At 34.1% G+C, this 45292-nt stretch carries 50 protein-coding genes and 1 pseudogene (1 of these 51 only partly in view); 39 read left to right on the top strand and 12 right to left on the bottom strand.

What is annotated here, in order from left to right:
* The 5 genes from NiCM35_RS19015 to NiCM35_RS18995 all read left to right on the top strand — a co-directional run.
* Nucleotides 1-510, top strand: a 510-nt coding sequence (locus NiCM35_RS19015) for a hypothetical protein (protein WP_433780534.1), incomplete at its 5' end; no start/stop codon positions are given.
* Nucleotides 510-737, top strand: a complete 228-nt coding sequence (locus tag NiCM35_RS19010; RefSeq protein ID WP_433780533.1) for a hypothetical protein — start codon at nt 510-512, stop codon at nt 735-737. The genes NiCM35_RS19015 and NiCM35_RS19010, both read left to right, overlap by 1 nt.
* Nucleotides 738-803: 66 nt before the next feature.
* Nucleotides 804-1142, top strand: a complete 339-nt coding sequence (locus NiCM35_RS19005; RefSeq protein ID WP_123257938.1) for a hypothetical protein — start codon at nt 804-806, stop codon at nt 1140-1142.
* Nucleotides 1143-1154: 12 nt separating this feature from the next.
* Complete coding sequence (locus NiCM35_RS19000) at nt 1155-1406, top strand: phage holin (RefSeq protein WP_433780531.1); 252 nt, start codon at nt 1155-1157, stop codon at nt 1404-1406.
* Between the two features lie 49 nt (nt 1407-1455).
* Nucleotides 1456-2658 (top strand): LysM peptidoglycan-binding domain-containing protein, encoded by a 1203-nt coding sequence (locus NiCM35_RS18995; RefSeq protein WP_433780529.1) that lies wholly within the window; start codon nt 1456-1458, stop codon nt 2656-2658.
* 187 nt (nt 2659-2845) lie between these two features.
* Here the strand turns inward: NiCM35_RS18995 and NiCM35_RS18990 are convergent, their stop codons facing one another.
* Nucleotides 2846-3112, bottom strand: a complete 267-nt coding sequence (locus NiCM35_RS18990) for an LCI fold-containing protein (protein WP_095334324.1) — start codon at nt 3110-3112, stop codon at nt 2846-2848.
* A 718-nt stretch (nt 3113-3830) separates the two neighbouring features.
* On the bottom strand, nt 3831-4604 hold the full coding sequence (locus tag NiCM35_RS18985; protein ID WP_095334323.1) for an HNH endonuclease: 774 nt from the start codon (nt 4602-4604) through the stop codon (nt 3831-3833).
* 104 nt (nt 4605-4708) lie between these two features.
* On the opposite strand from NiCM35_RS18985, the gene NiCM35_RS18980 reads away from it, so the two are divergent.
* On the top strand, nt 4709-5512 hold the full coding sequence (locus tag NiCM35_RS18980; protein WP_176474255.1) for an SMI1/KNR4 family protein: 804 nt from the start codon (nt 4709-4711) through the stop codon (nt 5510-5512).
* Between the two features lie 614 nt (nt 5513-6126).
* Here the strand turns inward: NiCM35_RS18980 and NiCM35_RS18975 are convergent.
* The gene (locus NiCM35_RS18975; RefSeq protein WP_095334320.1) at nt 6127-6489 is read right to left on the bottom strand and encodes a YhjD family protein; all 363 of its coding nucleotides are present in this window, start codon (nt 6487-6489) and stop codon (nt 6127-6129) included.
* Nucleotides 6490-6503: 14 nt separating this feature from the next.
* The gene (locus NiCM35_RS18970) at nt 6504-6833 is read right to left on the bottom strand and encodes a YolD-like family protein (RefSeq protein ID WP_172867100.1); all 330 of its coding nucleotides are present in this window, start codon (nt 6831-6833) and stop codon (nt 6504-6506) included.
* A 110-nt stretch (nt 6834-6943) separates the two neighbouring features.
* On the opposite strand from NiCM35_RS18970, the gene NiCM35_RS18965 reads away from it, so the two are divergent.
* Complete coding sequence (locus NiCM35_RS18965; protein WP_433780526.1) at nt 6944-7093, top strand: hypothetical protein; 150 nt, start codon at nt 6944-6946, stop codon at nt 7091-7093.
* Nucleotides 7094-7164: 71 nt separating this feature from the next.
* Complete coding sequence (locus NiCM35_RS18960; protein WP_433780524.1) at nt 7165-7425, top strand: YolD-like family protein; 261 nt, start codon at nt 7165-7167, stop codon at nt 7423-7425.
* Between the two features lie 47 nt (nt 7426-7472).
* Here NiCM35_RS18960 and NiCM35_RS18955 read toward each other — a convergent pair whose 3' ends face one another.
* On the bottom strand, nt 7473-8036 hold the full coding sequence (locus tag NiCM35_RS18955) for a DUF5067 domain-containing protein (protein WP_433780522.1): 564 nt from the start codon (nt 8034-8036) through the stop codon (nt 7473-7475).
* 547 nt (nt 8037-8583) lie between these two features.
* Between NiCM35_RS18955 and NiCM35_RS18950 the strand changes: the two genes are divergently transcribed.
* Entirely contained in the window at nt 8584-9582 is a 999-nt protein-coding gene (locus NiCM35_RS18950) for a DUF3231 family protein (protein ID WP_341123021.1), read from the top strand.
* Between the two features lie 315 nt (nt 9583-9897).
* Here NiCM35_RS18950 and NiCM35_RS18945 read toward each other — a convergent pair whose 3' ends face one another.
* Nucleotides 9898-10386, bottom strand: coding sequence for a hypothetical protein (locus NiCM35_RS18945; RefSeq protein ID WP_341160849.1), 489 nt, complete (start codon nt 10384-10386; stop codon nt 9898-9900).
* 217 nt (nt 10387-10603) lie between these two features.
* Entirely contained in the window at nt 10604-11032 is a 429-nt protein-coding gene (locus tag NiCM35_RS18940; protein ID WP_303985480.1) for a CBO0543 family protein, read from the bottom strand.
* A 392-nt stretch (nt 11033-11424) separates the two neighbouring features.
* On the opposite strand from NiCM35_RS18940, the gene NiCM35_RS18935 reads away from it, so the two are divergent.
* On the top strand, nt 11425-12924 hold the full coding sequence (locus NiCM35_RS18935; protein ID WP_249878150.1) for a recombinase family protein: 1500 nt from the start codon (nt 11425-11427) through the stop codon (nt 12922-12924).
* Between the two features lie 17 nt (nt 12925-12941).
* Nucleotides 12942-13334: pseudogene (locus tag NiCM35_RS18930) on the top strand (sigma-70 family RNA polymerase sigma factor); the annotation flags it as partial.
* Nucleotides 13335-13473: 139 nt separating this feature from the next.
* On the opposite strand, the gene NiCM35_RS18925 reads toward NiCM35_RS18930, so the two are convergent.
* Nucleotides 13474-13794, bottom strand: coding sequence for a hypothetical protein (locus NiCM35_RS18925; RefSeq protein WP_095334289.1), 321 nt, complete (start codon nt 13792-13794; stop codon nt 13474-13476).
* A 304-nt stretch (nt 13795-14098) separates the two neighbouring features.
* Here NiCM35_RS18925 and NiCM35_RS18920 point away from each other — a divergent pair, with 304 nt between their 5' ends.
* From NiCM35_RS18920 to NiCM35_RS18905, 4 genes are all read left to right on the top strand, one after another.
* Complete coding sequence (locus NiCM35_RS18920) at nt 14099-14560, top strand: hypothetical protein (RefSeq protein WP_095334288.1); 462 nt, start codon at nt 14099-14101, stop codon at nt 14558-14560.
* Between the two features lie 161 nt (nt 14561-14721).
* On the top strand, nt 14722-15489 hold the full coding sequence (locus NiCM35_RS18915) for an N-acetylmuramoyl-L-alanine amidase (RefSeq protein ID WP_095334287.1): 768 nt from the start codon (nt 14722-14724) through the stop codon (nt 15487-15489).
* A 106-nt stretch (nt 15490-15595) separates the two neighbouring features.
* Nucleotides 15596-15808, top strand: coding sequence for a sporulation protein YjcZ (locus NiCM35_RS18910; RefSeq protein ID WP_095334286.1), 213 nt, complete (start codon nt 15596-15598; stop codon nt 15806-15808).
* 221 nt (nt 15809-16029) lie between these two features.
* Complete coding sequence (locus NiCM35_RS18905; RefSeq protein WP_123260838.1) at nt 16030-17811, top strand: M3 family oligoendopeptidase; 1782 nt, start codon at nt 16030-16032, stop codon at nt 17809-17811.
* 143 nt (nt 17812-17954) lie between these two features.
* On the opposite strand, the gene pssA is transcribed toward NiCM35_RS18905, so the two are convergent.
* The gene (gene pssA / locus NiCM35_RS18900) at nt 17955-18494 is read right to left on the bottom strand and encodes a CDP-diacylglycerol--serine O-phosphatidyltransferase (RefSeq protein ID WP_095334284.1); all 540 of its coding nucleotides are present in this window, start codon (nt 18492-18494) and stop codon (nt 17955-17957) included.
* A 127-nt stretch (nt 18495-18621) separates the two neighbouring features.
* On the opposite strand from pssA, the gene NiCM35_RS18895 reads away from it, so the two are divergent.
* Nucleotides 18622-19428, top strand: a complete 807-nt coding sequence (locus tag NiCM35_RS18895) for a phosphatidylserine decarboxylase (RefSeq protein ID WP_095334283.1) — start codon at nt 18622-18624, stop codon at nt 19426-19428.
* A gap of 68 nt (nt 19429-19496) precedes the next feature.
* Here the strand turns inward: NiCM35_RS18895 and NiCM35_RS18890 are convergent, their stop codons facing one another.
* Complete coding sequence (locus NiCM35_RS18890) at nt 19497-19637, bottom strand: sporulation histidine kinase inhibitor Sda (RefSeq protein ID WP_016202937.1); 141 nt, start codon at nt 19635-19637, stop codon at nt 19497-19499.
* Between the two features lie 569 nt (nt 19638-20206).
* On the opposite strand from NiCM35_RS18890, the gene NiCM35_RS18885 reads away from it, so the two are divergent.
* Genes NiCM35_RS18885 through NiCM35_RS18850 form a run of 8 tightly spaced genes read left to right on the top strand, consistent with a single transcriptional unit; the run spans nt 20207 to nt 25265 of the window.
* Complete coding sequence (locus NiCM35_RS18885; protein ID WP_328588029.1) at nt 20207-20740, top strand: YqeG family HAD IIIA-type phosphatase; 534 nt, start codon at nt 20207-20209, stop codon at nt 20738-20740.
* Between the two features lie 3 nt (nt 20741-20743).
* Nucleotides 20744-21847, top strand: coding sequence for a ribosome biogenesis GTPase YqeH (gene yqeH, locus NiCM35_RS18880; protein ID WP_123257999.1), 1104 nt, complete (start codon nt 20744-20746; stop codon nt 21845-21847).
* A gap of 43 nt (nt 21848-21890) precedes the next feature.
* Nucleotides 21891-22727, top strand: a complete 837-nt coding sequence (gene aroE / locus NiCM35_RS18875) for a shikimate dehydrogenase (RefSeq protein WP_123257998.1) — start codon at nt 21891-21893, stop codon at nt 22725-22727.
* On the top strand, nt 22721-23014 hold the full coding sequence (gene yhbY, locus NiCM35_RS18870; RefSeq protein WP_016202941.1) for a ribosome assembly RNA-binding protein YhbY: 294 nt from the start codon (nt 22721-22723) through the stop codon (nt 23012-23014). The genes aroE and yhbY overlap by 7 nt, the downstream gene beginning before the upstream one ends.
* 22 nt (nt 23015-23036) lie before the next feature.
* Nucleotides 23037-23606, top strand: coding sequence for a nicotinate-nucleotide adenylyltransferase (locus NiCM35_RS18865; RefSeq protein WP_095334276.1), 570 nt, complete (start codon nt 23037-23039; stop codon nt 23604-23606).
* Nucleotides 23596-24165 carry a bis(5'-nucleosyl)-tetraphosphatase (symmetrical) YqeK gene (yqeK, locus tag NiCM35_RS18860; RefSeq protein ID WP_095334274.1) on the top strand — a complete coding sequence of 190 codons (570 nt, stop codon included), beginning with the start codon at nt 23596-23598 and terminating at the stop codon, nt 24163-24165. Before NiCM35_RS18865 ends, yqeK begins: the two co-directional genes overlap by 11 nt.
* Nucleotides 24166-24522, top strand: coding sequence for a ribosome silencing factor (gene rsfS, locus NiCM35_RS18855; protein ID WP_095334273.1), 357 nt, complete (start codon nt 24166-24168; stop codon nt 24520-24522).
* Nucleotides 24519-25265, top strand: coding sequence for a class I SAM-dependent DNA methyltransferase (locus NiCM35_RS18850; RefSeq protein ID WP_123257997.1), 747 nt, complete (start codon nt 24519-24521; stop codon nt 25263-25265). Before rsfS ends, NiCM35_RS18850 begins: the two co-directional genes overlap by 4 nt.
* A gap of 235 nt (nt 25266-25500) precedes the next feature.
* On the opposite strand, the gene comER is transcribed toward NiCM35_RS18850, so the two are convergent.
* Complete coding sequence (gene comER / locus NiCM35_RS18845) at nt 25501-26334, bottom strand: late competence protein ComER (RefSeq protein WP_123257996.1); 834 nt, start codon at nt 26332-26334, stop codon at nt 25501-25503.
* Between the two features lie 88 nt (nt 26335-26422).
* On the opposite strand from comER, the gene NiCM35_RS18840 reads away from it, so the two are divergent.
* From NiCM35_RS18840 to holA, 4 genes are all read left to right on the top strand, one after another.
* Complete coding sequence (locus NiCM35_RS18840; RefSeq protein WP_123257995.1) at nt 26423-27058, top strand: helix-hairpin-helix domain-containing protein; 636 nt, start codon at nt 26423-26425, stop codon at nt 27056-27058.
* 158 nt (nt 27059-27216) lie between these two features.
* Nucleotides 27217-27795: a ComE operon protein 2 gene (locus NiCM35_RS18835; RefSeq protein ID WP_095334265.1), complete on the top strand. Its 579-nt coding sequence runs from the start codon at nt 27217-27219 to the stop codon at nt 27793-27795.
* Nucleotides 27796-27843: 48 nt separating this feature from the next.
* Nucleotides 27844-30174, top strand: coding sequence for a DNA internalization-related competence protein ComEC/Rec2 (locus tag NiCM35_RS18830; RefSeq protein WP_095334263.1), 2331 nt, complete (start codon nt 27844-27846; stop codon nt 30172-30174).
* Nucleotides 30175-30635: 461 nt separating this feature from the next.
* On the top strand, nt 30636-31658 hold the full coding sequence (gene holA, locus NiCM35_RS18825) for a DNA polymerase III subunit delta (RefSeq protein ID WP_095334261.1): 1023 nt from the start codon (nt 30636-30638) through the stop codon (nt 31656-31658).
* Between the two features lie 200 nt (nt 31659-31858).
* On the opposite strand, the gene rpsT is transcribed toward holA, so the two are convergent.
* Nucleotides 31859-32125 (bottom strand): 30S ribosomal protein S20, encoded by a 267-nt coding sequence (gene rpsT / locus NiCM35_RS18820; RefSeq protein ID WP_016202952.1) that lies wholly within the window; start codon nt 32123-32125, stop codon nt 31859-31861.
* 208 nt (nt 32126-32333) lie between these two features.
* On the opposite strand from rpsT, the gene gpr reads away from it, so the two are divergent.
* The 11 genes from gpr to mtaB form a co-directional block, all read left to right on the top strand.
* Nucleotides 32334-33455: a GPR endopeptidase gene (gene gpr / locus NiCM35_RS18815; protein ID WP_095334259.1), complete on the top strand. Its 1122-nt coding sequence runs from the start codon at nt 32334-32336 to the stop codon at nt 33453-33455.
* Nucleotides 33456-33571: 116 nt separating this feature from the next.
* A complete protein-coding gene (locus NiCM35_RS18810; protein ID WP_095334257.1) occupies nt 33572-33919 on the top strand; it encodes a DUF3679 domain-containing protein in 348 nt (115 codons plus the stop codon).
* Nucleotides 33920-34021: 102 nt separating this feature from the next.
* Nucleotides 34022-35857 (top strand): translation elongation factor 4, encoded by a 1836-nt coding sequence (gene lepA / locus NiCM35_RS18805; protein WP_123257994.1) that lies wholly within the window; start codon nt 34022-34024, stop codon nt 35855-35857.
* Between the two features lie 180 nt (nt 35858-36037).
* The gene (hemW, locus tag NiCM35_RS18800; RefSeq protein ID WP_095334253.1) at nt 36038-37180 is read left to right on the top strand and encodes a radical SAM family heme chaperone HemW; all 1143 of its coding nucleotides are present in this window, start codon (nt 36038-36040) and stop codon (nt 37178-37180) included.
* A gap of 153 nt (nt 37181-37333) precedes the next feature.
* Entirely contained in the window at nt 37334-38362 is a 1029-nt protein-coding gene (hrcA, locus tag NiCM35_RS18795) for a heat-inducible transcriptional repressor HrcA (protein WP_433780512.1), read from the top strand.
* 124 nt (nt 38363-38486) lie between these two features.
* Nucleotides 38487-39089, top strand: coding sequence for a nucleotide exchange factor GrpE (gene grpE, locus NiCM35_RS18790; RefSeq protein ID WP_275068604.1), 603 nt, complete (start codon nt 38487-38489; stop codon nt 39087-39089).
* 34 nt (nt 39090-39123) lie between these two features.
* A complete protein-coding gene (gene dnaK, locus NiCM35_RS18785; RefSeq protein WP_095334249.1) occupies nt 39124-40953 on the top strand; it encodes a molecular chaperone DnaK in 1830 nt (609 codons plus the stop codon).
* 185 nt (nt 40954-41138) lie between these two features.
* Nucleotides 41139-42263: a molecular chaperone DnaJ gene (gene dnaJ / locus NiCM35_RS18780; RefSeq protein ID WP_047941309.1), complete on the top strand. Its 1125-nt coding sequence runs from the start codon at nt 41139-41141 to the stop codon at nt 42261-42263.
* A 20-nt stretch (nt 42264-42283) separates the two neighbouring features.
* Nucleotides 42284-43225, top strand: coding sequence for a 50S ribosomal protein L11 methyltransferase (gene prmA / locus NiCM35_RS18775; protein WP_095334247.1), 942 nt, complete (start codon nt 42284-42286; stop codon nt 43223-43225).
* Between the two features lie 118 nt (nt 43226-43343).
* Nucleotides 43344-44087 (top strand): 16S rRNA (uracil(1498)-N(3))-methyltransferase, encoded by a 744-nt coding sequence (locus NiCM35_RS18770; RefSeq protein WP_095334245.1) that lies wholly within the window; start codon nt 43344-43346, stop codon nt 44085-44087.
* A gap of 5 nt (nt 44088-44092) precedes the next feature.
* A protein-coding gene (mtaB, locus tag NiCM35_RS18765) for a tRNA (N(6)-L-threonylcarbamoyladenosine(37)-C(2))-methylthiotransferase MtaB (RefSeq protein ID WP_095334243.1) crosses the window boundary here: on the top strand, nt 44093-45292 show its 5' portion. The gene runs 153 nt beyond the window's last position; only the first 1200 of its 1353 coding nucleotides appear in the window; its start codon is at nt 44093-44095; the stop codon falls past the right edge of the window.

Raw genomic sequence — 45292 nt, 5'->3', positions numbered from 1 at the left:
CTGTTTATGCAGCGTAAAAAAATTAAAAGCAAAGCTGATCGTAAAATTCGGTCAGCTTTTTATTATGGAGGAAAAGTCATGAAAATATCAATCAAAGTATCTTATTTACCCGCAGTAGTAGAATTTTTATATAACTTAACACTGAAAGGAAAACAATCTCGACATCGTTCTCGCTTTGTTAAAGCAATGCAAGAAAAGTGGCAGCAAGTTGTGGAGGAAGAACAAGAATTGCTAAAAGAGTACGCAGGCATAGATGAGGAAGGAAACCCGAATAAAAAAGAAGATGGTTCATTTGATGTAAAAGATGTAAAAGGCTTTAAGGAGCAGCAAAAAGAATTGTTTGACGAATTATTTATCCTTGAAGGAGGCGATGCGACTGGATATCTAAAAACAGTGAAAGAAATTCTATTTAATTATGATGAAGAAGTCAGCGGGAAGACTGCAGAGGTATACGATTATCTTTGTGAAGTTTTTGAAAAAAGCGAAAACGAAAATAAGGAGGAAGAATAATGTTTACAATTGAGATTACAAGCGTAAATATTGCGTATTCAAAAGGATCAGTTAGTGGGGTTAATGTTAATTTTTTTGCTAGTCACGAGTACCAAACAATCAATCTAAATGGGTATATCCCTTTAACTTTTGAGGAATACACTCCAATCGCAAATGATATTGTTGGGCTGCAAGCAACAGTTAAGGATAAAGTAGTCAAAGGACTTACAGAGATAGAAGCCGAGTAAGGCTTTTTTATTTACCTTTAAGGGGGTGAAAACCTATGTATAGAGAGAAAAAGGGGGAATGGGAAAATGCCAACACAGGAGGTACCTACATTGGAAGAAAGAGTTGATAATCATGAAGGAAGGATAAAAGCACTTGAGGATTATCAGAAGGAACAAGAAAAACTAAACCAAGAAATTAAAACACAGTTATTAGCCACGGAAAATACTGTTTTGAAAGAATCCGGCAAGCAACAGGATTTAGTACAAAAGCTACTTGATCATGTTTTAGAAGAAGATAAAGAAGACCGTAAAACGTCAAGAGACAGTAAGACGTATACACAACAGCAAATATGGAAATTAGCAGTAGCCCTTGCAGGAAGCGGAGGGCTACTTTATTTGTTGATTGAAAAATTATTTACACGATAAGGAGTGTTAGGAATGGACAAAGGTACATTAATCAGAACAATCGTATTAGGAATAGCGTTTATTAATCAATTTTTAGTTAGTTTTGGTCTTTATGAAATACCAGGAACAGAAGAGCAGCAAACAGCGTTTATATCAGCTGTATTTACAGCAATCGCAGGAACAATTGCTTGGTTTAAAAATAATTATGTAACTGCAAGAGGTAAAAAGCAAAAAGATTTATTAGTTGCTCATAACCTAGCTAAAAATCAATCAAAAACAAAGTAAGAGTGGCTTAACAGCTGCTCTTTTTCATTTGGAAAAATAAAATTGGAGAGTGATAAAATTGGGTAAAATTATTGATATTTCACATCATCAACCATCAGCACAAATTGACTGGGCGAAAGCTGCAAAAGAAGTGGATCTGGTGATTATTCGTGTACAATACGGTTCATCATTAATTGATCGTGAATATAAAAATCATGTTGCGAATGCTAAGAAATACGGTATCCCCTTTGGTCATTATGCTTATGGCCGTTTTGTAAGTGTTGAAGATGCAAAAGTAGAAGCTAAAGACTTCTTAAATCGTATGGATAAAACCGCAAAATTCCTTGTCTTGGATACGGAAGAGTACACTGTTGAATCTTGTGGAACTGAAAAGCTAGCTGAAGCATCCCAAGCGTTTATTGATGTATGTAAAGCGGCTGGATACAAGACAGGTTTTTATGTTTCACATCATTTGTACAAGCAGTATGGATTAGATAAAGTTAAAGCCGACTTTTTGTGGATTCCGCGATACGGAAAGAATGACGGTACTCCCAATGCTAAATCTGCCTACAACTGCGATATTTGGCAATACACAGACAATGGTAAAGTGGGTTGGTATGGTGGGAGATTAGATTTTAACCAGTTACTTGGAGATAAAAAATTAGATTGGTACATTGACCAAGAAAAGAGAGTTAAGCCAAACGTAGAAAAAGTATCTGCGGAAATTGTCACTAAACCAAACAAACCAACTTCAAAGCGAAAAAAGAATTCTGACGGAACGTATACAGTTGTAAGTGGGGATACGCTGTCAGAGATTGCAGCTGATTTTAATGTATCAACTAATGATCTAGCAAGTTGGAATAATATCACGAACAAGAACGAAATCAAAGCGGGTCAAAAACTAAAATTCTCTGCTCCTAAAAAGGAAACGGCGGCTAAACCTAAAGCAACTGCAAGCGGTACGAAAAAAATCACTATCCAAAAAGGTGATACATTGTCCGAATTGGCAGTGAAGTATAAAACTACTGTTTCCAATCTAAAAGCGTTAAACGGGTATAAATCCGATAAAATTATCGCTGGTAAAACAATGAAAGTTCCTTCAAGCGCTAGTAGCAATACAAATACAAAAAAGAACTATATTGTAAAACCTGGTGATAATGCTACAAAGATTGCAAAGAACAATGGAATTACTCTTGATAAATTAAAAGAATTAAATCCATCTAAGAAAAACTGGGATTTAGTCTATCCTGGGGATAAATTACGCATAAAATAACACTGATGGTTATACAATAGTTTTCAGCATGATTATCTCACACAACCCTACTCTTCGGAGTGGGGCATTTTTTAATCTGCATTCTTGCGTTTTCTTCTCAAAAAAATAACCTACTCTTTATAAAAAAAGGACTGTCCAATTGCCACAGTCCTTTCATGATTTTTGCTTTAAACCAAGCTATATAATCTTAGATATTAGCTTGATAGTGCCCAATATAATATCCACCAGAATAAGTAATACCTTTAAGATACCAAGTAATACCGTTTTCTGTATAAGAATTTGCAAAAACGTTTTCTGTTTTGTAAACATAATTATCGACTAATGCTAAAGGAGCTACAACTGATTTTTCTGGTTGACTTTCAGTGATTGATGATGCTGAAGCAAAGGATGGAATGGCTGGACCTGCAAGAGCTAGTGCGGCAATGGAGCTAAGTGCGATTTTTTTTACGATCATTCCTAAACACTCCTTAATAATTATATTTTTGTAACGTTACACTATACTAATTCTCTTTTTCCATAAAATTTCCTTGTAAATAATTGTTAATCATTTGTGAATTAATGGAAGTTGAATGTGGAGTTTATACAAATTTAATACATTATTGTCTTTTTTGTGAATTAAAAGGAATTTACTTCTACAATAAAGAAACCTCCTATAGAAAGGAGGGATAAAATGACCGACTTTGAAATATTGCAGCAGTTGAAAGAACAATATGAATCCACGCAAGACACCTCAGATTTAAAACTCCTAATCGATACCTTCTTAGAATCATTTCCTGGCGATATATAACTCTCGAACCTTTTCAGTAATTTCATTTGTTTCATTGTAAATTACCTTTCTTAGAGTAACCTTATTGACGTTATCTCTAATCAATTTATCACAAGCAATTTTAACAATTCGTACTGCTTCTATAATCTGATCTATTTCATATTCGAATAAATCAACTTTATAGTTACCAGGTGAAAAATCTTTATTGGTTTCCGAAACTTGATAACTTGTAGGATAATGAATAGCAATATGTGTATTGCATGATTTTCTTGTAAATAATAAAAATGCCCTCAAAAGAGGGCATTAACTTTTTTTTAAACTGGTACTAAAGCAAAACAATCCCAAATGATTAAACTAGATATAGCTATTGGTCCTCAAACCGAGTATAAAATGCTGGATATCCTAGTTATTTGTAGCTGCCCCAAATTGTTTTTCCACCAGTATGCCCAGTTTTATCATGTAAATTTTTATGTACTAGTTGAATTTCTCCTGTATTTTGATGGTGGTGTATTCTAAAATTTGCAGGTTTAATTCCTTTATTTATGTCACTTATCTCCCTTTGAGTAAACTGCTTTTTAAATTTAGTATTAGTTTTAAGTTCAGCTTTTACATTACCCTTGATTTGATTCCAAATGGTCGTATTGCTTGATTTCCAGTATTTAGCAGATATTTTGAACGTTGGACCTGGGAATATAGGGAAACCTTGATAGTTGAATATAATTTTCGTAACTGGGTGATATTTCCCTGCCAGATGACCATTAACTAGATTTTTAAATAGTGTAGTGTTATAGGTTTTATAAACTTTAACTTGCACAGTTTTAACATTTATTCTTTTTACTGTTGGCGCCTTTCCAGAAATTCCCCCAGCCGGGAATTTTTCATGTTTTTGTACAAGAATAGAAAAGTTGTTATCTGAATCACTAGAATTTTCTATCCTCTCTGTTTCGTTATAAGGATCATCTATAATATGATCTTCCAATGTATCAAGCGGGACAGTTTCCAATAGATCAATTGGTGTATTCTCTAAAATTTCAATTTGACTATCAGTGATAAATTCCGATTCCAAATTTTTAGATACAACTTTGCTATCAGCTCCTAATGCAAGACCAGGCGAAAAAATAGTAATGCATAAGGAAAAAATTAATGTAATAACTGATGACTTAATGAAAGTTTTACTCATATACCTTCCCCTTTTTTGTAAAATTTAGTATATTTATAATACAATCTTGATTATATAGTAATAAAAGGAAAATATAAACATATTTTAAAAAAAGGAGAATTATTGTGAATATTTGGAGTGTTGAGGTTGATGATTATACGTTAGAAGACTTAGTTCAAGATGATATTATACTTGCAGAAAAACATTTTAATGTAAAATTACCTAAATCATATATTGACTTATTAAAAATTAAAAATGGTGGAACATTACAATATAATGCGCTGCCATTCAAACAGAATCAGGAGGAAGATGACAATTATATTATAATAGAGTATTTATTTGGAATTAAGCAGGGTGAGGGAATATTTCAAACGAATTACTTTGTGGAAGAATGGAAAATTGAACGAGAAAATATAATAATACTTAGTGGAGATGGTCATGAGTGGCTAGCATTAGATTATAATGAGTCTTCTTCTAATCCAAGTGTAATTTACATATTTTCAGAGGAAAATGAATTTATCCGCTTATTCGATTCATTTGATGAAATGTTAGATAATTTGTACATATATGAGGAAGAGGAGGAAGAAGTAGATGGTGCTATTGTTTTCACCTTAGAAGAAGCCAGAGAACTAATAAAAAGTAGTGATACTACGGATATTTTAAATGGTATCAGTGCTTATGAAAAATTATATGGTGAAGATGGAAAAGTTCTTAATGAACAACTTCAGAATTTATTAGTTTTAATAAAAAGTGAAAATGAAATTATTTCAAATGAAGCAGGGAGATCTGCATGGTATTTAATAACCTATGAGTTAACAGACGATAAACAATTCATAAATGAAATAGCAAGAATATTTGGGGAAAGTACAAATCCAGTATTTAAACTATTCAGAGATGAGATATTAGAATATATTGAGGATAAAAAGTAATTTGAGATGATAAGTAAAGCAAAAACAGTCATCTTTTACGATGACTGTTTATTGTTTAAAGGAAAAAAATGGAAAGTTAAAGAGCCTTGCTTGGATAGCAACACTAGATGAGCGTTTAACAAGTCATCTCCAATTTTAAAGAGAAAGTTGATAATATGAATTTTATTAAGGCGTATCTGATTAGTATTGTATATTATATAATCGTTTTTTCTCTTATTTTTATTTACCAATTTGGTACAGAATATATAATAACAATGATTTTTTATCAGGTTATTTATTTAAGTGTAATTGTTATTATACTTAGCATGATTTTAGAACAAATTATAATTTTTAAAAATCATAGTAAATTGTATGTGATGTTCGCTGGATTTTTATTTGGAATATTGATTTCTATTTTATTTGGTGTCTCTAATACAAATAATTTAGAATTCCTCTATAATTTGTTGTTAGGGGTTATATTCAGTGTTGGTTCACTAATTTTCACTAGCATTAGAAACAAAAAGAAGATTAAAAGATAGAGAAAGTAAGCAACCGCCGGTAGAACCGGCGGTTAATTTCCCCTATACGTGCCCCTTTATAACGAAGCTCTTCTTAGAACAATTTCCTGTAAAAGATCAATCCAAATGACGATGCAAAAAGTAATAATTAAGTAGCTTTTCTGTGTTATTCCGTAAATTGTCATTGAAATATCTATGTACCTCGTGAAAACCATTGAAATAGAAATTATACTCGGTAAAATAACCATCATTCTCACCTTTTACTAACTTCCATCTACGCTTATACATCTTATTATTGTTTTCACGTATATCCTTTTGCACCTGCTTCATCGTGTGTTCGATTAAGTTTATATAGACTTGCCTAAGCTTAAAGGGAGCAGCATTAGCAACTTTTAAATCACGATCAAGTACTGTAAGAAGCATCGGTAAGTATATAGCATTTTCAAATATATTTCTATCGTCTTCAGATAATCTACTCATAACATCTGCTCCGTTTATACTTTTTCAACATCCACTAACTTTCTAAAAGAGATGTAATGAATTTGATTATTTTCATCCTGGATACGTAGCTGGTTGTTTAAATAATCTATGTAAACAGTGCGGCCAATCAAAGTATCTATATAACCGTTGTTAAAAAGGCTAAATTTAAGCAGCTGATTATATTCCATACCTTCATGTATTAGTATGTCTATATCATTCAATTTATCCTCATCTAAAACAGGCTGTTCAATCTTATTTTGGCTCTCAATAACTTCTTTTACTCCTGCTACATGTTCAGGCAGCATCATCGCTACCCACTTTTTAGTACCCCGGTCTTTTAACATATCCCCATCTCCTTTTCGATAGGATAATTATATAAGAACAATTGTTCTATTTCAATGTTGTTTTCGAACGGACGTTCGCATATAATATATCCAAAAGGGAGGTCTAACTGATGAAAGGTTTACTTAAAAGAGCTGTTATGAATGGTGAAGTTTTAGAAATGATTTATCTAAATACAAAAGGAGAAATTAGTCAACGTAGGATTAAAGTCATCAAACTTAATGAAGAATCGTTTAGTGCTTACTGCTTTACTCGTAATTAGCAACGTACTTTTAAGATAAGTAACATTTTATCGGTTGGACCAGTACGGACAGTAAGGAGAGGTGCATAATTATGACGTTAACAAAACCTAAGAAGGTTAAAAAGCCATCAAGACCAAGCCGAGACGAGTTTGAATTAGAGGAACTTGCCAATACTTTAACAGAAGCATTAGAGGATAAGCCTGAACTTAGATTAACTGTATGGAAGAGAGAAGATCCTGTAAGAGGTAAAGTAGTTAAAATGGATGGTAATACTAAATTAATTCATATAGAAAAATTTACTGAAACAATTAAAGTTCCTTTTATGGATATTTTATTTGCTCAGAGATTTTAAAAGCCCAACTCATATGAGAAAGGCTTTTATTATTATATATAAAACGTTTATTTAATATTAAAATCTTGTTCGCCTAATTTATCGCCACCCAATCCTTGTGTAGCTATTAATGTTACAGGAGTTTCTAAATCATCTAATTCATAAGCTACCGCGTTTTTAACTGTTCCATTTTTTTTAATTGTTTCTAGTTGAGAATCAAGGAATTGATCATCTGGAAGCCCGCCAACTTCAAGAGTATTAACTGAATTAGGATTATTATCTTGTACTGCTTCGAATACTGCCATCCATCCAGTAGTTGGATCAATATCTTTATCACTTAAATTAGTTGTTTCATACCAAATTGCAAATACAGGTTTTTCTCCATATTCATTTCCTTTTTCACCCGGTTGAATAACTTTAGTTTCTGTGATTTTGATCTTTAAATCAACTAATTTCGCTTCATTATCTTTAAAATAGACTTTATTATTCGTCTCTTTTTCTTCACTTGTATTTACTGTAGTTTCCTTTTTATTTCCAGATTCAGAACTGTTTTTCGTTCCTTCTTCTTGATTTCCGCAACCTACTATTAAAGATAGTGTCAACGCAGAAATTAATATTAAAATTTTTTTCATTGAATTTCCCCCTAATATTTGTCTGCTAAGCAACAACATTTTACATTTTAAGAGGAAATATTACTACACTTTCGACAAAAGTAGACAATGAGAAATAATTAAAAAGATCCCATATATATGGGGAGGGCTGCTTTATGTAAAATTAATAGTTACTTTTTTATTCTCAAATTCTTTTACAGTAATATACCATCAACTAGTACTTCTATAAATTTGCAAATTTCACTTGCTGTATCAATTTCTTGTTTGTTTTCTGAATTCTGACCACTTTTCATACTTAAGAATAAAGGGATTTATAGACCGGTATAATAAGGAGATTAATGTATTCTATATAGCTGCCTCCTTCATTACTAAACACCGTAAGATGCACACATAAGAAAGCCTATTCTCTAGAGGGGGCATTTTTTCATATTAATTAACAAACGCCCCCTTTTGTTTAAGTGTAATTATTCACAATCTTCTTTAGCGCAGTAAACTAGAAATTCCCAATTTATATTATACAGCATATCCTGTATGCATTTGGAAATATTATTATAGAGGTGAATCAATTATGAAAAAATCAATGCTAACATCTTCTGAAATAGGTTCCTTATGGGCAGAGTATATAAATGGAACAGCGACAGACATTATTAATAAATATATGTATTCAATAATAGAAGATAAAGCAATAAAGGAAATATTTCATACTGCAATTAAGACATTTGACCAACAAAAGAACACAATTGGTAAATTCTTCAAGGAAGAAGGATTTCCTATTCCTATTGGATTTAATGAATCTGACCTATATCTAGGAAAACAGAGATTGTTTTCAGATGCATTCTGCCTAAATTATTTACATATCATGACTATACATGGAATCTTAGGGCATACCACTGCCCTAAGCATTTCAGTCAGAAAAGATTTGAGAAACTTTTACGATTCATGTAGTACAGCTGGAAATAAGATGTATCATAAAACTATTGAGTTATTACTTGAAAAAGGTCTATTTCAAAGAGATCCACAATACTATGCATACGAACATCCAAGTTATGTCACCAGTAAAGATTTTAAAGATGGTTTTTTTGGAAAAGGTAGAACGCTTGCTGCAACAGAAATTATAAGTCTTTCGTTGAATCTTAAGAAAAGTATAATGGCTAAAACTCTATCTATTGCATTCTCACAGATAGCAGGATCTAAAGAAATTAGAAAGTTTCTAACTGAATCAGAGAAAACAGCAGATGGTCAAATAAAAGCATTAGCAAAAATACTTCAAGCAGATAACTTACCAGTGCCAAAATCTCTGGAAACAGAAGTAACCACCTCAACTGATTCACCATTTTCTGATAAGTTAATCCTTTTCCATATGGGTCTCCTGTTTCAAGCGGCTCAAAATTATCATGGTGCTGGATTAGCATCAGCCATGAGAACAGATCTTGTAGCCACTTATGAGAAGACTATATTACAGAATCTTATAGTTACAAAAAATTGGTTTGATCTTATGGTAGAAAATAAATGGTTAGAACAACCACCACTGGCACCTAATAGAAAAGAAATTGCAAAAAAGATATAACCAACATCGCCCTACCACTCGGTCGGGCCTTTAATTTATTTGTAAATTAAACTTTCACTAAACTGCCCCGTTTGTTATATAAGACAAACTCAACACTTTTTATAGAGAATTACATCAATTATTAAATAAGCGGAGTTATATATCGGGAGTACTAGATAGTTAAAGTAAGCAAAGCTTACGATGTAGTCTAAATATTCCTTAAATAGGAGTTTTTTGGAATAAAAAGAACTAAGCTAAGCTATATTCACTAAAACAGACGCAAAAAATAATCCTTGTTTGAATCTGAGGAATATTTTTAAGAATCTAAAGAATATATTATTTATTGCTCCTTTTGTTAATATCCAATGCTATCATTTCTAACTTACTAATCCATTTATAATAACCCAATATCATAAGTAGAAGAATAGGTACAATAATAAATTCAAACCACAATTTCCACCAGCCTAAATGAAAATAGCCCAAAGGTTCAGGGAGTAAAGTCAGTGCTTCATACATTGTAATCCCTACTGTCCAGTATGTAATATATAATACCTTTTTAATAATACTGTGGTTAAATGGAAAGTAGCTTATAAATAGTATATTGATTGGAGGAATTAAAATCGTGTGTGCAAAAACTCCAAACCAATCTACACCTTTATCAAAATACCAATACCCTCCGTACTTAAATTCAATAATCACATCAAAACTGATCTGAAAGGCAATAGTAAAAGTCCATAGACTTACTTTTCTGTTCATTGTAGGTATTTTATTTTTCTTATATGCAATGAAATTAAATAAGATAATCGAAATAGTAAGCAAGACCATAAATTGTTTTCTTCCTTTTTAATAGTAGATTTTCTGAATGAGTCTAATAATACATAATTGTTTTAATTAAATAACCAAATAAATTAGAACTAAATAGCTCACTTACCTAGGTTTCCTATTCAATAAACCTGCTTCGGTATTACCAGAAGAAATCAAATAAGTAGTTAGAGGAATACAGCTCTTTAGTTCTAAAATAAATATACGGTCTTTTAATTTTCTAATTTAAAACGTTCTTCCTTTTAAGAAAAACATAATATTTATAAACGAGATAATAAGGAAACAGATAGGAAAAAAAGGTAAATATAAAATTCCAATCATTTCCGTATATAATCTTTCCAGTTAAGACATATACCACTTCAAGTAAAGTTGTAAATAATGATATTAAAAAGATATAAAGAAAAGGACTCTTCCTTCTTTTAATAAAGAATATTAAGTAACTTGCTAATATTGGATATATACCTAAATTAAAGGGCAGAAAGGAAAATGTACTATTAGAGGAATTTACCTTCCAAAAGTTCAAATAAAAACCTAATTCATTTACAGTAAATGCTATTACTGAAAAAAATGAGCCAATGAGCGGGATTATCAATCTATCCTTTTTGTAAAGATGAAAGCACCCTACAATCCAAGGCAATATAAAGACCATCATGACATTAAAAATCATATTATTTTTCCTTTTTATTTTTATCTTTTCCTCAGAACTGAATTTTATTTATTTCAAGAGCGCAATTATTGGTAAATATTTTCACTTAAACCATTTCCCTATCTTTCCCGGTTGTATAATAAAATAATCTCAACAGAATATACGGAAAAAGACTTCTAAATATAACGCGGAGTACTAGATAGTCAAAGTAAGCAAAGCTGAAGATCATTTATAGGAATTTTTTTGGACTAATAAGTACGAGCCATCACTTCATATAGATTAATGAGGTGATGACAACATGAAGGTCAACATTATCAAAGGTCCTAATACTGACAAAGTTATCCAAGATTGCTATCATTATATTGTAAAGAAATATAGAGAGGAGCAAAATAAACTTGATAGGAATTTACGCAAGGGTGTCGACAGAGGAACAATTAAAGGGATTCAGCATAAACGGCCAGATTGAAGAGTGCATTCAATTAGCTGGAAATGAAGAATACCTAAAATACGTTGATGAAGGAATAACTGGCGAAATAATGAATAGACCTGCTTTGACTAGATTACAAGACGATATTGAAAATGGACTTATTCATAAAGTGATATGTTATGATCCTGACAGGTTATCTAGAAAGTTATTAGTACAGCTAATGATTACGGAGACACTGCAGAAGAATAACGTAGAGTTACAGTTTGTCAGAAGTGATTACAAAAACGACGCTGAAGGACAATTGTATTTCCAAGTTAGGGGTGCCTTTTCTGAATTTGATAAAGCTAAGATTAAACATAATACTATGACAGGAAGATATCGAAAAGCCAAGTCTGGCAAGGTTGTTAAAAATAATCATTTATATGGCTACCATTATAATAAAGAGAAAGAAACATACGAAATAAATGAAGAGGAAGCAAAGGTAGTCAGGATGATCTTTGACTATTACACCAATCCTAACAGTAAATTTCAGGGTATAAATGGTATTGCTCTTCACCTGACAGATATAAGTATTCCAACCAAAAGAGGTGCAAAGGTCTGGCATCGGCAAGTAGTCCGTCAAATATTGATGAATGAAGCATACACAGGTAATTATTATCAAAACAAATATGATACGGTTGGTAATTATGTAAAAAAACAAGCAGGGGAGAAAGTGGAATATGGAAAAATCAGACCGGAAGAAGAATGGCTAAAAACGGAGATACCTGCAATTATTTCACTAGAACAATTTGAATATGCCCAGTCCCTATTAGAGCAGGGGAGAAGACGCCAAACAAAAGTAAGCTTTCATCAGTATTTATTATCTGGTTTAGTAAGATGTGATCGTTGCGGAGGAACAATGACAGGTAAAAAAACGAAATCGCATGGTAAAGATTTTTTTATTTACACATGTCGCAAAAACTATGCTGGTTCAAAATCAAAGGGATGCGGTAAACAGATAAGCGAAAACAAATTAAATAAGTATGTATGGGACACTATAGTGGATTTACTCAGCGATCCAAAGAAAATTGCTGAATTTAGAGAACAAGATGAAAAGACCTATTTAAAAGAAGAAATGGAATATGTCTTAGCAGAAATAGAAAAAGCTAAAAAGGGCCGCAAGCGTTTATTCCAACTTGTCAGCCTAAGTGAAGATGATGATATGGATCTGGAAGAAATCAAAGAACAAATAAGAAATCTTCAACTAAAAGAAAAGAAGTTACAAGATAAGTATAACGAAATGTTAAATGAAAATGAAGTAGCTGCAGGTAAAGAACCAAGTGTGGTTGCCTTGGAATCTGCGATCAATATGTTTATGAAAAATAAGAAAAACGAATTTTCTTTTGAACACAAACAAGAAATATTGAGAAGGGTAATTAAAGAAGTAATGGTTGTAGATAGTGAGACTATAAATATACAAATCTTTTAACGCAGTACCCTATTGTAATCAAGAACGAAATCCTTATGCATCTAAGAGCTTTGAAAAAAACCAAAAAAGATGTTTCCTTGCATGATCCAATTGGTCAAGATAAAGAGGGGAATGAAATCAGTCTTATTGATGTTCTGAAATCAGAATCGGAAGATGTTGTGAATACGATTCAGTTGAATATGGAGCTGGAGAAAGTAAAGGAATATATTGATGTTTTAGATGAAAGAGAAAAAGAAGTAATCATCGGCAGGTTTGGTCTAGATTTAAAGAAGGAAAAAACACAACGAGAAATTGCAAAAGAATTAGGAATTTCAAGAAGCTATGTTTCAAGAATAGAGAAAAGAGCATTGATGAAAATGTTCCATGAATTTTATCGAGCAGAAAAGGAAAAAAAGCGAAAAAATGAATAAAAACTTTACATAAGGATGTTCTATAGATTTGCATTCTTATGAAGAAATCGTTTATATAGACACATCAATAATGGTATTTTAAGGGATAGAAGAGCAGCTTAGTCGCTTCGTTTTTTAACATTTGACTAAGCGGCTTATTCTATCTTTTATTTTTTGCATAATGAAGGGATTCTGTATTGTCGGTTGCTACCGTTTTTACAACTTCGCCTTGCCGATTTTTATAAATTTCATATTCACGGTAAACTTCCACTATAAACCCATCCTCTTCTTTTGTTTCTTCTAATTTATATTCAAGATCAGGAGCTCCAAATATTTCATCTCCATTACTGCTAACTTCTTGCTCTTCCTTTATAGCTCCGTAAAAGAGAACATTATTTTTGTTAATTTTTGCGGTTGGTGTTTCTATGTAAGCAATAAAACCCAATAGAATGATTATGGATATTAAAGAGATTTTTTTCATTTTGTGCTCTCCTCCTTCCATACATTGTATGCATGTCCTTTAGAAGTATGCGAATAAGAAAAGGAAGAACGATTGCGTAATTGGAAAATTTAATCATTTTTAAAGTGGGTTAATCATATCGTTAGAAAGGTACAGGCCTTCTTTTTTTATAAAAAAAGGGAACAGGTACAAACTTAGAATGCAAAAAATGTCTCAAAAAAATTTTTCACTTCTTGTAAATGTTTTATAACATTTGTAATATACATGAAATATAAAGCTGCTAAAAGCAGAAAAGATTAAAGTTCATCGAAGGGGTTGAAGACCTATGTTTATGAGACATATACTATTCATTACATTATTGATATCCTTGATTAACAATTTCTGGCCCATTCCTAATATAGATGATTTACAGGATGTTACATATCAAGAGGGGGACGAAATTTCCATTTCTGAGCTAAAAGATGCGGTAAGAAGTATGCAAAAGAAAGCTGATATCAACTCCTATTTCACGATGAAGCATGCAGTAGTAAGTGGGGAATTATATAACAATGAAGTTTGGAGATTTGATTTGGGTTTAAACACACCATATCAATTTACTGCTGAAAATGACAGCATTGACATAGCAGGTTTGCAAAAAGGATTGGTTAAGTTTATCGTGTTTTTTAGTTTTGGAGAAAATGAGAATTCCATTATAAGTAAGTCCATCTATTATTGTGATGAAAATGATTCCATTCATGAGGTGAAATTTATCGAGAATACAGAAAGAGAGAGTATTATCTTTTCATAAAAAAGTAAATCAAGAGAGAAAATTGTTGTTTTTTCAACTCTGCCTATTATGCCGGCATTTTCCCGCAGATAATAGGGCTAGAATCTAACATTCGGTATATGGGCTTTTAAACAAGCGAATTTTCACCATCTATCTATACTATTAGAAAGGTGGTGAAAAGCATGGTTAAAATTTTTATCGATCCTGGTCATGGTGGTTCAGATTCAGGTGCAGTAGGAAATGGACTGCAAGAAAAAAATATTACCTTAAGTATTGCTCAACAGATTAGAAGGTTTCTTCTGAATGAATATGAAGATGTAGAAATTCGGATGAGTCGCAATAATGATTCAGCCGTAAGTTTGTCCGCAAGAGTGAATGCTGCTAATAACTGGAATGCTGATTTTTATCTTTCTATTCATGTAAATGCAGGTGGGGGTAATGGCTTCGAAAGTTATATTTATCCGGGAGTTGGTGCACCTACGACGACTTATCAGAATGACATTCATAAGGAAGTAATAGATGAGACAGGATTTAATGATAGAGGAAAGAAAAATGCAAATTTCCATGTATTAAGAGAAACAACCATGCCCGCTTTGTTAACAGAAAATGGCTTCATTGATACAGTAGCAGATGTGAATCAGTTAAAAGATAGTAATTTTATTACAAAAATTGCTAAAGGGCATGTCCAAGGATTAGAAAGGGCTTTTTCTTTGCAGAAGAAGAAAAATCAACCACCGATCTATCGTGTACAAATTGGAGCATATAAGGAAAAGGAAAATGCAGAAAAAAAGGCAATGGAAGCAGCTGAAAAGGGATTTGATACAGCTATTTTATTTCGAAACAATCTGTTTAAAGTACAAATCGGGGCATTTAGTAATAGAAAGAACGCAGAGCGTTTAGCAGACAGAGCGAAGGAAGCTGGGTTTCATGCGTTTATATCTCCTAAGTAAACAACATTTATTTGCGGATATATAGGAAAAAGTTAGAAATAGGACAATTGCCTAAAACATTCACAACAAATTAAGAATATTTTATAGAAAGAGAGGAGGAAAATGAATGGCTGGTTATGGATACCCAAATCAAGTACCAGCAGCTGTTCCGCTTGGTGGATTTGGACCTGCACCTTTTGGCTATGGTGGTGCCCCTTATCCTGCTTATGGCGGTGTATATGGTGGTGCTGGTGGTTTCTGGTACGCATTTTTAATCATTCTTTTTATTGTTATCATTCTATTTTGGGGTTTTTGGGCATTCGGTGGCTTTTATCGCTAAGAGAAAAAGACGAAAAAGTTAGATGTTCTAATAGTAAATATAGTAATTCCTATACAAACAGGTTAATTCATATAGATTCTAGCATCATGTATCTGTTTTAGATAACGATGCTTTTTCTTTTGTTATCAGAAATATTTAACTATTTTAACAGAAAGAATGGAAATATTTCGATAGTCAAACTATAATGACATAGTAGTAACAGTGGAAGGAGATGGAGAAAAGTGAAGATAGAAGAATATCAAGCTACATGGGATTTAGAAGGATTATTTCCTGGAGGAAGTAATTCTCAAGAGTTTAGAGAGCATTTAGCTTTGTCTATGGATGAAATTGACAAATTATCAGCATATGTACATAAGTATGAGCCATTACAGGAGACGGACAAAGATTCATTGCAGCAAATTGTGAATCAGTTTGAAGTAGTCGTAAAGAAAGTAAGACAAGCAGGTGCTTTTGTCAGTTGTTTAGAGGCACAGAATATGGAAGATAAAGGAGCAAGCGCTTTAAGAGGTAGAGTAACTGAATTAAGTGCTGCGTTTCAAAATGTATTAACGGTTCTAGATGGGAAATTATCCTTATATAGTGATACGGAATGGGATTCCTTGTTCAAAGGCAGTAATCTAGAAGAACTTTATTTTGTCCTGTCAGAAAGAAGAGCAGCTGCTAAAGAAAAATTATCCGAAGAAGAAGAAACACTGATAAATAAGTTAAGTGTCGATGGCTATTATGGCTGGGGCCAAATGTATGATACCATCGTTGGAAAAATTCAGATTCCTTTTGATGAAGAATATCTCTCCGTTGGACAAGCTGCTAATAAATTTTCAAACCCTGAACGCGCGGTTAGAAAAAAGGTGTTTAAAGAATGGGAAAAAGCATGGGATGCAAATGGGGAAATTCTGGCCAAAACATTAAACCATTTAGCTGGTTTCCGATTAAATGTTTATGGGATGAGAGGCTGGACTAGTTTCTTAAAAGAACCTTTAGCGATTAATCGGATGCAAGAAGAAACATTGCAGGCGATGTGGAATGCAATTTCGAAGAAAAAACAGCCATTTGTACAATTTTTAAATAGAAAAGCTAAATTGTTAGGTTTAGAAAAATTAAGCTGGTATGATTTGGATGCTCCTCTTGGTAAAATAGAAACAAAAATGTCTTACCAAGAAGGTGCCGAATTTATTATTAAGCATTTCGAGCAATTTGGTACGAAAATGTCAGGATTCGCAAAGAAAGCATTTGAAGAGAGATGGATTGAAGCAGAAGATAGAAAAGGGAAAAGACCAGGGGGCTTTCACACCTATTTCCCTGAAAGTGCTCAGTCACGTATTTTTATGACGTATTCTGGCACGCCATCAAATGTTTCAACTTTAGCCCATGAATTAGGGCACGGCTTTCATACATACGCTATGCGCGATATGCACACATTAAATAGAAATTATGCAATGAATGTCGCAGAAACAGCGTCTACATTTGCGGAAATGATTGTATCCGATGCAGCTTTAAGGGCTGCTAAATCAGAGGATGAAAAGCTAGTATTATTGGAAGATAAAATTCAGCGATCTATAGCTTTGTTAATGAATATTCATGCTCGTTTTCTTTTTGAAACAAGATTTTATGAAGAACGTCAGAATGGATTAATTTCAAAGGAGCAATTAAATACGTTAATGCTTAATGCCCAAAAAGAAGCATATGGGGACGCTTTAGAGGAATACCATCCTTCTTTCTGGGGCTCAAAATTGCATTTTTATATTACAGGTGTACCTTTTTATAATTTCCCTTATACATTTGGGTTTCTATTTTCACTTGGAATCTATGCAAAAGCATTAGAGGAAGGAAAGGGCTATGAAGAGAAATACATTGCCCTATTAAGAGATACAGCAAGCATGACAGTAGAAGAATTGGCATTTAAGCATCTTCAAATTGATTTAACAAAAGAGGATTTCTGGAATAGTGCTATAGATCTTTGTATTAAGGATGTAGAAGAATTTTTAGCATTAACGAATGAATGAAAGGTCTTTTTATAGGATTATATAGAAATGACTAGAACCACAGCATTCGTTTAAAAGGAATATAGATAAAAGACCTCCTACATACCAAAAGCTGCTGGTGTGTAGGAGGTCTTCATTTTTTGATGAATAGCTTTAGTAAATGCTTATATTTTTTTCCATTTGAAACTGCCAATCATCAAGATGGAAAGAATAAGCATAAGAAATAAATAAATATGGCTCGGTATAAAAGTAAAAAATAGACAGCTAAAGGTTAAAATACAGCCAGCTGCTGTTATCGGCAGGCCTGTAAAAAAGCCATGACTTTCCGTAATATTAAATCGAGCTAATCGAAAAGCGCCACACACAATATAAAGGACTGTAAAGAAAGATCCTGGTGCTCCCAACTCAAATAAAATCCCTTGATACACTAATAATGCCGGTGCTACCCCAAATGAAATGATATCACTCATAGAATCAAGCTGTTTGCCAAGCTCTGATTCGATATTAAATTTTCTGGCAGTCATTCCATCCAGTCTATCTGCTAATGCAGCGATAAAAATAAGTAATAGACTTAATTGGAGATGTCCCTTTAAACTATAGATAATTGCAAAAGCACCTAATGAAATATTTGTTAAAGTTAACACATTAGCGAGTTGAGTTTTAATTTTCTTGATAGTTTGTTCTAAAACTCCATGTAAAAACATTAGATTCACTCCTAGTATGAAATGTTTTGCATTTCATACAACCATTTTTTTATATAATCATATATAATTCTAATTAGTATATGATCATTCGTAAAGAAAAATTTTTATTTATTGGAGGATTGCTTCATTGAAAGAAACAATTTATCGACTTTGTATTGAACTGACAAATGGAAGATGGAGTTCCTATATGATTAAGAAATTTGCTTATTCTAGATGGAGCCGATATTTAATTCCTTCCTTTGCAAAAGTTTATAAAATAAATATAGAGGAAATGGACAAACAACTAAAGGAATACGGATCCTTACATGAATTTTTTGTTAGAAAATTAAAAGCCAACTGCCGAAATATTCATGCTGATCATAGAGAAATAATTAGTCCTGTTGATGCAGTGATTGAGGATATTGGAGAAGTAAGAGAAGATAGCTCTATTTTAGTTAAAGGAAAAACGTATTCTATTCATGAAATGCTTGGGGATGAAAAAACAGTGGATAAATATATTGGTGGAACTTATTTAATATTTTATTTAAGCCCAAGTCATTATCATCGCATTCACTGTCCTGTCACAGGTACTGTAACAAATCGTTGGACACTTGGAAATAAATCGTATCCTGTTAATAAATATGGTTTAAAGTGGGGGAAATCTACCCTCTCCAAAAATTATCGGTCTATAACGGAATTAAAGACAGAGGAAGGAAACGGGATATGTATTGTGAAGGTTGGTGCCATGTTTATTAACTCTATCGTCCTAAACCATAAGAAAGACCGCGTAGTTCAGGGAGAGGAAATTGCTTATTTTTCATTTGGCTCAACTGTTGTGTTACTATTTGAAAAAAATACATTTAAACAGAAAGGCTTTCATTCCATTCCATATCCGGTTAAAATAGGAGAGGTTATTGGAGAGAGCTTCGAAAAGCGCAATGAATACAAAAATTAATAGTTTAAAAGAAAAACAGCCTTGTACAAGGCTGTTTTCAAATGGAATATATAATTACTTTTATTGGGTTAAGAGGAGACTTTTATCTTGTTGCTTAAAGAACGTCGGTGAATCTCTGTTTCGATGAGACGAATAAATTCAGGGCTTAAGTTTAATTCCCTTGCTTTATGATAGGACTCAATCAATAATTCATCTGACAGTTTTCGCATGCCAGAAACACCTCCATTCAAATATAATGAGAAGATTTTCATAGAAAACATATATAAATGTAGTTGTTTTCAGTGTTGAAATAAGATTTTTTTAATTCGCTGATTAAAAAGTGCATACTAGATGTATCATTCGACAATGTTTATCAGAAAACTAGCTTGTCTATGTAAAAAAATTGCTATGTAGAGAACACTTTTAATCTTCTTTTTTTAGTGGATTAATCTTGGAAGTTTTTTGGATAGTATATTGTATCCTTACTTTAACAAAAATAAACATAGAGAACAACTGTTCGTTTATCCACAGCGTTCAGTGGATAACCTGTGATTATTTTGTTGAGAACTATGTGGACTATATGTAAATCAATGGGTATTATGTGTATAATGTTATCCACATATGTTGAAAAATGCGTATTTTGTCGAAAATTATTTTGCTATTATTAAAAAAAGAATGAATATGGTATCTTCTTTAAGAAGAAAAACGGTATAATATTATTTTCTTCTATCGTAAAAATGGTTACCATAACAATAGGAAGACATACTGGTTAAACTGGTTAAACTATAGAAATGAAAGAATTAAGAGGTGTTTTTTAGTGTTAAATCAATTTTTGCCAAATCAGTTTGTTAAAAATATATTTGAAATTTCCCCAGATGATTTAAAGAAAAAAGGAATAAAAGGCATCATAACAGATTTAGATAATACGTTAGTAGAATGGGATCGCCCGCTTGCGACTCCTCAAATTATTGAATGGTTTGCAGAAATGAAGAGAAATGACATTAAAGTCACAATTGTTTCTAATAATAAAGAAGCAAGAGTAAAATCATTTTCTGACCCGTTGCATATTCCTTTTATTTTTGCTGCTAGAAAGCCGCTTGGTCGTGCTTTTAAAAAAGCTATCATGCAAATGAATACAAAAAAAGAAGAAACAGTTGTAATTGGTGACCAATTATTAACAGATGTTCTTGGCGGGAATCGTAGTGGATTTCATACTATTTTAGTCGTGCCTGTTGCGCAAACAGATGGGTTTATGACTAGAATTAATCGTAGAATCGAAAGAAGAATTTTGAATTGGTTTCGTAGAAACGGAAAATTAACTTGGGAGGATTAATACGTGACAGAAAGAATACATTGTATCGGCTGTGGAGTAGTTATTCAGACGGAGAATAAGAATGAATTAGGTTATGCACCTTCTTCTTCGTTAGAAAAGGAAGAGGTTATTTGTCAAAGATGTTTCCGTTTAAAGCATTATAACGAAGTACAAGATGTTTCTTTAACAGACGATGATTTTTTAAAGATTCTAAATGAAATAGGGAAAAGTGACAGCCTAATAGTAAAATTAGTAGATATTTTTGATTTCAATGGAAGCTGGTTACCTGGTCTTCATCGTTTTACTGGGAACAATAAAGTAATACTAATAGGAAATAAAGTAGATCTTTTACCAAAATCGGTGAAACACCATAAGGTTATCAATTGGATGAAAAAAGAAGCAAAGGATTTAGGATTGAGACCAGAAGATGTATACCTTGTCAGTGCAGAAAAAGGAAAGAATATTAAAGAAGTACTGGATGCAATTGAATATCATCGTAACGGAAAAGATGTTTATGTAGTGGGCTGTACAAATGTAGGGAAATCTACTTTTATTAATCGAATTCTTAAAGAGGTATCTGGAGAAGAAAATGTAATTACAACATCACATTTTCCTGGTACAACGCTAGATATCATTGAAATTCCATTGTCGGATGGTAAATACCTAGTGGATACCCCTGGAATTATTAATCACCATCAAATGGCTCATTTTGTTGATAAAAAAGATTTGAAAATTATCACGCCAAAAAAAGAAATAAAATCGAGAATTTTTCAATTAAACGATCAACAAACATTATTCTTTGGCGGGCTAGCTCGATTTGATTTTGTAAAAGGCGAGCGCAGTAGCTTTGTATGCTATTTCTCTAATGAAATAACGATCCATCGGACGAAGTTGGAAAAGGCAGATGAGCTGTATGAAAAACATGCAGGTGAATTATTGACACCTCCCAACAGAGAGCATTTGGAGGCTTTTCCAGAGTTGGTAAGGCATGATTTTTCTATAAAAGAACCAAAAACAGATATTGTGTTTTCAGGCTTAGGCTGGATAACGATTAATGAACCGAATATTCAAGTTTCTGTTTATGTGCCTAAAGGGGTACATGCCTTGTTGCGTAAATCGTTGATATAATCTGTTTTGCAATAAAGCAAGGGGAAAAGGAGAGCAGCTATTTATGAAGAACTATGCAGTAATTGGTGATCCAATTCAGCATTCGATGTCACCTGTTATGCATAATGATCTTTTTCATTTCTATGGTTTGGATGCTGAAATGAAAAAAATGCATATTAAAACAGAGAGGCTCGAAATGGGACTAAAAAGTTTGAGGGATAGTAATATAGATGGCTTTAATGTTACCGTCCCCCATAAACAAGCAATCATTCCCTTTTTGGATGAACTAGACCCATTGAGTGAAGCGATTGGCGCAGTTAATACGGTGGTTTGTAAAAATGGAAAGTGGGTTGGGTATAATACGGATGGGGAAGGGTATTTAAGAAGTCTATTAGACCAGCTATCTAACTTGAAGCAGAAAAAAACATTGATTATTGGTAGTGGCGGTGCCGCAAGAGCAATCTATTTTTCACTAGCTAATTATGGAGTACACCATATAGATATTTGTAATCGTACGCTTTCAAATGCAGAAAGGCTGAAAGAAGCGTGTCCTTTTTCAGTTGTAACAAATATACTGGAAGTTGCTTCAGTGGACAAAAATCTTGAGGAATATGATCTTATCATCCAAACAACTTCCATTGGAATGTCACCAAAGATAGATGTTTCGCCTATTCAAGTAAGAAATTTGAAGCAGGGCACATTCGTTAGTGATATCATCTATAATCCATTAGAAACAAAAATATTAAAAGATGCAAAAGCCAAAGGCGCTGTAACGCAAAATGGAATTGATATGTTTGTATATCAAGGAGCTTTAGCGTTTGAGAAATGGCAAGGAATTTTCCCAGATACAGCTAGAATGAGACAAAATGTTTTAACACAATTAGGAGGATCATCATGTTAAGAGGTAAACAAAAAAGGTTTTTACGAGCAAAAGCACACCATTTGAGCCCTATATTCCAAGTAGGAAAAGGTGGCGTTAATGACAATATGATTAAACAAATTAGTGAGGCATTAGAGGTTAGAGAACTATTAAAGATAAGTATTTTGCAAAACTGTGATGAGGATAAAGATACGGTAGCAAGTGAATTAGTAAATGGAACAAAAAGTGAGCTAGTTCAAATTATAGGAAATACAATTGTATTATATAAAGAATCAAAAGAAAATAAAACGATAAATTTACCATCATAAGTCGGTAGAAGAGGCGATTTTTTTGAAAAAAGTTGGAATATTGGGAGGGACGTTTGATCCTCCTCATATAGGACATCTAATTATAGCAAATGAAGTACTGCACGCAAAAAAATTAGATGAAATATGGTTTATGCCAAATCAAGAACCTCCACATAAAATAAAAACAGGGACGGTAACAAATACTCAACGAGTAGAAATGTTACAATTATCAATAGAATCCACTTCCTCTTTTCGCATCGAAACGATGGAATTAGACAGAGAGGGGAAATCCTATACGTATGATACGATGAAGCTTTTAAATGAGGCTTACCCAGATAATGATTTTTATTTTATAATTGGAGCCGATATGGTAGAATATTTGCCAAAATGGTATAAAATTCAAGAACTTATGGAAATTGTACAATTCATAAGTGTGAACCGCCCTAAATATCAACTAGAAACGGCTTACCCAGTGCAGTATGTAAAGGTTCCTGATATAAATATTTCTTCGAGCTTAATTCGTGAAAGGGTTAAGGAAGGGGAAACCATTTCCTTTTTAGTCAGAGATGAAGTAAAGAGATATATTGAGGAGAATCGTCTATATGAATCGTGAAGAAGCATTACAAATAGTAAAAGAACAAATAACGGAAAAGCGTTATATTCATACAATCGGTGTAATGGAAACAGCAATTAAGTTAGCGAATAAGTACGGTGGAGATGCTAGAAAGGCAGAAATAGCAGCGATTTTTCACGATTACGCAAAATTTCGCCCAAAGGATGAAATGAAAAAGATTATCATACAGCAAAATATGGATCCTAATCTTTTATTATTTCATTCAGAACTTTGGCACGCTCCAGTTGGTGCTTTTTTAGTTGAGAAAGAAGTCGGAATAAAAGATAGAGAAATATTAGATGCTATTAGATACCATACATCAGGAAGACCTGAAATGAGTATGCTAGAAAAAATAGTCTATTTAGCCGATTATATTGAACCTGGCCGAGCTTTTCCAGGGGTAGATGAAGTAAGAGAATTGGCAGAAGTGAGTTTAGAAAGAGCTTTTTTGCAAGCGGTGAAAAACACGATTATGTTTCTTATTCGGAATAATCGAGCTGTATTTCCTTTAAGCTTTGAAACATATAACAGTTATTGTATAAAAATGGAGGTTGATTGAATGGATGAACGTACTTTATTATGGACTGCTGTAAAGGCAGCTGATGACAAAAGAGCAGAGAATATTGTTGCCCTAAATATGAAAGGTATTTCTCTTGTTGCTGATTATTTCGTAATCTGTCATGGTAATTCTGACAAGCAAGTACAGGCTATTGCGAATGAAATTAAAGAAAAGTCTGGTGAACTTGGAATTACGGTTAAACGTTTTGAAGGTTATAATGAGGCAAAATGGATCTTAGTTGATTTAGGAGATATTATTGTCCATGTCTTTCACCGCGATGAAAGAACTTATTACAATTTAGAGCGTCTTTGGGGAGATGCACCAGTGGAAAATGTGGAAAGTGTGATCAGTCAATGAGTTATGAGCAGTTTGCCTATCTTTATGATCGCTTAATGAATGATGTACCTTATGAGAAGTGGATACAGCTTATCAAAAAGGCAGCAGCCGATTATAAAGTTAATGGAGCAAACCTTTTAGACCTAGCCTGTGGAACAGGAGAGTTATCGATTAGGCTGGCACAGACTGGTTATAATGTAACTGGGATTGATTTATCGGAGGATATGCTAAGTGTTGCTCAAGCGAAGACAATGGAAGCAGGAGAATCTGTATTTTATATAGAACAAGATATGTCTCAGCTAGAGGGCTTACCCGTTTTCGATCTTATTTGTATTTGCTGTGATTCCATCAACTATTTAAGAACCGAAGAAGAAGTCATAAATACTTTTGAAAGTGTTTATGCCCATTTAGATGAAAAAGGCTTATTTATATTTGATGTGCATTCCTTGTATAAAATGAATCAATTATTTATCAATCAAACCTATACAGTCAATGATGAGGATTTAAGCCTTATATGGCAATGCTATGAAGGAGAATATCCCAATAGTGTTGAACATGATTTAAGTTTTTTTGAATTAGATGCAGCCTCAGGAATGTATCGTCGATATGATGAACTCCATTTTCAACGAACTTATTCCGTTGACCAATATTCGGAATGGCTCGAACAAACTGGGTTTACTTTATTGAAAGTTGAAGCCGATTTTTCTCAAGATATATTAGATGAAAAGGCAGAGCGAATTTTCTTTTATTGTAAGAAAAAATGAGATGTTTCCTCAGTAAAGCAGTTTTGCAGTTGCAAGATAAATGCTTCTAGGAGAAAACTTGGAAACATCCTTCCTACATATTGTTTTTTATGGCGAAAATGTGAAAGGGGGAAATGGTCCTTGGATGGATCATTTCCCTTTTTCCTATTCTAAAAACAGCCATTTGTAATTTTTTTTGAAAAATTTGAAAAGGGAGAAGGAATTCGAATGGGTAAAGTAGAAAGTAATAGGAGCATTATATATTTTTATGCCATGTGACAAGATTTTTAAGGGATTGCTTATCATCCTCATATTTTGCCTGTGTTGCTTGAAATAGTTGATTAAAAGTATCTCCTATTTGACGTTCCAAAACATTTATTCCTTCGCCTGTAATCCCGCCCTTTACACATACCTTTTCCTGTAATGTAGGTAAAGTGTAATAGCCCTTCTTTAATAATTCTCCTAAGCCAATAAGCATTTCGCTAGCTAATTTTGTTGCTGTTTCTGTATCAATTTCTGTTTCATCTACAGCGCCTTCTATAAATCTTTGGGTAAGATAGCTGAAAAAAGCTGGTCCGCAACTTACTATATCAGAGGCAACCCTCGTAATGTCATCTTCAATTTCTAATGGTGTCGAAAATTTTTCATACAAACTTTCTAATTGTTTTTTCCACTCTTCCGTACAATTGCTTCCAAAGGAAAACAAAGAAACGCCTGCCAATGCTCTATTGGTAATGCTTGGTATAATGCGAGCAACAGAGCACCTAAATAAAGAATCAAGCTGGTCAGGGCTTATTGGACTAGTAATCGAAATAACGCATTTTTCTTCTGTTAAAACGGGAGAAATAGTATGGGCTACCTCATACATATCATGTGGCTTTACACATAAAAAGATAAGCTCTGCTTTTTTTGCTATTTCGATGTCGCTATCGCATATATTTATGGTAGGATACTCTTCCTTAATTTCTAAAGCTTTGTTTCTTGTTCGATTGAAAATAAATAAGTCTTCGGGGGAAACCGCTTTTCCATCAATCATTGATTCTATTAGTATTTTCCCCATATTTCCTGTACCAATCATTCCAATTTTCAATTTTCCTTCCCCCCTTAAATTGAGCGTTTTCTCATATAACGATATGTAGCAACATTTCAAAATATACCTGAAAGGATGATTAGTTATCATGGACTGGCTTCGTAAAAATAAGAAAATAATTTTCTTTGGTTTAGGTGGCATCGTACTTTTATTGCTATATCGTTTTTACCCTATTCTTATCTCGAGTAGTGAAGAAGAACAAATTCCCCATGAAAACTTGTTTGCTGAAAGAAACTTAGAGGAGAAGCCAGAAGAAGCACTAGAGGAAGAACCGCCTGTTACCGTAATGCTGGTAGATGTGAAAGGGGCGGTTAAGAATCCAGGTGTTTATGAAGCGAATGAAGGAGAACGGGTGAATGATGTGATTGAAAAGGCAGGCGGAATTTTGAAAGATGGAGAAAAAAATGCAGTGAATTTTGCAATGAGAGTGACAGACGAAATGATTATTAATGTTCCTTATATAGGAGAAGAGGGGGAAGCAGCTAATGGAAATGCAGTTGGTAACGAGACTTCCGTTCCTTCAAATGAAGGTACAGTAAATATTAATAAAGCTAGTGAAACGGAATTGCTTGAATTACCAGGAGTGGGTCCGTCTAAAGCAGCGGCCATTGTGGAGTATCGTGAACAGAATGGAGGTTTTTCTACAAAAGAGGATTTAAAAAACATAAGTGGAATTGGAGAAAAAACATATGAAAAATTAGAATCCTTTATTTCGATAAAATAAATCTAGGGATATGTATTTAAAGCAAGAGATTGCTTTATGTGCCGCATGGAAATCCTTTTCGCAATTGACTGGTGACATAGTTCTCGATAAACTTAATGAGGAATGAAAAGTATTAGAGTTTTTCTCAATTCGGTTTATGTATGGGAGTGAAAGTGAAAGTGGAAAGAATTTCATGGGATGAGTATTTTATGGCACAGAGCGAATTGCTGGCTTTAAGAAGCACATGTACAAGATTGGCAGTGGGGGCAACAATAGTTCGAGATAAACGGATAATTGCTGGAGGGTACAATGGTAGCATCGCTGGTGGTGTTCATTGTATTGATGAAGGCTGCTATGTAATTGACAATCATTGTGTCAGAACTATCCATGCGGAGATGAATGCTATCTTACAATGTGCTAAATTCGGCGTTCCAACTGCTGGGGCAGATATATATGTTACGCATTTTCCTTGTCTTCAATGCTGTAAGGCGATTGTCCAAGCAGGTATTAAAACAGTTTATTACGAATTGGATTATAAAAATCATCCATATGCGCTAGAGTTGTTTGAACAGGCTAATATTGAAACAGTGCAAGTGGAAAGAAAAGAGCTGGAGAAAAAAGAGGAGAAAAAGGCATTAGTAGAAGCTCTTGTAAAACAATTAAAAGAAAATAATGCAGATTCTGTAGAGGCAAAGGCTTTGGAAAAAAGAGCGGCAGAATTATTCTCCATTATACCTACCGCAAAAACGTCTATTTAATTAAACCTCTCTACTGCCTGTCTACAGCGGTCTTGTGAGGAGCGATTTATGATTCAAACAAAGCTATTGTACTTCGCAGTATCAGCCTTATTCGGCTTGTTGTGTGCCTATACACAACAGGTATTGGTCTATATATTCTATTTTTTATTTATAGGCTGGTTACTTTTTATGAAGAAAGGGAGATGGAAATTAGCTGCTTTTCTGCTGTGTACATTTCTTTTATTCCTTGTTCGAGGAGGTTATGATGATCATGGGAACAGCTCGAAAATAAGGGAGGATACTTCCTCTTTCTTCGTTACTTTTATAGAACCAGCTGAGATAGATGGAGATAGGTGGCGGGTAGTAGGTAGGGAAAAACAAACAAAAGAAAAGCTACTGCTTTCTTACAAAATAGAAACGAAAGAAGAAAAAGCCTTTTTAAAAGCGAAGAGGGTGATAGGGAAGACATGCTCTATTAAGGGATCTTTGTCACTTCCATCTTCTCAGCGAAATGAAAATGGTTTTAATTATCAGCAATACCTGGAAAATAATTCGATTTATTGGCTAGTATCAGTGGGGAATTTGGATTTAAGCAGTTGTGTGACAGAAAGAAATATTATTCTATCATTAAAGCAGCTAAGAGAAAAAGGGACTATTTGGATTGAAAATCATTTTTCAGAAACAACAATTCCAATTGCAGAAGCTTTAATTTTTGGTGATCGTAGTATGATGGAGGAAGATCTGCAAAAAGCATTTCAACGTATAGGCATTATTCATCTACTAGCTATTTCTGGTTCCCATGTTGTCGTTTTAATAGGTATCGTTTATTTTTTACTAATACGAGTTGGTTTAACGAGAGAAAGAGCTAGTACTATTCTGCTATTGCTTTTACCAATATATGCAGTTTTAACCGGGCTAAGCCCATCCGTAATTAGAGCTGTATTTTCTGCTTTTATCCTCTTAGCTATAAATAAATTTTATACTTCCTCTTCTTTGCCGATGATCGATATAATCAGTATAGTTTTTACCGTATGTTTATTTATTCAACCAAGAATGTTATTTAGTGTTGGATTTTTATTATCTTTTATCGTCTGTTTTTTTCTCATTGTTTCATCCTCACTAATTAAAGAATACCATTCCTCAACCATTAAAATGTACTTCTTCCTGACATTTATTTCTGAGTATGCTGTTATCCCCGTTATCCTATACTACTTTTTTGAAATTCCCACCTTATCTTTACTAGCAAATCTTATTTTTATTCCTTTTTATACGGTAATTGTTTTGCCGTACTTACTTGTTCTCTATGTCCTTTCCTTTGTATTCCCACCATTTATTTCTTTTTTTTCTTTCCCGTTAGATGCTGTCATCCTATTATCTGATAAGCTGGTGTTGAAATTATCGAATTTTCCATTTAGCACCATTATATTGGGAAGGCCATCCTTCTTTTTTATGTGCGCTTATAGTCTCAGCCTGCCCATCTTCTTTTATTTATACGAGAATTTGGCGAAGACTGTAAGAAAGTGGTTATATTGTCTTCCACTCTTGCTTTTGAGTGTTCAATTTCTAAACAATATCTATCCACCAAAAGGAGAAATTACTTTTATTGATGTTGGGCAAGGGGACAGCATTCTTATTCAACTGCCATATAATAAAGGAACTTATTTAATAGACACCGGTGGTACTGTCAATTTCCCGAAAGAAGACTGGCAAAAGAGGAAAGACCCTTATGAAGTGGGAGCCAAGACCGTTGTCCCCTTTTTAAAAAGTAAAGGGATTCGTACAATTGATAAATTAATCTTAACCCATGGTGATTTAGACCATATAGGAGGAAGTACTGCTATTATTGAACAATTACGTGTAAAAGAGATAATGTATCCAAATGTGAAAGGAGATTGGTCTGTGGAAGAAGAGCACTTACTAAAATTAGTGGAAAAGAAACGAATCCCCATTCGTTTTATGCAAGCAGGTCAGAAGTGGAGTACGGGGAAGGAGTCTTTTATGGTTTTAGCACCAATAGAGAAGGAGAATTTAACAAAAAATAATAGCTCGATTGTCATTTTTGCAAAGATCGCTGGTATTACATGGTTATTTACCGGAGATTTAGAAAAAGAAGGAGAATTAGCACTTATGAACAAATATCCGGATTTAAGAGAAATAAACGTTTTAAAGGTAGGACATCATGGTAGTAAAACTTCTTCAACGAGTGTATTTATAGAGCAGCTTAGACCGAAAATTGCCGTTATATCAGTTGGGATAAATAATAGGTATCATCATCCCAGTATGGATGTGCTCACCATTTTAGAGGACTATAAAGTGAAAGTATTCAGAACAGATGAAAATGGGGGAATTTCTTTTTATTTTTCGGAAAAAGGTGGCACGTTTCAATTGCAAATTCCATAGAATATAGCAATAGTGAATGGCTATAATAATGGAAAAATGTCATCTAAATACCTATCCGATTGGAATAAAAAATACTTACCTATATGGACATGAATCGTACTGATTTCCTTTGTTGTCAAGAGTTGACACAAATAGAATTTAGCCATTGGAGCACACTATTAATATAATTGCACCGTTACACATTAAGTATCCTAGGCCTTAATGTGTAACGTTCATTATAGATTGAAGGAAGGTCCTTAAGATAGTCATTTCTTTGCTGCTAATAAATCTTCCTAGAGCTTAAACCAAAGCTTTAGGAAAGAGTTTCGTTAACAAGAGATGATGTCGAAAGGACCTTCTTTCTGTATGTAAATTTTCGAAAAGAAGGACAACTGTTAGGAATTTCGTATATAATAATTGATTAGGGATAGTTTTCTATGTAAATAAGGAACAATGGTTTTTTTAGGGAATGGGGAGAAGAAATGATCGAAGAATTATGGAAAAAAATAAAGAATAGAGATTTTTCTTTTGTCTATCTATTATATGGGCTTGAGTCTTTTCTAATAAATGAAACAAAATATTTATTATTGCAATCATTATTAAACGAAGAAGATGAGGATTTTAATTTATCTACATATGATTTAGAGGAAACACCAATAGAAGTAGCGATAGAGGATGCAGAGACAATCCCATTTTTTGGAGAAAGAAAGGTTGTTGTATTAAATAATCCCTTTTTCTTAACAGCTGAAAAGTCTAAGTCTAAAGTGGAACATAATGTAAAAAAACTAGAGGAATATTTGAAAGAGCCATCTCCGTTTACAATTATGATTTTTATAGGAAGTTACGAAAAATTAGATGAAAGAAAGAAGATAACCAAACAACTAAAAACAACAGCATCTATTTTAGAAGCAAAAAAATTAAATGAACAAGAACTAAAGAAATGGTTAAAACAACGTGCTGCATATAATCATGTGGAGATAAATGAAGATGGACTTGATACTATTTTAAGTCTCGCTGGAACTAATTTGTCTCTTTTGACAACTGAAATTGATAAGATGGCTTTATACGTCCAAGATTCAAAGTTAATTACGAAAGAGATTGTGGAAGAATTAGTTGCTAAATCGCTTGAGCAAAATATTTTTTCTCTTGTCGATAAAGTAATCTCTAAAAAAATAGATGAAGCTTTGCGGATATATTATGACTTATTAAAACAAAATGAGGAACCGTTGAAGATTCTATCTATCATTACGAATCAATTTCGCTTAATTTATCAAGTGAAAGGACTTGCACAAAAAGGATATGGACAACAGCAAATTGCTAGTGTTTTAAAAGTTCATCCATTCCGAGTAAAATTGGCAGCTGGACAAGCTAATCGATTTACAGAAGAGGAACTAACAAAGTGTATCCGTCTATTTGCGGAAGGTGACTATCAATTAAAAACAGGGACAATGCCTAAAAACATGGTCATAGAAATGATTCTGTTTCAAATAGGACGTGGAGTATAAAGGCGATCTAATCTAAATGAGGTAGGACTGCCTCTCGTTCCTATAGGTGTCTTGAGTGTGGTGACGATAAAACTTTTTAACCTGAACAACTGTATGAAATTGTTCAGGTTTTTCTCTGTTTAATTCATGTTTAGTGGAATCCGTCTGCACAAGCTTTATAAATAAAAAAAGACTATCAGGAAGATAGTCTTTTTTACTCATTATGCGTTTAAAGCATTTTTTCTTTTAGCTAAACGAGATTTTTTACGAGCAGCAGCATTTTTATGAATAAGACCTTTAGCAGCAGCTTTGTCTAACTTACTAGCAGCTTCTACAAAACTTTCATTTGCAGCAGTTGTATCATTAAGAGCAATAGCAGCTTCAGTCTTTTTAACAGCAGTACGCATTGCAGATTTAACTGTAGTGTTTTGAGCGTTACGAGCTTCACTAGTTTTCACACGTTTAATAGCAGATTTAATATTTGGCATTTACGTTCACCTCCTAAAACGAAGCATCAAGTTCATTATTTAAACTCGATATATACATTCCTAAAAAACTTAAAGAACAAGTGATATTTTATCAAACGAGGACTAATAATGCAATACCTCCAGTCAAATTGCACAATATGAATTTTTTTTGAGAGAAAGGCAATGCTAGTAATAATAAAATGATTAATTGAATAGGAAGGGGATAACAATGGAGGAAAAACTAGATTTAAGTATGTATTCAGTACGAACAGATTTGGCAATTGAAGCAAAAGATTTAGCTTTACATAATCAAGGGCTTGTTCAAAATGAACAAGATCAGTCACGTCTCGATGGGGTAATTATCAAGGAGAAAGAAGAAAATGGTATTAAGATGTCCTATGTGGAGGTCACCAAAAAGGGCGAAGAACTAATCGGGAAAAAACAAGGGAAATATTTAACGATAGAAGTGTTAGGTATTCGACAGCAAGATACTAAATTGCAAGAAAAGGTAGAGCAAGTATTTGCAAAAGAGTTTTCTCAATTTTTAAAGCAGAGCGATATAAAAGAGGATGCTTCTTGTTTATTAGTTGGTCTTGGGAACTGGAATGTCACTCCTGACGCATTAGGACCCCAGGTTTGTGAGAATATACTAGTAACGAGACATTTATATGAATTGCAGCCAGAAAGTGTGGAAGAGGGCTATCGACCGGTATCAAGCTTAGCCCCTGGTGTGATGGGGTTAACAGGAATCGAAACAAGTGACATTATAAAAGGGGTTGTCGAGAAAACAAATCCTGATTTTGTGATTGTTATTGATGCTCTTGCATCCCGCTCTATTGATCGTGTGAATTCTACGATTCAAGTTTCCGATACAGGTATCCATCCTGGCTCTGGTGTAGGTAATAAACGGAAGGAACTAAGTAAAGAAACGCTAGGCAGACCAGTAATTGCTATCGGTGTACCAACTGTCGTAGATGCTGTGTCTATTACAAGTGACACAATTGATTATATATTAAAGCATTTTGGCAAGGAGCTAAGAGAAGGAAATAAACCATCGAGAGCTTTGGCGCCAGCTGGCTTGACCTTTGGTGAACAAAGAAAATTAACGGATGAAGATTTACCAGAAGAGCAGCATCGTAAGACATTTCTAGGTATTGTTGGAACATTGCCTGAGGAAGAAAAGAGAAAGCTAATCTATGAAGTATTATCACCAATTGGTCATAACTTAATGGTAACGCCTAAAGAGGTCGATGTCTTTATAGAAGACATGGCGAATTTACTTGCAAATGGCTTAAATGCGGCGCTTCATTCAGCGATCAATCAAGAGAATGTAGGGTACAATACCCACTAAATTTATTAAAAGGGTTCTACCATTCCTAGTTACTTCATATATTTCAATAGAGTTACTAGGGATGATAGTTTTGGAAAATACAAACTTGGTACTGAAAATAAAGGAGATTGATCAAGTTGAAACTATATACATTAGGTGCTGTCGGAATTGTTTTGTTGATGTTTATTTGTGTATTATTTGGCATGCAGCAAGCAAATAGTGGAATTCATAAAATGAAAGGGTATGAAGATGAGGGATTCCAAAGTGCTGTAGCCATAAATAAGGAGAATGGAAATTTAGAAGCATCTGTCCTTGGAGAAAATATTACTAGTCATGATCTGGATGAAAAGAAACAGCAATTAGAGGAAATGAAAGCTTTTAATTTATTGTCTAGCATCGGAAAAGGAGTAGCAGATACGATATCTTCTGTAGCAGAAAAAGGAGTCAATCTCGTTGGAGATATAATGGAAGAAAAAGAAAAATAGAAGACTGTTTAGTAAATCATTTTACTTTTCGTTGAATCTTATTCTTCACACTGCTATAATCAAAAATAGTGTACATGCGCGATTATTGTAGGAGTGAACTAAATGAACAGAGAAGAGATGTTAAAGAGACAATCAAAAATTAGAAATTTTTCTATTATTGCACATATAGATCATGGGAAATCAACCCTCGCTGATAGAATATTAGAAAAAACAAATGCACTCACAGCACGTGAGATGAAAGATCAGCTTTTAGATTCAATGGATTTAGAAAGAGAACGCGGAATCACGATTAAACTAAATTCCGTCCAATTAAAATATCAAGCAAAAGATGGAGAAATTTATACATTACATCTCATTGACACACCGGGACACGTGGATTTTACATATGAAGTATCTCGAAGCTTGGCTGCTTGTGAAGGGGCTGTATTAGTAGTTGATGCCGCTCAAGGAATTGAAGCTCAAACATTGGCTAACGTTTATTTAGCGATTGATAATGATTTGGAAATTGTTCCAGTTATTAATAAAATTGACCTACCAAGTGCTGATCCTGAAAGGGTTAGAAATGAAATTGAAGATGTTATAGGGTTAGATGCTTCTGAAGCAGTGCTGGCTTCTGCGAAGGCTGGTATTGGGATAGAAGATATCCTCGAACAAGTCGTAGAAAAGGTTCCTGCACCACAAGGAGATCCAGAAGCACCATTAAAGGCACTTATTTTTGATAGTTTATATGATGCTTATCGTGGTGTTGTTACTTATATTCGAGTAGTCGATGGAACAGTTAAACCTGGTGACAAAATCAAAATGATGGCAACAGGAAAAGAATTTGAAGTTATTGAAGTAGGTGTGTTTACACCAAAAGCAGTTAATGCCGATCATTTATCTGTTGGGGACGTAGGATTCTTAACAGCAGCAATTAAAAATGTTGGCGATACTCGAGTAGGTGATACTATCACTAATGCGAAGAACGGTGCAACAGAAGCACTGCCTGGCTACCGTAAGCTAAATCCAATGGTTTATTGTGGTTTATATCCAATAGATAGTGCAAAGTTTAATGATTTACGTGAAGCATTGGAAAAATTAGAGCTTAATGATTCTGCGTTACAATTTGAACCAGAGACATCGCAAGCATTAGGATTTGGTTTCCGTTGTGGTTTCCTAGGTTTGCTTCATATGGAAATTATTCAAGAGCGCATCGAGCGCGAATTTAAAATTGACCTAATTACTACTGCACCAAGTGTTATTTATGATGTTATTTTGACAGATGGAACAGAAATAAAAGTAGATAATCCATCAGCAATGCCTGATCCTCAAAAAATTGACAGAATCGAAGAACCATATGTAAAAGCAACGATGATGGCCCCAAATGAATATGTTGGTGCGATTATGGAATTATGCCAGCAAAAGAGAGGTGTCTTCATCGATATGCAATATATGGATGAGACTCGCGTTAAAATAACGTATGAAATTCCTTTATCGGAAATTGTTTATGATTTCTTTGACCAATTGAAATCAAATACAAGAGGATATGCGTCTTTTGATTATGAACTAATTGGCTATAAAACATCGACGTTGGTTAAAATGGATATTCTGTTAAATGCAGAACAAGTAGATGCACTTAGCTTCATCGTTCATAAGGATTTTGCTTATGAAAGAGGAAAAGTTATTGTAGAGAAATTAAAAGAGCTTATTCCGCGTCAGCAATTTGAAGTGCCGATCCAAGCTGCAATTGGGCAAAAGATTGTTGCTCGTTCTACTATTAAGGCGATGCGCAAGAATGTATTGGCTAAATGTTATGGTGGAGATATTTCTCGTAAACGTAAATTGCTAGAGAAGCAAAAAGAAGGGAAAAAACGAATGAAACAAGTTGGTTCGGTTGAAGTACCGCAAGAAGCGTTTATGGCTGTATTACGTATGGACGACAATAATACGAAAAAGTAAAAATGACAATAAAAGCATTGCATGGTCATTATGCAAGAAACTTGCTAATCGCAACATGGACTGCTATAAGTAAAGGGGTAGATGCCAGGTAGGTATCAACCTCTTTTCTTATTTTTATTGAAACAAGTAGGAGAAACTTATTGGTTAATATAGTTTAATTAATTTAAAGGTTGTGAAAAATTGATACAAGCAGCATATATCCATATTCCATTTTGTGAACATATTTGTCACTATTGCGATTTTAATAAAGTATTTTTAAAAGGACAGCCAGTTGATGAATACTTAGACTCTTTAGAGAAAGAGATGAAGCTGACCATTGAAAAATATGGACAACAAGAGCTGTCAACGATTTTTGTCGGAGGAGGTACACCAACAAGCTTATCAGCTTCCCAATTAGAACGACTTTGTGGAATGGTGAATAAAGAACTTAAGCTTCGTCCAGAGCAAGAATATACGTTTGAAGCCAATCCTGGTGATTTAACAGAAGATAAATTAAAAGCTTTGTATGAAGGAGGCGTGAATCGTCTTAGCTTTGGAGTACAGTCTTTTAATAATGAGCTACTAAAGAGAATTGGGAGAACGCATAAGGCGGAAGATGTGTTTTCATCCATTGAAGCAGCTAAAAAAATCGGTTTTAATAATATCAGTGTAGACTTAATTTATAGTTTACCAGGTCAAACGTTAGAAGACTTTCAAGAAACATTAAAGACAGCATTTACATTAGATATTCAGCATTATTCAGGATATTCTTTAATTATAGAGCCTAAAACTGTCTTTTATAACTTAATGAGAAAAGGAAAACTACCTACACCTGGAGAAGATGTGGAAGCAGGTATGTACAGCGTCTTAATGGACGAGATGGCAAGACATGGTTTTCAGCAATACGAAATTAGTAATTTTGCGAAGCCTGGATTCGAAAGTCGGCATAATCTCACATACTGGAATAATGAAGAGTACTTTGGGTTTGGAGCTGGATCCCATGGTTATGTACATGGGAATCGCTATTCTAATTATGGACCTTTAAAGAAATACATGCAGCCTTTAGAGCAAGGTGAGTTTCCGATTATGCATGAACATAAGGTAACCGTTATAGAACAAATGGAAGAGGAATTATTCCTTGGGTTAAGGGAAAATAAAGGAGTAAGTTTATCTTCATTTGAACAAAAATATAATGAAAATGTATTAGAGCTATTTGATAAGGAAATAAACAAGCTAATAAGCAGAGAGCTTATTGAAATAGAAAGTGATTATTTAAAATTAACACATAAAGGCAGATTTTTAGGGAATGAAGTGTTTCAATCCTTTATCGGAGTTCTTGAATAATCATAATCTAGGTTTGTCATGAAGTAGTATACGAGAAGGGAAAAATTTCTTATAGAAATAAGGTGCAAATTATTGACACAGCCCCTTTGTTTTTGCTACTTTATATATAGATTTAGCACTCGTTAATAAAGAGTGCTAACAGAGGTGATTAATGTGTTAACTGATCGTCAATTATTAATATTGCAGGTGATTATTGATGATTTTATTTCAACAGCACAACCAGTAGGCTCAAGGAGCTTATCAAAGAAAGAAAACATTACATTTAGCTCCGCCACTATTCGCAATGAGATGGCAGATTTAGAGGAATCTGGTTTTATCGAAAAAAACCACTCTTCTTCTGGGCGTGTTCCTTCAGAGAAGGGTTATCGTTTTTATGTTGATCATCTTTTATCACCACAGAAATTAAAGCGTTCAGAAATATTGAGAATTAACTCACTGTTTGCAGAAAAAATATACGAATTAGAAAATATTGTACAAAAATCTGCTAAAATATTGTCTGATTTAACAAATTATACTACTATTGTCCTTGGGCCTGCCGTTAAAGAAAATAAATTGAAGAAGATTCAAATTGTTCCTTTAAACAACCATACGGCCATTGCTATTATTGTGACAGACTCAGGACATGTGGAAAACAGAATGTTTCACTTGCCAGATTCTGTTCACGCAGGGGAAATAGAGAAACTAGTAAATATTTTAAATGACCGGTTAACGGGTGTGCCGATTGATAAGCTTCATAATAAAATCTATAAGGAAGTCGCTACCTTATTGAAACAGCATATTAGCAATTATGAGTATTTTATCAACTCTCTTTCTGAAACCGTGAAAATCGATACCCATGAAAAGTTATTTTTTGGTGGCAAGACAAATATTTTGAGACAGCCTGAATTTCATGATATTACAAAAATAAGAAATTTGTTAAATATGATTGAAAAAGAGGATGGAATACCAGAGCTCATTCGTAATAACTCATCCGATATTAGTATTAAAATCGGGAGAGAAAATAATAATACGGCAATGGAAAATTGCAGTATTATCTCTGCTTCTTATCGGATTGGGAATGAGCAAATTGGATCGATTGCGATTCTTGGCCCAACAAGAATGGAATATTCAAGAGTTGTGAGCTTATTAAATATATTATCGAATGACCTGACAAAAGTACTCACTAATTTGTATCAAAAGTAACTTCTGTGGAATATTTAAAAGTGTGGATTGAAGGTCTAAAGTAAGTAAAGAGAAGGTTGGTGAATTTCTATTTGCCAATCTGTCCCGTCTTTATGTAAATAATCCTTTAAGGGAGGTGAACAAGTTGGCAGAAGAAAAAGCAACGAACAATGCAGAGATGGAACAACAAGCAGCACAAGAAGACGTTAAAGTCGAAGAAACAGTTGAAGAAGTTTTCGAAGAGGCAGAAGCGTCTCCTTCCAATGAGGGAAATGTAGCTGAAGAATTAAAAGCTGCTAATGATAAAATTGCAGAGCTAGAAGCTAAATTAGAAGAAGAATCTAATCGTTATCTTCGCTTGCAGGCTGATTTTGATAATTCACGCCGCAGATCAAGGCTCGATATGGAAGCGGCTCAAACATACAGAGCGCAAAGTCTTGTCATGGACTTATTACCAAGCATCGATAATTTGGAAAGAGCATTAAAAATTGAGGCAGTAGATGAACAAACACAAAGTTTATACACAGGTGTTGAAATGGTTTATCGCGGAATCCTTGATGCTCTTAAAAAAGAAGGTGTAGAGGCTATCGAAGCAGTTGGAAAAGAATTTGATCCACATCTTCATCAAGCAGTAATGCAAGAAGAAGTCGAAGGAACGGATTCAAATATTGTGGTAGATGAGTTCCAAAAAGGGTATAAGCTTAAAGACAGAGTCATTAGACCTGCAATGGTTAAAGTAAGTCAATAAGCGTTACATATTAAAAAATAGGAGGGAAATTTCCATGAGTAAAATTATTGGAATTGATTTAGGTACAACAAACTCTTGTGTTGCTGTACTTGAAGGTGGAGAACCAAAAGTTATCCCAAATCCAGAAGGCAATAGAACATCTCCATCTGTAGTAGCATTCAAAAACGGAGAACGCCAAGTAGGGGAAGTTGCTAAACGTCAATCTATTACAAACCCAAACACTATTATGTCTATTAAACGTCATATGGGTACGGACTATAAAGTAGAAGTAGAAGGCAAAAACTACTCTCCACAAGAAGTTTCTGCGATTATTCTTCAATACCTAAAAGGCTATGCAGAAGAATACTTAGGAGAAAAAGTAACGAAAGCAGTTATTACAGTGCCTGCATACTTTAATGATGCAGAACGCCAAGCTACGAAAGATGCTGGTAAAATTGCTGGTTTAGAAGTAGAACGTATTATTAACGAACCAACAGCTGCAGCATTAGCATATGGTTTAGATAAAACAGACGAAGATCAAACTATCTTAGTATATGACCTAGGTGGAGGTACTTTTGACGTATCTATCCTTGAACTAGGAGACGGCGTATTTGAAGTAAAATCTACTGCTGGTGATAACCGTCTTGGTGGAGATGATTTTGACCAAGTAATCATCGATTATTTAGTAGAGCAATTTAAAAAAGAAAATGGCATCGATCTAAGCAAAGATAAAATGGCTCTACAACGTTTAAAAGATGCTGCCGAGAAAGCGAAAAAAGATCTTTCTGGTGTAGCTTCTACACAAATTTCTTTACCATTTATCACAGCTGGAGAAGCTGGACCACTTCACTTAGAAGTAACTTTATCTCGTGCTAAATTCGAAGAAATTTCTGCTTCATTAGTTGAACGTACAATGGGACCAACTCGTCAAGCGCTTAAAGATGCTGGTCTAAATGCATCTGAAATTGACAAAGTAATCCTTGTAGGTGGATCAACTCGTATCCCTGCGGTTCAAGAAGCAATCAAAAAAGAAATCGGTAAAGAGCCGCATAGAGGAGTAAACCCTGATGAAGTAGTTGCAATGGGTGCAGCTATCCAAGGTGGTGTAATTACTGGTGATGTAAAAGACGTTGTTCTTTTAGACGTAACACCACTATCATTAGGAATTGAAACAATGGGTGGGGTATTTACAAAGTTAATCGAACGTAATACAACAATCCCTACCTCTAAATCACAAGTATTCTCAACTGCTGCTGATAACCAAACAGCTGTAGATATTCATGTACTTCAAGGGGAACGCCCAATGGCTGCGGATAACAAAACATTAGGCCGCTTCCAATTAGCTGATATTCCACCTGCACCACGTGGAATTCCGCAAATCGAAGTTTCATTTGATATCGATAAAAATGGTATTGTAAATGTTCGTGCGAAGGATCTTGGTACAAATAAAGAACAAACAATTACGATTAAATCTTCTACAGGCTTATCAGACGAAGAAATCGATAAAATGGTAAGAGAAGCAGAAGAAAATGCTGAAGCTGATAAAAAGCGTAAAGAAGAAGTGGAACTAAGAAATGAAGCAGATCAATTAGTTTTCACTACTGAAAAAACGTTAAAAGACTTAGAAGGTAAAGTGGACGAAAGTGAAGTTGCCAAAGCAAATGAAGCAAAAGATGCTTTAAAAGCTGCTATCGAGAAAAACGAATTAGAAGAAATTCGTGCGAAAAAAGACGCTCTTCAAGAAATCGTTCAAGCTCTTTCTATGAAATTATATGAAGAAGCAGCACAAGCGGCCCAAGCTGCACAAGGTGCAGACGGCGGTGCATCTGATAAAGATGACAACGTAGTTGATGCAGAGTTTGAAGAAGTAAAAGACGATAAATAAAAGAAATAAAACCATATACGTCTAGCGAAAAGTCAAAGTCAGGTTATCTTGACTTTGACTTTTCTTTTCAATCGGAAGTTTTTTAAGCGATAATTAGGAAAGATAGCAATAAACTATTGTACTTTAGAAAAGCAAAATGATACAATAGCATCTATGTGAAAAGAATCGGGGAGTGGTAATCAATTATGGATAAACGGGATTACTATGAAGTCCTTGGAGTCAGTAAAGGGGCTTCTAAGGATGAAATAAAAAAAGCGTATCGTAAGCTTTCAAAAAAGTATCATCCAGATATTAATAAAGAAGCAGATGCAAATGAAAAGTTTAAAGAAGTGAAAGAGGCCTATGAAGTACTGAGTGACGATCAAAAAAGAGCGCACTATGATCAGTTTGGACATACAGATCCTAATCAAGGCTTCGGCGGCGGCGGAGACTTCGGTGGTTTCGGTGGTTTTGAAGATATCTTCAGCACTTTCTTTGGTGGTGGAGGATCAAGAAGAAGAGATCCGAATGCTCCGCGTCAAGGGGCTGATTTACAATATACGATGACACTATCATTTGAAGAAGCAGCATTTGGGAAAGAAACGGAAATTGAAATACCAAGAGAAGAAAATTGTGAAACATGTAATGGCACGGGAGCAAAACCAGGGACTAAGCCAGTTACATGTAAGCATTGTAGTGGTACTGGACAATTGAATGTGGAGCAAAATACACCATTCGGACGTATTGTGAATAGAAGAACATGTAATTACTGTAATGGAACTGGTAAAGAGATTAAGCATAAATGTTCAACTTGTGGCGGAACTGGAAAAGTGAAAAAACGTCGCAAAATTAGTGTTAAAATTCCAGCAGGTATCGATGATGGTCAACAATTAAGAGTCTCTGGGCAAGGAGAGCCTGGCATAAACGGCGGGCCAGCAGGTGATTTATATGTTGTGTTCCACATAAGAAGACATGACTTCTTCGAGCGTGATGGAGAAGATGTATACTGTGAAATGCCGATTACTTTTGTTCAGGCTGCACTAGGTGATGAAGTGGAAGTACCTACTATTCATGGCAAAGTGAAATTGAAAGTACCTGCGGGAACACAGACTGGAACAAAATTCCGCCTTAAAGGCAAAGGGATTCCAAATGTACGTGGATATGGCCAAGGTGACCAGCATGTAATCATTCGCTTAATTACACCTACAAAATTATCTGATAAACAAAAACAACTATTACAGGAATTTGCTGAAGTATCTGGAGATACTCCTCGTGGAGAAGAAGAGGACAGTTTTTTCTCTAAGGTAAAAAAAGCATTTAAAGGTGAATAATCAAAAAGGAGTTGGTAGAAATGAAATGGTCAGAAATCACAATTCATACAACAAATGAAGCGATTGAACCTATTTCAAATATTTTGCATGAAGCAGGTGCTAGTGGGGTAGTTATTGAAGATCCCTTTGAATTAATTAAAGAAAGAGAAGACCAATTCGGCGAAATCTACCAACTAAATCCTGATGATTATCCAGAAGAAGGCGTTCTAGTTAAAGCGTATTTACCAATCAATAGTTTTCTTGGTGAAACAGTAGAGGCGATTAAAGAAAATATCAATAATTTAGTACTGTTTAATATTGATATTGGATTAAATAAAGTTTCCATTATGGAAGTAAATGAAGAAGAATGGGCAACAGCTTGGAAGAAATACTATCATCCTGTTAAAATATCCGAGAAATTTACGATTGTGCCTACTTGGGAGGATTATACACCGGTCCATACGGATGAATTAATCATCGAATTGGATCCAGGGATGGCTTTCGGAACAGGAACGCATCCGACAACTGTATTATGTATCCAAGCTTTGGAAAGAATAGTAAAAAAAGGCGATATGGTTATCGATGTTGGTACAGGTTCTGGTGTACTAAGTATTGCAGCAGCCATGCTGGGAGCTAAATCTGTGCTTGCTTTAGACTTGGATGAAGTGGCTGTCCGTTCTGCTAAATTAAATATTAAATTGAACAAGGTTCATGAGAAAACATCTGTCCGTCAAAATAATCTTTTAAATGGTATAGAGGAGCAGGCAGAGGTAATTGTCGCAAATATTTTGGCAGAGGTAATTGTTCGTTTTACAGATGATGTTTATCGTTTACTTCAAAAAGATGGATACTTTATTGCTTCTGGCATCATTCTTCAGAAAAAAGAAGAAGTAAAGGATGCTATTATCGCATCAGGCCTAGAAATAATAGAAACAGTACAAATGGAAGATTGGGTAAGCATTACGGCTCAGAAAAAGAGTTAATGGAAGAAAATCTTTCATAGCAACAAGCTATAAGAGTAAGCGTATATTCTAAAGGAAAAAGGAAGTTTCGTCTTACGATTCTTCCTTCTCTATTGCTTAAAGGAAAGTAGGTATTCGATTGCAGCGTTATTTTGCTAAAAACGAAGAGGATACATTTTTTATTCAAGAGGATGATTATCATCATATTGTACGTGTGATGCGAATGGATATTGACGATGAAATATATTGTGTCAACAGTCTTCAGCAGGCAGCACGGTGCAGAATAGAAAAAATTTCCGAAAACGAAGTCATTGCAAAAGTGGTACAATGGTTAGAAGGAGAAATAGAATTACCTGTTTCTGTTTCTATTGTGAGCGGACTGCCAAAAGGGGATAAGCTGGAATGGATTATCCAAAAAGGAACAGAATTAGGTGCTTTTAAGTTTATCCCTTTTATCGCAGCTCGCTCTGTCGTTAAATGGGATGAGAAAAAGGGTGGAAAAAAATTAGTTCGCTGGAATAAAATTGCAAAAGAAGCAGCAGAACAATCCCATCGAACCATGATACCAGAAGTAAGTTCTCCAATTAGTATAAAAGAGTTGATAAAACTTTCAGAAGGTTATAATGTAAAATTAATAGCCTATGAAGAAGAGGCAAGAGAAGGCGAATCGTCCGTGTTAACGAAAAGCTTGCAATCGATGACAAAAGGACAATCTATCCTTGCTGTATTCGGCCCAGAAGGTGGCCTGACTGAATCTGAAGTAGCATTATTAAAAGAGCATGGTTTTATGACATGCGGACTTGGTCCAAGAATATTAAGAACAGAGACTGCCCCATTATACCTATTGTCTACTGTATCTTATCATTTTGAATTGATGGAGTGATAAAAATGCCAACAGTTGCTTTTCACACTTTAGGATGTAAAGTAAACCATTATGAAACAGAAGCGATCTGGCAGTTGTTTAAACAACAAGGCTATGAACGTGTAGAATATGAAAATATATCTGATGTATATGTTATTAATACATGTACCGTTACAAATACAGGGGATAAAAAGAGCCGCCAAGTAATTCGTCGTGCAGTTCGTAAAAATCCTGATGCAGTTATTTGTGTTACAGGGTGTTATGCCCAAACTTCTCCAGCAGAAATAATGGCTATTCCTGGAGTTGATATTGTAGTTGGTACACAGGATCGCGTGAAAATGCTAGAGTATATTACGCAGTATAAAGAAGAAAGACAACCAATAAATGCTGTTGGAAACATCATGAAAAATCGTGTGTACGAAGAAATGGATGTACCTGCTTTTACGGATAGAACAAGAGCTTCCTTAAAAATCCAAGAAGGATGCAATAATTTTTGTACATTCTGTATTATTCCATGGGCACGGGGATTGATGCGCTCAAGAGACCCGCAAGAGGTTATTAAGCAAGCGCAGCAATTAGTGAATGCTGGCTATAAAGAAATTGTATTAACAGGAATTCATACAGGTGGATATGGCTCAGATATGAAGGATTATAACTTAGCTAATTTACTGCGTGATTTAGAATCCCAGGTGAAGGGACTAAAACGCCTTCGTATTTCTTCTATCGAAGCAAGCCAAATAACAGATGAAGTGATTGAAGTCTTAGATAAATCAAAAATAATAGTAAATCATCTTCACATCCCGATTCAATCTGGATCAGATACTGTTTTAAAAAGAATGAGAAGAAAATATACGATGGAATTCTTTGCTGAAAGAATTACAAGATTAAAAGAAGCCTTGCCAGGGTTGGCCATTACCTCTGATGTAATAGTTGGTTTCCCAGGAGAGACAGAAGAAGAGTTTATGGAAACTTATAATTTTATTAAAGAGCATAAATTCTCTGAATTGCATGTGTTTCCATATTCAAAACGAACAGGAACTCCTGCTGCGCGAATGGATAATCAAATTGAGGAAGATGTAAAGAACGAACGAGTCCATCGTTTAATTTCGCTTTCTGATCAATTAGCAAAGGAATATGCGTCTAACTATGAAGGCGAGGTAGTGGAAGTTATTCCAGAGGAAGTCTACAAAGAAGATGGCAATGGAAAGCTTTATGTTGGATATACA

Source organism: Niallia sp. M35 (assembly GCF_050971705.1).
Classification (GTDB): Bacteria; Bacillota; Bacilli; order Bacillales; family Cytobacillaceae; genus Niallia; species Niallia circulans_A.
The sequence above is the reverse complement of the archived record's forward strand: the minus strand, read 5'-3'. Positions and strand labels throughout refer to the sequence as shown.

Coding starts and splice junctions, on each gene's coding strand:
- yhbY (WP_016202941.1), top strand. CDS start 22,721: ATGTTAAGAGGTAAACAAAAAAGGTTTTTACGAGCAAAAGCACACCAT.
- NiCM35_RS18925 (WP_095334289.1), bottom strand. CDS start 13,794: ATGAAAAAAATCTCTTTAATATCCATAATCATTCTATTGGGTTTTATT.
- NiCM35_RS18920 (WP_095334288.1), top strand. CDS start 14,099: ATGTTTATGAGACATATACTATTCATTACATTATTGATATCCTTGATT.
- NiCM35_RS18965 (WP_433780526.1), top strand. CDS start 6,944: ATGAAAGGTTTACTTAAAAGAGCTGTTATGAATGGTGAAGTTTTAGAA.
- NiCM35_RS19005 (WP_123257938.1), top strand. CDS start 804: ATGCCAACACAGGAGGTACCTACATTGGAAGAAAGAGTTGATAATCAT.
- NiCM35_RS19000 (WP_433780531.1), top strand. CDS start 1,155: ATGGACAAAGGTACATTAATCAGAACAATCGTATTAGGAATAGCGTTT.
- NiCM35_RS18940 (WP_303985480.1), bottom strand. CDS start 11,032: ATGGTCTTTATATTGCCTTGGATTGTAGGGTGCTTTCATCTTTACAAA.
- NiCM35_RS18850 (WP_123257997.1), top strand. CDS start 24,519: ATGAGTTATGAGCAGTTTGCCTATCTTTATGATCGCTTAATGAATGAT.
- NiCM35_RS18830 (WP_095334263.1), top strand. CDS start 27,844: ATGATTCAAACAAAGCTATTGTACTTCGCAGTATCAGCCTTATTCGGC.
- NiCM35_RS18950 (WP_341123021.1), top strand. CDS start 8,584: ATGAAAAAATCAATGCTAACATCTTCTGAAATAGGTTCCTTATGGGCA.
- NiCM35_RS18945 (WP_341160849.1), bottom strand. CDS start 10,386: ATGGTCTTGCTTACTATTTCGATTATCTTATTTAATTTCATTGCATAT.
- dnaJ (WP_047941309.1), top strand. CDS start 41,139: ATGGATAAACGGGATTACTATGAAGTCCTTGGAGTCAGTAAAGGGGCT.
- dnaK (WP_095334249.1), top strand. CDS start 39,124: ATGAGTAAAATTATTGGAATTGATTTAGGTACAACAAACTCTTGTGTT.
- NiCM35_RS18985 (WP_095334323.1), bottom strand. CDS start 4,604: ATGAGTAAAACTTTCATTAAGTCATCAGTTATTACATTAATTTTTTCC.
- NiCM35_RS18975 (WP_095334320.1), bottom strand. CDS start 6,489: ATGAGTAGATTATCTGAAGACGATAGAAATATATTTGAAAATGCTATA.
- NiCM35_RS18890 (WP_016202937.1), bottom strand. CDS start 19,637: ATGCGAAAACTGTCAGATGAATTATTGATTGAGTCCTATCATAAAGCA.
- NiCM35_RS18955 (WP_433780522.1), bottom strand. CDS start 8,036: ATGAAAAAAATTTTAATATTAATTTCTGCGTTGACACTATCTTTAATA.
- NiCM35_RS18960 (WP_433780524.1), top strand. CDS start 7,165: ATGACGTTAACAAAACCTAAGAAGGTTAAAAAGCCATCAAGACCAAGC.
- rsfS (WP_095334273.1), top strand. CDS start 24,166: ATGGATGAACGTACTTTATTATGGACTGCTGTAAAGGCAGCTGATGAC.
- NiCM35_RS18970 (WP_172867100.1), bottom strand. CDS start 6,833: ATGTTAAAAGACCGGGGTACTAAAAAGTGGGTAGCGATGATGCTGCCT.
- NiCM35_RS18840 (WP_123257995.1), top strand. CDS start 26,423: ATGGACTGGCTTCGTAAAAATAAGAAAATAATTTTCTTTGGTTTAGGT.
- prmA (WP_095334247.1), top strand. CDS start 42,284: ATGAAATGGTCAGAAATCACAATTCATACAACAAATGAAGCGATTGAA.
- holA (WP_095334261.1), top strand. CDS start 30,636: ATGATCGAAGAATTATGGAAAAAAATAAAGAATAGAGATTTTTCTTTT.
- rpsT (WP_016202952.1), bottom strand. CDS start 32,125: ATGCCAAATATTAAATCTGCTATTAAACGTGTGAAAACTAGTGAAGCT.
- NiCM35_RS18910 (WP_095334286.1), top strand. CDS start 15,596: ATGGCTGGTTATGGATACCCAAATCAAGTACCAGCAGCTGTTCCGCTT.
- pssA (WP_095334284.1), bottom strand. CDS start 18,494: ATGTTTTTACATGGAGTTTTAGAACAAACTATCAAGAAAATTAAAACT.
- lepA (WP_123257994.1), top strand. CDS start 34,022: ATGAACAGAGAAGAGATGTTAAAGAGACAATCAAAAATTAGAAATTTT.
- NiCM35_RS19010 (WP_433780533.1), top strand. CDS start 510: ATGTTTACAATTGAGATTACAAGCGTAAATATTGCGTATTCAAAAGGA.
- yqeK (WP_095334274.1), top strand. CDS start 23,596: ATGAATCGTGAAGAAGCATTACAAATAGTAAAAGAACAAATAACGGAA.
- NiCM35_RS18915 (WP_095334287.1), top strand. CDS start 14,722: ATGGTTAAAATTTTTATCGATCCTGGTCATGGTGGTTCAGATTCAGGT.
- gpr (WP_095334259.1), top strand. CDS start 32,334: ATGGAGGAAAAACTAGATTTAAGTATGTATTCAGTACGAACAGATTTG.
- aroE (WP_123257998.1), top strand. CDS start 21,891: ATGAAGAACTATGCAGTAATTGGTGATCCAATTCAGCATTCGATGTCA.
- NiCM35_RS18990 (WP_095334324.1), bottom strand. CDS start 3,112: ATGATCGTAAAAAAAATCGCACTTAGCTCCATTGCCGCACTAGCTCTT.